This is a genomic window from Streptomyces sp. NPDC003635, from assembly GCF_053587635.1.
The window spans coordinates 1-44,052 of sequence record NZ_JBSFOK010000062.1 but is presented as its reverse complement, the minus strand read 5'-3'; the positions used below and the strand labels follow the sequence as shown (position 1 = coordinate 44,052).

Annotated in this window: 35 protein-coding genes and 1 pseudogene; 12 read left to right on the top strand and 24 right to left on the bottom strand. The window is 71.5% G+C overall.

Features of this window, described 5'->3' with window-relative positions; translation table 11 throughout:
* Window positions 1-110 precede the first annotated feature (110 nt).
* Window positions 111-905 carry a class II aldolase/adducin family protein gene (locus tag ACWDRW_RS36280; RefSeq protein ID WP_451731507.1) on the bottom strand — a complete coding sequence of 265 codons (795 nt, stop codon included), beginning with the start codon at window positions 903-905 and terminating at the stop codon, window positions 111-113.
* 173 nt (window positions 906-1,078) lie between these two features.
* Between ACWDRW_RS36280 and ACWDRW_RS36275 the strand changes: the two genes are divergently transcribed.
* Together ACWDRW_RS36275 and ACWDRW_RS36270 are read left to right on the top strand one after the other, a co-directional pair.
* Window positions 1,079-1,705: a hypothetical protein gene (locus ACWDRW_RS36275; protein ID WP_451731504.1), complete on the top strand. Its 627-nt coding sequence runs from the start codon at window positions 1,079-1,081 to the stop codon at window positions 1,703-1,705.
* 42 nt (window positions 1,706-1,747) lie between these two features.
* Window positions 1,748-2,221 (top strand): pyridoxamine 5'-phosphate oxidase family protein, encoded by a 474-nt coding sequence (locus tag ACWDRW_RS36270; RefSeq protein WP_451731501.1) that lies wholly within the window; start codon window positions 1,748-1,750, stop codon window positions 2,219-2,221.
* 3 nt (window positions 2,222-2,224) lie between these two features.
* Here the strand turns inward: ACWDRW_RS36270 and guaA are convergent, their stop codons facing one another.
* On the bottom strand, window positions 2,225-3,799 hold the full coding sequence (guaA, locus tag ACWDRW_RS36265; protein WP_451731499.1) for a glutamine-hydrolyzing GMP synthase: 1,575 nt from the start codon (window positions 3,797-3,799) through the stop codon (window positions 2,225-2,227).
* 305 nt (window positions 3,800-4,104) lie between these two features.
* Here guaA and ACWDRW_RS36260 point away from each other — a divergent pair, with 305 nt between their 5' ends.
* Window positions 4,105-4,386, top strand: a complete 282-nt coding sequence (locus tag ACWDRW_RS36260; protein WP_451731497.1) for a chorismate mutase — start codon at window positions 4,105-4,107, stop codon at window positions 4,384-4,386.
* 611 nt (window positions 4,387-4,997) lie between these two features.
* Complete coding sequence (locus ACWDRW_RS36255; protein WP_451731495.1) at window positions 4,998-6,077, top strand: LAETG motif-containing sortase-dependent surface protein; 1,080 nt, start codon at window positions 4,998-5,000, stop codon at window positions 6,075-6,077.
* Window positions 6,078-6,180: 103 nt separating this feature from the next.
* On the opposite strand, the gene ACWDRW_RS36250 is transcribed toward ACWDRW_RS36255, so the two are convergent.
* From ACWDRW_RS36250 to ACWDRW_RS36215, 8 genes are all read right to left on the bottom strand, one after another.
* On the bottom strand, window positions 6,181-7,956 hold the full coding sequence (locus ACWDRW_RS36250; RefSeq protein WP_451731492.1) for a GMC oxidoreductase: 1,776 nt from the start codon (window positions 7,954-7,956) through the stop codon (window positions 6,181-6,183).
* Window positions 7,957-8,009: 53 nt separating this feature from the next.
* On the bottom strand, window positions 8,010-9,623 hold the full coding sequence (locus tag ACWDRW_RS36245; protein WP_451731489.1) for a succinic semialdehyde dehydrogenase: 1,614 nt from the start codon (window positions 9,621-9,623) through the stop codon (window positions 8,010-8,012).
* Window positions 9,624-9,727: 104 nt separating this feature from the next.
* On the bottom strand, window positions 9,728-11,275 hold the full coding sequence (locus ACWDRW_RS36240) for a serine/threonine-protein kinase (protein WP_451731513.1): 1,548 nt from the start codon (window positions 11,273-11,275) through the stop codon (window positions 9,728-9,730).
* A 68-nt stretch (window positions 11,276-11,343) separates the two neighbouring features.
* On the bottom strand, window positions 11,344-13,011 hold the full coding sequence (locus tag ACWDRW_RS36235; protein WP_451731486.1) for a serine/threonine-protein kinase: 1,668 nt from the start codon (window positions 13,009-13,011) through the stop codon (window positions 11,344-11,346).
* Between the two features lie 81 nt (window positions 13,012-13,092).
* Complete coding sequence (locus ACWDRW_RS36230) at window positions 13,093-14,208, bottom strand: serine/threonine-protein kinase (protein WP_451731483.1); 1,116 nt, start codon at window positions 14,206-14,208, stop codon at window positions 13,093-13,095.
* A 58-nt stretch (window positions 14,209-14,266) separates the two neighbouring features.
* Entirely contained in the window at window positions 14,267-15,829 is a 1,563-nt protein-coding gene (locus ACWDRW_RS36225) for a protein kinase domain-containing protein (protein WP_451731480.1), read from the bottom strand.
* Between the two features lie 163 nt (window positions 15,830-15,992).
* On the bottom strand, window positions 15,993-18,728 hold the full coding sequence (locus ACWDRW_RS36220) for a protein kinase (RefSeq protein ID WP_451731477.1): 2,736 nt from the start codon (window positions 18,726-18,728) through the stop codon (window positions 15,993-15,995).
* A 174-nt stretch (window positions 18,729-18,902) separates the two neighbouring features.
* Window positions 18,903-20,981: a serine/threonine-protein kinase gene (locus ACWDRW_RS36215; RefSeq protein ID WP_451731510.1), complete on the bottom strand. Its 2,079-nt coding sequence runs from the start codon at window positions 20,979-20,981 to the stop codon at window positions 18,903-18,905.
* 217 nt (window positions 20,982-21,198) lie between these two features.
* Here ACWDRW_RS36215 and ACWDRW_RS36210 point away from each other — a divergent pair, with 217 nt between their 5' ends.
* Window positions 21,199-22,245: a serine hydrolase domain-containing protein gene (locus tag ACWDRW_RS36210; protein ID WP_451731474.1), complete on the top strand. Its 1,047-nt coding sequence runs from the start codon at window positions 21,199-21,201 to the stop codon at window positions 22,243-22,245.
* A gap of 80 nt (window positions 22,246-22,325) precedes the next feature.
* Here ACWDRW_RS36210 and ACWDRW_RS36205 read toward each other — a convergent pair whose 3' ends face one another.
* A complete protein-coding gene (locus ACWDRW_RS36205; RefSeq protein ID WP_451731471.1) occupies window positions 22,326-24,032 on the bottom strand; it encodes a glycerol-3-phosphate dehydrogenase/oxidase in 1,707 nt (568 codons plus the stop codon).
* Between the two features lie 293 nt (window positions 24,033-24,325).
* Between ACWDRW_RS36205 and ACWDRW_RS36200 the strand changes: the two genes are divergently transcribed.
* Window positions 24,326-25,534: a nucleotide sugar dehydrogenase gene (locus ACWDRW_RS36200; RefSeq protein WP_451731468.1), complete on the top strand. Its 1,209-nt coding sequence runs from the start codon at window positions 24,326-24,328 to the stop codon at window positions 25,532-25,534.
* 66 nt (window positions 25,535-25,600) lie between these two features.
* On the opposite strand, the gene ACWDRW_RS36195 is transcribed toward ACWDRW_RS36200, so the two are convergent.
* The 4 genes from ACWDRW_RS36195 to ACWDRW_RS36180 form a co-directional block, all read right to left on the bottom strand.
* Window positions 25,601-26,725, bottom strand: coding sequence for a GuaB3 family IMP dehydrogenase-related protein (locus ACWDRW_RS36195; RefSeq protein ID WP_451731465.1), 1,125 nt, complete (start codon window positions 26,723-26,725; stop codon window positions 25,601-25,603).
* 105 nt (window positions 26,726-26,830) lie between these two features.
* Window positions 26,831-28,336 carry an IMP dehydrogenase gene (guaB, locus tag ACWDRW_RS36190; protein WP_451731463.1) on the bottom strand — a complete coding sequence of 502 codons (1,506 nt, stop codon included), beginning with the start codon at window positions 28,334-28,336 and terminating at the stop codon, window positions 26,831-26,833.
* Window positions 28,337-28,478: 142 nt separating this feature from the next.
* A complete protein-coding gene (locus ACWDRW_RS36185) occupies window positions 28,479-29,066 on the bottom strand; it encodes a sigma-70 family RNA polymerase sigma factor (protein ID WP_127178445.1) in 588 nt (195 codons plus the stop codon).
* A 256-nt stretch (window positions 29,067-29,322) separates the two neighbouring features.
* Entirely contained in the window at window positions 29,323-29,934 is a 612-nt protein-coding gene (locus ACWDRW_RS36180) for a response regulator transcription factor (RefSeq protein ID WP_003948568.1), read from the bottom strand.
* Between the two features lie 381 nt (window positions 29,935-30,315).
* Here ACWDRW_RS36180 and ACWDRW_RS36175 point away from each other — a divergent pair, with 381 nt between their 5' ends.
* Window positions 30,316-30,645, top strand: a complete 330-nt coding sequence (locus ACWDRW_RS36175) for a WhiB family transcriptional regulator (protein WP_451731458.1) — start codon at window positions 30,316-30,318, stop codon at window positions 30,643-30,645.
* Between the two features lie 44 nt (window positions 30,646-30,689).
* Here the strand turns inward: ACWDRW_RS36175 and ACWDRW_RS36170 are convergent, their stop codons facing one another.
* On the bottom strand, window positions 30,690-31,661 hold the full coding sequence (locus ACWDRW_RS36170) for a LysR family transcriptional regulator (RefSeq protein ID WP_451731456.1): 972 nt from the start codon (window positions 31,659-31,661) through the stop codon (window positions 30,690-30,692).
* Window positions 31,662-31,741: 80 nt separating this feature from the next.
* On the opposite strand from ACWDRW_RS36170, the gene ACWDRW_RS36165 reads away from it, so the two are divergent.
* The 3 genes from ACWDRW_RS36165 to ACWDRW_RS36155 all read left to right on the top strand — a co-directional run bounded on the left by ACWDRW_RS36165 (window position 31,742) and on the right by ACWDRW_RS36155 (window position 34,027).
* A complete protein-coding gene (locus ACWDRW_RS36165; protein ID WP_451731453.1) occupies window positions 31,742-32,410 on the top strand; it encodes an MOSC domain-containing protein in 669 nt (222 codons plus the stop codon).
* Between the two features lie 88 nt (window positions 32,411-32,498).
* Complete coding sequence (locus ACWDRW_RS36160) at window positions 32,499-33,272, top strand: SDR family NAD(P)-dependent oxidoreductase (protein ID WP_451731452.1); 774 nt, start codon at window positions 32,499-32,501, stop codon at window positions 33,270-33,272.
* Between the two features lie 47 nt (window positions 33,273-33,319).
* A complete protein-coding gene (locus tag ACWDRW_RS36155) occupies window positions 33,320-34,027 on the top strand; it encodes an ester cyclase (RefSeq protein WP_451731450.1) in 708 nt (235 codons plus the stop codon).
* A 55-nt stretch (window positions 34,028-34,082) separates the two neighbouring features.
* Here ACWDRW_RS36155 and groL read toward each other — a convergent pair whose 3' ends face one another.
* The 4 genes from groL to ACWDRW_RS36135 form a co-directional block, all read right to left on the bottom strand.
* Window positions 34,083-35,711 carry a chaperonin GroEL gene (gene groL / locus ACWDRW_RS36150; RefSeq protein ID WP_451731447.1) on the bottom strand — a complete coding sequence of 543 codons (1,629 nt, stop codon included), beginning with the start codon at window positions 35,709-35,711 and terminating at the stop codon, window positions 34,083-34,085.
* A gap of 118 nt (window positions 35,712-35,829) precedes the next feature.
* Window positions 35,830-36,138 carry a co-chaperone GroES gene (gene groES, locus ACWDRW_RS36145; RefSeq protein WP_190072550.1) on the bottom strand — a complete coding sequence of 103 codons (309 nt, stop codon included), beginning with the start codon at window positions 36,136-36,138 and terminating at the stop codon, window positions 35,830-35,832.
* 186 nt (window positions 36,139-36,324) lie between these two features.
* Window positions 36,325-37,020, bottom strand: coding sequence for a polysaccharide deacetylase family protein (locus ACWDRW_RS36140; protein ID WP_451731444.1), 696 nt, complete (start codon window positions 37,018-37,020; stop codon window positions 36,325-36,327).
* Window positions 37,017-37,901 carry a polysaccharide deacetylase family protein gene (locus tag ACWDRW_RS36135; RefSeq protein WP_451731442.1) on the bottom strand — a complete coding sequence of 295 codons (885 nt, stop codon included), beginning with the start codon at window positions 37,899-37,901 and terminating at the stop codon, window positions 37,017-37,019. Before ACWDRW_RS36135 ends, ACWDRW_RS36140 begins: the two co-directional genes overlap by 4 nt.
* 142 nt (window positions 37,902-38,043) lie before the next feature.
* Here ACWDRW_RS36135 and ACWDRW_RS36130 point away from each other — a divergent pair, with 142 nt between their 5' ends.
* A complete protein-coding gene (locus tag ACWDRW_RS36130; RefSeq protein ID WP_451731439.1) occupies window positions 38,044-39,261 on the top strand; it encodes a THUMP-like domain-containing protein in 1,218 nt (405 codons plus the stop codon).
* On the opposite strand, the gene ACWDRW_RS36125 is transcribed toward ACWDRW_RS36130, so the two are convergent.
* From ACWDRW_RS36125 to ACWDRW_RS36110, 4 genes are all read right to left on the bottom strand, one after another.
* Window positions 39,258-40,511 (bottom strand): RNA polymerase sigma factor, encoded by a 1,254-nt coding sequence (locus tag ACWDRW_RS36125; RefSeq protein ID WP_451731436.1) that lies wholly within the window; start codon window positions 40,509-40,511, stop codon window positions 39,258-39,260. The two genes, ACWDRW_RS36130 and ACWDRW_RS36125, sit on opposite strands and share 4 nt — an antisense overlap.
* A gap of 39 nt (window positions 40,512-40,550) precedes the next feature.
* Window positions 40,551-40,904, bottom strand: coding sequence for a YciI family protein (locus ACWDRW_RS36120; RefSeq protein WP_451731433.1), 354 nt, complete (start codon window positions 40,902-40,904; stop codon window positions 40,551-40,553).
* A 107-nt stretch (window positions 40,905-41,011) separates the two neighbouring features.
* On the bottom strand, window positions 41,012-42,055 hold the full coding sequence (locus tag ACWDRW_RS36115; protein WP_451731431.1) for an LCP family protein: 1,044 nt from the start codon (window positions 42,053-42,055) through the stop codon (window positions 41,012-41,014).
* Window positions 42,056-42,477: 422 nt separating this feature from the next.
* A complete protein-coding gene (locus ACWDRW_RS36110) occupies window positions 42,478-43,542 on the bottom strand; it encodes a LacI family DNA-binding transcriptional regulator (RefSeq protein ID WP_451731428.1) in 1,065 nt (354 codons plus the stop codon).
* Window positions 43,543-43,715: 173 nt separating this feature from the next.
* On the opposite strand from ACWDRW_RS36110, the pseudogene ACWDRW_RS36105 reads away from it, so the two are divergent.
* Window positions 43,716-44,052 (top strand): annotated as a pseudogene (locus ACWDRW_RS36105) (hypothetical protein); the annotation flags it as partial.

Below are 44,052 nucleotides of genomic sequence, written 5' to 3'. Positions count from 1 at the left end.
GCCCTCGTACTGGATGTACTTGGGCTTGTGCCCGGTGCGGCGAGAGTGCGTGCCGGGCGACGCGACGGGGCGAACGTTGCCTGACGCGGCACTAGCGGCCCTGCGGGACTTCAGCTCAGCAGGTCCGGTTCGCTCCTGCTGATGTCCTGCCACAGCGGCTGGTAGTTGATCCACGCCACCAGGTCCCCGCCCAGCTGCTCGCGCGTCGCCACCGCCGCCTTGTGGTCGATCAGCACCGGGCGGCCGGCCGCCTTCGCGGTCAGCTGGACCTGGCAGGACCGCTCCAGGGACAGAAACCACCAGGCCGCCGCGTCCACCGAGTCCCCCACGGTCAGCAGCCCGTGGTTGCGCAGGACCAGCGCCTTGCGCGAACCGAGCGCGGAGGCGATACGGCGGCCCTCCACGGCGTCCACGGCGACCCCGCTGTAGGCGTCGTACAGGGCGATGTCCTCGTAGAAGGCGCAGCTCTCCTGGGTGATCGGGTCGAGCAGTTCACCGAGGGCGGCGAGCGCGCGGCCGTGCACGGAGTGGCAGTGGGCGACGGCGACCACATCGGGGCGGGCGGCGTGCACCTGGGCGTGGACGGTGAAGGCGGCCTGGTTGACGTGGTAGCGGCCGTCGACGACCTGTCCGTCGGAGTTGGCCAGCACCAGGTCGCTGACGGTGACGTGCCGGAAGGGCATCCCGAAGGGGTTCACCCAGAAGCAGTCGCTGAACTCCGGATCGCGCGCGGTGATGTGCCCCGAGACCCCGTCCTCGAAGCCGAGGCGTCCGAAGATCCGCAGCGCGCCCGCGAGCCGTTCCTTGCGGTGCCGGCGTTCGTCCTCGACCGACTCGTGCATCGGCGGCATCGCGAAGCGCAGCCGGTCGGTGGGGAGCGGAACCGGCGGCGTGGGCCCGAGCATGTGGCAGCCTCCTGCACTGATTGCTTTACGGCCCGGAAGTTACCGTCGGTCAGGGCAAAAGGGCAGGGCCGAGTTGTAAAGATGACGCGCAACCCTTTCAGGCGGTCAGGGGTCTGGTATCCGGAATCAGCAAATCCGCGTCACTTTCCAGCCACGCACCGCCAGGAGTCCCCGTGAGCATCGCCGACCGTCACGTCACCGCCCTCATGCGGCAGCTCGCGTCCCAGGACGTCGTCGAGCTCGTGCACCCCTTCGCCGAGTGGGAGACCGTCGGGGCGCTCGCCTACATAGCCGAGTGCTACGGCTTCGCCTACGCCGACCTGCACCACGTCGGCAAGCAGAAGATGCTGTGCGTCCGCATGGTCCGGGACGCCGATCCGCGGGCACTGCAGCGCGCGGCGGCCAACGCGGCGGCGTTCCCGCAGGCGGGCGCGGGCGGCCCGGTGCCCGGCATGTACCAGGGCTCGCTGACGCCGGTCCCCGCGGCTCAGCCGGACGTCGACCTGATCACGACGCTCATCCGGTACGACGCCCTGGGTGCCGCCGGCAACCGCAAGCAGCTGCTCACCATGGCCTGGGCCTTCCCTCTGCTGTTCGTGCTGCTGGCCGCGCTGACCGGGAAGTTCGCGGTCCTGCTCACGCTCGCCGCCCTGACCCCGGCGTTCCTGCTGATCACCCTGCGCGTCAACGAGGCCAGGCGTGCCAAGCTGGCCCAGCGCCTGACGGCGGCGGGCTGCACGCCGGTGCGCGACGAACAGGGCCGGCAGCGGTTCGTACGCCCGGTGCCGTACGGCGTCTGATACCGGACAGCGGATGGCGGGATTCGGCGCCACACTCGCCGTATGACGGAGAACTGGGCAGCCTTCAACTCTGCCGAACCCGTATTCGCGGCGATCGTGGAGAAGCGCTTCGGCGCCTTCACGCACCACGTCCTCGCCACCCTGCGCAAGGACGGCTCCCCGCGCACCAGCGGGCTCGAGGTGAGCTTCCGGGGCGGTGAGCTGTGGCTCGGCATGATGCCGGACTCGCTCAAGGCGCTCGACCTGCGCCGCGACCCGCGCTTCGCGCTCCAGGCGAACCCCGGGGAGGGCCAGTCCATGGGCGGCGGTGACGTACGGATCAGCGGCCGGGCGATCGAGGTCGCCGACCCGGCGCAGAAGGCCGCGTACGGCGAAGAGGTGGAACCGCCGGAGCCGTTCCACCTCTTCCGCACCGAGCTGACCGAGGTCGTGAGGACCTACGTCGAGGACGACAAGTACCTCGTCCTTCAGATCTGGAAGCCCGGCGAACCCGTGCGCCTGGTCAAGCGCACCTAGGGACTACTCCCACTCGATCGTGCCCGGCGGCTTCGACGTCACGTCGAGGACGACCCGGTTGACGTCCCGCACCTCGTTGGTGATCCGGGTGGAGATCTTCGCGAGGACGTCGTACGGCAGACGCGACCAGTCGGCCGTCATGGCGTCCTCGGAGGAGACCGGGCGCAGCACGATCGGGTGGCCGTAGGTGCGGCCGTCGCCCTGGACGCCGACCGAGCGGACGTCCGCGAGCAGGACCACCGGGCACTGCCAGATGTCGCGGTCCAGCCCGGCCGCGGTCAGCTCCTCGCGGGCGATGGCGTCGGCCTCGCGCAGCAGGTCCAGGCGCTCCTTGGTGACCTCGCCGACGATCCGGATACCGAGGCCGGGGCCGGGGAAGGGCTGGCGCTGGACGATCTCCTCGGGCAGGCCCAGCTCCTGGCCGACCATGCGGACCTCGTCCTTGAACAGCTGGCGCAGCGGCTCGACGAGCTCGAACTCGATGTCGTCGGGGAGCCCGCCGACGTTGTGGTGGGACTTGATGTTGGCGGTGCCGGTGCCGCCGCCGGATTCGACGATGTCCGGGTAGAGGGTGCCCTGCACGAGGAAGGCGACCTCGGGACCCTCCTCCTGGAGGATCTCCAGCTGCGCCTGCTCGAACACCCGGATGAACTCGCGGCCGATGATCTTGCGCTTGGTCTCCGGGTCCGAGACGCCGGCCAGCGCGGCGAGGAATCGCTCCTGCGCGTCGACGACCTTCAGGTTGGCGCCGGTCGCCGCCACGAAGTCCTTCTCGACCTGCTCGGTCTCGCCCTTGCGCATCAGGCCGTGGTCGACGTACACGCAGGTCAGCTGGGAGCCGATGGCCTTCTGCACCAGGGCCGCCGCCACCGCGGAGTCGACACCGCCGGACAGGCCGCAGATGGCGCGCTTGTCGCCGACCTGCGCGCGGATCGCGGCGACCTGCTCCTCGATGACGTTGCCCGTGGTCCACGACGGGGTGAGGCCGGCGCCGCGGTACAGGAAGTGCTCCAGCACCTGCTGGCCGTGCGTGGAGTGCATGACCTCGGGGTGGTACTGGACGCCGTAGAGCTTCTTCTCGTCGTTCTCGAAGGCGGCGACCGGGACGACGTCCGTGGACGCGGTGACGGTGAAGCCCTCGGGGGCGGCGGAGCAGGCGTCGCCGTGCGACATCCAGACGTGCTGCTCGGCCGGGGTGCCCTCGAAGAGGGTGGAGGAGGAGCGGGACACGTGCAGGTCGGTGCGGCCGTACTCGCGGGCGCCGGTGTTGTCGACGGTGCCGCCGAGGCTCTGCGCCATCAGCTGGAAGCCGTAGCACATGCCGAAGACGGGGACGCCGGCCTCGAAGAGCGCGCGGTCGAGGCGGGGGGCGCCCTCCTCGTAGACCGACGAGGGGCCGCCGGAGAGGATGATCGCCGCCGGGTTCCTGGCGAGCATCTCGGCGACCGGCATGGTGCTCGGCACGATCTCGCTGTAGACCCGGGCCTCACGGACGCGTCGGGCGATGAGCTGGGCGTACTGCGCGCCGAAGTCGACGACCAGGACGGTGTCGGGGGCGGCGGGGGTCGCTGGTGACACGGGTTGCCTTCCGGCGGCTTGAAAGGGGCTGTGCCCTCGATTCTAACGGGGCGCAAAACGGCGGCTCACGTCTCAGGATGCGAACCGGGTTGGGCGGTCACCGTGGGCCACGGCATACTGACCCCATGCTCACGCACCCGACCTTCCTCTTTACCTATGGCATCCGGCCCGCCGGCTGCCATGGTCGTGCTGCTTGAGCAACTGACAAGCGACTTCCCAGGCGCCCCGGGCCGACAAGGCCCGGGGCGCCTGTCGTTTCCCGGACCGTGCCGATCCGGGGCCCCGCCCCCAAAGGAGCCCCTGAAATGACCGCTCTGGACGTCACCGGCGCCCGCACCTCCGAGGCCGCCGACGTGATCACCGGTGCCCGTGAGCGCATCGACTCGCTCGACGACCGGATCATCGGCCTGATCCAGGAACGGATGGCCGTGTCCGCCGTCATCCAGGAGGCCCGGATCGCCTCCGGCGGACGCCGGGTGAACCTCTCCCGCGAGATGGAGGTCCTCGACCACTTCCGGCAGGCGCTGGGCAAGCCGGGCACGGGCCTCGCGATGACGCTGCTCGAACTGTGCCGCGGTCGCATCTGAGTTCGAGCCCGCCCTCACCCGTACGGCGCGTGACCGTCACGCGGGACGCTTCGTTGGTGGTGGTGTCCGTGCCAGCCAGGGGCGGGCCCGAAAGAACCACGCGTGGCTCACTGGAGCGATGAGACGTACGGATCGTGCCGTGCGTCGTGGGACCTCGTTCCAGTCAAGTGACCGGACGGCAGGGGACAGCAGCCCGGTCACCCAAGAGAACGGTCGGCTCCGGGGACGCCCGGGGCCGACCGGCGGGACGCACCGAACGGTCGAAGCCCCCAAGTCCCGCCGTAGACAACCGCATTGCAGTGTGTCACCGCCCCGGCCGAGACCTCGCGGCGGCGCACGACCGAGACAAGCGGCGCAACCCCCCGGCGCCGCTCCCCAGGCACCGGCGCTGCCCTGACGCCGGTGCTGACGGAAGAAGGGCCCCGCGGCTCCGTCCCGCGGGGCCCTTCGCCGTGGCCGCACACCCGCCCGGAAAGTGGCCCAGCTCACATAAGAACCGTGTGAGTGAAGGGACAACCATTCGCAGGCTTCGCGGATCCAACCATGCGAACCAAGGGCCACACCCGCTCCCCCATGCGGAGGCCTCTCAGCATCGACTCCTCGAGGTCTTCATGAAGCTTCGCCGTGCTCTGGCCGCCGCCGCGGCGACCGCCGCCATCGCGCCGATCGCCCTGCTGTCCGCCCCCGCGGCGTTCGCCACGGACGAGACGTCGCCGGCGCCGAGCTCCACGGAGAGCACCCCGGCCGCCGACGACTCCACCCCGCCGGCCGACGCCGACACCACGAGCCCGGCGCCCTCGGACTCCACGCCGCCCGCGGACGACACCACGAGCCCGGCCCCGTCGGACTCCACCCCGCCCGCCGACGACACCACCAGCCCCGCCCCGTCGGACAGCACCCCGCCGGCCGACCAGAGCACCTCCCCGGGCGCCACCGCGAGCCCGTCCGCCTCGGAGTCCGAGGACGAGGACGAGGACGAGGAGGGCGACGACGAGGTCGTCGAGGAGTGCCCGGTCGACGAGAACGGCGACCCGGTCATCGACATCAGCGAGGTGCTGCACAGCTCGATCACCGGTCTGCCCGAGCAGGTCGTGGCCGGCAGCGGCTGGACGAACTTCAAGTTCAACGTCAGCAACTCCAGCGACGAGACGATCGAGGAGATCCTGCCGATCGTCGGCGTCGCCGCGATGGACTGGGAGCTGGAGGACGACTACACCGACCTCGTCACCGTGCAGGTGCGCAACGGCGGCACCTGGGTCGACATCGCCACCCAGTTCGGCGAGGGCGGCGCGCTCAACACCTTCAGCCTCGAGGGCGGCCAGTCGATCAGCTACGACCTGCGGGTCAGCGTCAGCCGCGAGGTCCCGAGCGCGGTCGGCATCGCCATCGGCCTCGCCGAGTACTCCACCGAGGACGGGTGCTGGACCTCCGAGGACGAGAACTACGGCATCTACTTCTTCGAGGTGCTGCCGGCCGGCTCGAACCCGGGCAAGCCGGATGACTCCAAGCCGCAGACCGGCGGCAAGGACGAGATCACCGACGTGAACGAGGTCGACGTCGACGGTGAGCTCGCCGAGACCGGTTCGGACTCGAACCTGCCGGTCATCGCCACCGTCGGCGGTGTCGCGATCGTCGCCGGTGCGGGCGTGATGTTCGCGATGAAGCGCCGCCGGGCGGGCGCCGAGGCGTGAGCCTCACCGGAGCCTGAGGCCAAAGCCCGGGCGAGAGCCTGACGCAACAAAGAGAGAAGGACCTGCGCTCGGAGGGGGGTGCAGGTCCTTCTCGCTGTCTCCGTCACTTCTTCGGCGGCACCGCCGGCATCCCCAGGAAGGGCAGGCGCAGCGCGCCGAACGCCTCCGCCGGGACCGCGGGCGTCTTGGGCTCGACCGGCTGGAGCCGCTCGTACGGCTGTTCCTGTGCCGGACGCGGATCCTCCTCGCCCTTGTTGGGCCAGTACGACATCGCCCGCTCGGCCTGCGCGGTGATGGTCAGCGAGGGGTTCACGCCCAGGTTGGCGGAGATCGCGGCGCCGTCGACCACCGAGATGCCCGGGTGGCCGTAGAGCCGGTGGTACGGGTCGATCACGCCGGTCTCACGGGTGGCGCCGATCGGGCAGCCGCCGAGGAAGTGGGCGGTCAGCGGGGTGCCCATGAGTTCGCCGACATTGGACCCCGCGAAGCCGTTGATCGACTCGGCGAGCGCGGTCGCGCCCTCCGTGGCCGCCTTGATCTGCATCGGGTTGGGCGAGCCGTGCCCCTGGCGGGCGGTCAGCATGCCCTTGCCGACGCCGTCCGGCTTCAGGTACGTCGTCAGCGAGTTGTCCAGCGACTGCATCACCAGGCCGATGATGGTCTTCTCCGACCAGCGCCGGTTGGACAGCGAGCGCAGGACCCGCAGCGGATGCCGTGCGGAGTTGCGCAGCCAGGCCGCGACGCGCGACGCGCCCTCGGTGTACGGGACCTGGAGGATCGTCAGGCCGCCCATGGAGTTGGAGCCCTTGCCGTAGCGGACCGGCTCGATATGGGTGTTCGCGTCCGGGTGGATCGAGGACGTGATGGCGACCCCGCGGGTGAAGTCGACCTTCTTCTCGCCGGTGATCTTCCGGTAGCGCCGGTTGTCGGTCTGCGCGCCCACCAGCGCCTCGGAGTTGGTCCGGGTCAGCTCGCCCAGCTTCGGCGAGAGATACGGCAGTTGCCCGCTCGCCTTCATCCGGTGCAGCAGGGTCTGGGTGCCGTAGGTGCCGGCGGCGAGGACGACCCGGCGGGCCTTGAAGACGCGGCCCTCGCTCTTCTTCCGGCCGGTCGGCAGCGTCGCGATCGCGTATCCGCCCTGCGAGTCGTCGGTGACGGAGACCACCGTCGTCATGGGGTGGACGACCGCGCCGGCCTTCTCGGCGAGATAGAGGTAGTTCTCGTTCAGGGTGTTCTTGGCGCCGTGCCGGCAGCCCGTCATGCACTCGCCGCACTCGGTGCAGGCCTTGCGGTCCGGGCCCGCGCCGCCGAAGTACGGGTCGGCGACCTGCTCGCCCGCGCGCGCCCGCACCGAGCCGTCCGCGTCCTCACCGTCGCCGAAGAAGACGCCGACCGGGGCCATGTGGAAGGTGTCCCCCACGCCCATCCGCTGGGCGGCGGCCAGCAGATGGACGTCGGAGGGGGTCATGGTGGGGTTGAGCCGCACGCCGAGCATCCGCTGGGCCTGGTCGTAGTACGGCTTCAACTCCTCCTGCCAGTCAGTGATGTCCCGCCACTGCGGGTCCTCGAAGAACGGCTTCGGCGGTACGTAGAGGGTGTTGGCGTAGTTCAGCGATCCGCCGCCCACACCCGCGCCCGCCAGCACCATGACGTTGCCCAGCAGGTGGATGCGCTGGATGCCGAACATCCCGAGTTTCGGGGCCCAGAGGAAGTTCTTCAGGTCCCAGGAGTTCTTCGGGAGGGTCTCGCGGGTGAAGCGCCGACCCGCCTCCAGGACACCGACCGTGTAGCCCTTCTCCGTCAGGCGGAGGGCGGTCACCGAGCCGCCGAAGCCTGATCCGACGACGATGACGTCGTAGTCGTAAGCGTCTTTGCTCACGCGCTCTCCTCTTGAACCATGGCGGACTGACCGACTCTTGGGCGAAGAGCGGACTAGCGGAACCGGAATGCCTTCATGAGCCTGAGACTGCGGCTCATGAGCTGGGCGTACTTCTCGTCGTCCATGCCCAGCGAGGGGGCCATGGGCAGCAGCCGCTGCTGGGCGACCGTCTGGGCCTCGGTGTACTTGAGGATGCCCTCGGAGCCGTGCCGGCGGCCGAGCCCGGAGTCCTTCATGCCGCCCATCGGGGACTGGACGCTGCCGTAGGCGGGGGCGTAGCCCTCGTTGACGTTCACCGTGCCGGTGCGCAGCCGTGCCGCCACCGCTCGGCCGCGGGCGCCGTCCTTCGTCCAGACCGAGGAGTTGAGGCCGTACGGCGTGGCGTTGGCGTGCTCGATCGCCTCGTCCTCGCTGGAGAAGCGGTAGATGGAGACGACCGGACCGAAGGTCTCCTCGCTGCAGACCGCCATGGGCTCGGTCACCTCGTCGAGGATGGTCGGCTCGAAGAAGTACGGGCCGACGTCCGGCCGGGCGACTCCGCCGGCGACGACCTTCGCGCCCTTGGCGACGGCCTCCTCCACATGCCGCTTGACGGTCTCCAACTGCCGCTCGCCGACCAGCGAGCCCATGTCGGCGCCGTAGGCGAGGGAGCGGCCGAGCCGCATGGCCTTCGTACGGGCGGCGAAGCGCTCCAGGAAGGCGTCGGCGATCGACTCGTGGACGTACAACCGCTCGATGGATATGCACAGTTGGCCCGCGGAGGAGAAGCAGGCGCGGATGGCGCCGGCCGCGGCCTTCTCTATGTCGGCGTCCTGGAGGACCAGCATGGCGTTCTTGCCGCCGAGTTCGAGCGAGACGCCGACCAGGCGGGCGGCGGCGCTCTGGGCGACCTCCCGGCCGGTGCGGGTGGAGCCGGTGAAGGAGACGTAGTCGGCGTGGCGGACGACCTCGGGCCCCACGACCGGGCCCTCGCCGAGTACGACCTGGAAGACCTCGGCGGGCAGCCCGGCCTCGATCAGCAGGTCACGGGCCCACAGGGCGGTCAGGCAGGTCTCGGTGTCCGGCTTCATGACGACGGCGTTGCCCGCGACGAAGGCGGGCAGGGCGTCGCCGACGGAGAGTTCCAGGGGGTAGTTCCAGGGCGCGATCTGGCCGACGACCCCGCGCGGGTGGCGCAGCTCGGTGACCCGCGTGAGCGTGGGCATGGCACCCGCGTGCCGCTTCGGCCTCAGGTAGGCGGCGGCCCGGCGACCGTAGTGCCGGGCGGCGATCGCGACGGCCTGCACCTCCTCGTGGGCGTGCAGCCGGGCCTTGCCGGTCTCCAGCTGGATCAGGTCCAGCACCTCGGCCTGGCGCTCCAGCACCAGGTCGTGGAAGCGCAGCAGCACCGCCGCGCGCTGCCTCACCGGGGTCTGCGCCCAGACCGCCTGGGCGGCGCGGGCCGCGGCGAACGCCTTCTCCACGTCCTCGGGCGTGGACTCCGGCAGGTCCGCCAGCTTCTCGCCGGTGAAGGGCGTGTGGTTGGCGGTGCGTCCCGAACCGGCCACACCGCGGGTCAGCTGGGCGACCAGCTCCGGGGTCACCACGTCGGCGGCGGTGCGGGCGCCCTCCGGGGCGGGGGCGAGGGGATTCGTGCCGGTCTGTGCCGGGGCCTGCGAGTCCGTCATGACGCGCAGGGTATGCCGCTCCGAAGGCTTTGTGTACCCGGCGGTAATGGGGATTCACCGAGTGCTCACATGCCGCCAGTGACTGCTGGCAACAAATGCGCTGATCAGGGCGTTGTGGCAATCCTGAGCCGGTCGCGGGCGTCCTTGAAAACCGCGGTGCCCGTCTTCTCCTGCGCCGTGCCCTTGGGCATCTCGACGCGCAGCTCGTACAGCCGGTGGTCGTCGGTGCGGACGAACAGCTCCAGGACGCGGCGCCGCAACTCCGGTTCCCCGTAGGTGCTGTCGGACTGCACGGCCTCCCAGCCGCGGAAGGTCGTCTCGGTGTACTGGGTGCTGGGGTCCTCGAAGAACTCCCATGTCGCCGCGTGCTGCTTCGCCTGGCTCATGGGGGTTCCGGGCGCCTTGTCCCACTGGGTGAGGCGGATCTGTACGGCGCTGTCCGGGTCCGCGTACTCGACGACGCGGGGCTGGATGGAGGCGCTGCCCTGGCGGGCGAACTCCTCGTACTCGGTGGGGAGGGCGAGGGTGGCGTGCATCGCCTTCTCCGGGTGGGCGGCCCAACCGGGTTCGGCACTGGGCCCCGGGGCCGCCGTACGGGTCGCCGTGGTGTTCCTCGTGGCCGCGCCGCTGTCGGGGCCCGTGAGGAGCGCGACGCCGAGCCAGGAGGCGCCGACGAGGGTGCCGCCGAGCAGGGCCAGAGGGAGGGGGCGGCGGTGGAGGGGGCGACGCGGGCCCGGTCGTACGGCGGATATGACCGCGATCGGCTCGGCGGAGGTGTCGGCTTCCGGCGCCAGCCGCACGGTGCCGATGTCGTCCCCGAACTCGGCCAGCTCCGACGCGTCCTGCGGCTCGGGCTCCCGCGGCTCCGCGGCTTCCTGGGCGCCGGAGGTCGGCTGCCGTGCCCCGGGGGCCACCGCCCGCAGCGCCGCCGCGGTCTCCTCGGCGTCCGGTCGCGCCGCGGGGTCCTTCGCCAGCAGCCGGACCAGCAGCGGCCCGAGGGCGCCCGCCCGCTTCGGCTCGGGCGGGTCGACGGCGAGGATCGCGGCGAGCGTGGACTCCACCGTCGTACGGCGGAAAGGCGACCAGCCTTCCACGGCGGCGTAGAGGAGGACACCGAGGGACCAGAGGTCGGACGGCGGCCCGGCGGTGCGGCCCGACATGCGCTCGGGGGCTATGAACTCCAGTGAGCCGACGAACTCCCCGGTGGCGGTGAGGGATTCCTCGCCCTGGACATGGGCGATGCCGAAATCGGTGAGGACGACTCGGTCGTGCCCGCCGAGCAGGACGTTCGCCGGCTTCACGTCCCGGTGCACGATGCCGACGGAGTGCGCGGCGCGCAGGGCGCCGAGGACCGCGAGGCCGATCCTGGCCACCTCGACGGGCTCCAGGGGGCCCTCCCGGAGCCGCTCGTGCAGGGACTCGCCGCGCACCAACTCCATGACGATCCAAGGCAGTCCGTCCTCCTCCACGACGACGTCGTGGACGGCGACGGCGGACGGATGCTCGACCCGCGCGGCGGCCCGGGCCTCGCGGTAGAGGCGATGGGCGGCCCGCTGGTACGACTCGTCCTCGGGGTCACCGGGCAACCGCGGCTGTTTTACGGCGACTTCACGCTCGACCAGCTCGTCGAGCGCGCGCCACACCGTGCCCATGCCGCCGGAGCCGATGCGTTCGAGCAGCCGGTAGCGTCCGCCGACCAATCGCACGTGGAAGCCTCAGTTCAGAGCGTCTTGATGTCGAGATCCGCGATCACCTTCTCGGCCACCTCGCGTCCCCGCTCGGTGAAGTCACCCTTGCCGGGATAGCTGATCGTCACCTTGTACATGTCCTTGTCGGAGTTCATGTAGTAGAAGACCCTCAGCTCGCGCGGGAGGGGGTTCTGGGTGTCGTTGGTGGTGTAGACGACCGTGTTCTCGGCCGACTTCTTGCCCTTGTAGGTCGTCTCCTTCGTGTTGGTCCGGGGGTTCGCGGGCATGGAGAGGTCGTATTCGCCGGAGCTCTCGAACTCCTCGTTCTCGGCGTACATCTGGGCCGCGGCGGAGCCCTTGAGGGTGCCCGAGGTGTCGTCGGCCCTCCGGGTCACGTGCACGCCGATCGAGATCGCGCCGCTCGCGTCGGAGTACGTCACCCAGTTCTTGTCCGTCTCGTCGGCGTCCGGCTTGCCCACCTGGTAGTCCTTGGGCACGCTCAGCGTCACGCCCAGCTTCTGCTCGGCCTTCAGGGCCCAGGGATCGGACGGGCCCTCCTCGCCTCCGAAGGGGTCGGCGACCACCAGACCCGCCGCCGCGACGACGACCGCGACGAACGCGGCACCGATGCCGACGAGCGCTCCCCGGCCGAGCCGGACGCCCGTCTCCGGGCCGCCCGCCAGCTGCACGACCTGCGTCGGAGCGGGAGGCGCCGGCGGGGCCGCGGCCCTGTCCAGCAGCGCCCGTACCTGGGCCGCGTTCGGGCGGTGGGCCGGCTCCTTCTGGAGCAGTCCGGTGATGACCTCGGCGAGCGGGCCCTGCGCGGAGGCGGGCGCGGCCGGGGTGGCGTTGAGGACGGACTGGAGCGTGGCCGGGGTGTTGCTGCGGCGGAACGGCGAGACGCCCTCGGTCGCCGCGTACAGCACCACACCGAGGGACCACAGGTCGCTCGCCGGGCCCGGACGCTGGCCCAGCACGCGCTCGGGCGCGATGTACTCGGGCGAGCCGACGAAGCCGCCGGTGTCGGTCAGATTGGTCTCGCCCTCGATCTGGGCGATGCCGAAGTCGGTGAGCACGACCCGGTCGTGCCGTCCGAGCAGCACGTTGTCCGGCTTCACGTCCCGGTGCAGGATGCCCGCCGCGTGCGCGGCCTCCAGGGCGCCGAGCACGTCGAGGCCGATGCGGGCGGCCTCGCGGGCGTCGAGGGTGCCCTCCTGGAGGACGTCGCCGAGGGAGCGGCCCTGGACCAGTTCCATCACGATCCACGGCTGGCCGTCCACCAGCGCCACGTCGTGCACGTTCACGACGGAGGGGTGGTCGAGCCGGGCGGCGGCGCGGGCCTCGCGGCGCATCCGCTCGAAGGCGTTGGCGCGTTCGCGTTCGGGAAGGTGGTCGGGGATGCGGGGCTCCTTGACGGCCACCTCGCGGTCCACGGTCTCGTCCTTGGCCCGCCACACCGTGCCCATGCCGCCGTGCCCGAGCTTGCTCAACAGCCGGTAGCGGCCCGCGATCAGACGACCGGCACCGGGGTCCGCGGCCGCGGGCTGCTGCGGCGGGACGACCTGGGTGGGCGCCGCGTACGGGTTGCCCGGGTGCGGCACATGGTCCGGGTGGGGCACGGCCGCCGACGCTCTTGGCGGTTGCAGGCCGAAACTGGTTGGTTCGTCGGACCCGTAAGGGCCTCCCCCGTTGCTGTTCATGAGTCCATCCATATCGCGCCAAGGCACACTCGAGCCACCTCGAACGCCGTCCGGTCACAGAGCCGTGACCCCTCGCAGGGCTTATCTCCGGTTTGGGCCGGTAGGAGCGGGCGACGAGGCACCGGCGGAGGGACTGGGCGAGGCGCCGCCGGATGGGCTGGACGACGTCCCGGGCGCCGAACTCGACGGCACCGGAGGAACGTTTCCGTCGCTGTCCCCGTCGACCAGCAACGCCACCGCCGACACCCCGGTCACCGCCGTCGCGGCGACCAGGACCAGGCTCACCAGCACGCTTTTCGGCGACCGCCACACCGATGGCGCCGGCACCGGCGCGGGGCGGTGGACCCCGGCCAGGAAGTCCCGCAGCATCCACTCGGCCTGCGCCGCGTCGAGCCGTCGTGGCGGATCGCGCTCCAGCAGGCCCCGTACGACCGGCAGCAGCGGGGCGGCCTGCGGGGGCGGCCGTATCTCGTCGAAGACGACCGCGTGCAGGATGCCGCCCAACGAGTCGCGCCGGAAAGGCGATTCACCGCTGACGGCCGTGCACAGCAGCGCGCCCACCGACCACAGGTCGGAGGCGGAACCGGTACCCGAGCCGGACATCCGCTCCGGCGCGGTGTACTCGGGCGAGCCGACGAAGGTGCCGGTCTCGGTGAGGGTGCTGGCGCCCGCGACCTGGGCGATCCCGAAGTCGGTGAGCACGACCCGGCCGGTGGCGGTGTCGATGAGGACGTTCGCGGGCTTGATGTCCCGATGCAGCACCCCGGCCGCGTGCGCGGTGCGCAGCGCGCTCAGCAGCTCGGCGCCGATCCGCGCGGCCTCGACGGCGTCGACGGGTCCGTGCGCCACGATCCGGTCGGCGAGGGAGCCGCCGTCGATCAACTCCATGACGATGTACAGCCGTTCGGCGTGCTCCACGACGTCGTGCACGACGATGATGTGCGGATGCCGCAGCCGCGCGACCGCCCGCGCCTCGCGGAGCGTACGCTCACGGCGGCGCCGCAGGTCCGCCGGGGAGATCGCGCCGGGATCGGTCTCGTCGAAGGGGAACTCCTTCACCGCCACGCTTCGCCCCAGGAGTTGGTCGGTGGCCCGCCACACGACACCCATGCCGCCGCGCCCGATCCGCGCCTCCAGACGGTAACGGCCTGCGATGACCGGGAAGTCGCTCTCCCCGTGATCCCCGTGGGTCGCCATACGCCCCATCATGCCCCGCCGGACGGCTGCCTTCCGCGGCGCTGACCGGCCAACTGCGTCAGCCTTCGCGCCAGCTCTTGAGCACGGTCTCGAACCGCTCCTCGGCCCTGGCCCATTCGCCCACGGGGGCGGACATGTAGAAGGCGTACTCGGCGCCGCTGTCGGCGATGTACATCTGATCGACGGCCTGGAACGGACCGGGGAAGTCGGAGTCCTTGGCCAGTTGGGTCCAGGTGTACTCCAGGCGGGAGGCCTGGCGGTCGCGGTAGAGCGTGCGTTTCAGGCCGACCGTGGTGTAGTCCACGAGTCGCTGCTTCAACTGCTCGTCCAGGGCGACCTGGTGGGCGTACGGGTCATCGAAGTCCGGGGCGCTGTCGACGGCGATCCGCAGCAGGTTCCTGCCCCCGTCGGGCGAGTAGTCGATCTGCGTCAGGCCGTCCTGGTCACTGAACACGCTGCGCTCCCAGCCCTCGGGCAGGGAGAGGCTGAATCCCAGCGGGTCGTCCACGCGCACCCAGCCCGCGGGGACGTTGGACCGCGGGCTCCCGGTCGACTTGTTCGTGGGAGTCGACGTCACGGTCGTGCCCTGGCGCCGTCCTTCGTCCCACTTCTGCAGCGCCAGGACCGTGCCTCCGCCGACCAGGGCCGCGACCACCACGACGAGGGCGAGCGTGCGCAGGCGGCGCCGGGGAGGGGCGGGGGCGGTGGGGGCCGCCGGGGCCGGCTCCGGGGTCGTGGGCCGCTCGGGCGCGACCCGGGGGTGGTGCGCGGCCTGCGTCGGCACGTACACCTGCGCCGCGTTCGGCCGCCGGCCCTCGGCCGCCTCGGCGAGCATCAGCTCGGCAGCGGCCGCGTCGGGGCGTACGGCGGGGTCCTTGTGCAGCAGGGCCGCGATGACGGGGCCGAGCGCGTCGGCGTACGCGGGCTGCGGGGCCTCCTCCTCGACGACCGCCTGCATGGTGGAGAGCGGCGAGGTACGGCGGAACGGCGACCTGCCCTCCACCGCCGTGTACAGGGTGGCGCCCAGCGCCCAGAGGTCGGACGCCGGGCCCGGGTCATGACCGCGGATCCGCTCCGGGGCGAGGTAGTCGACGGAGCCGACGACCTCGCCGGTGCGGGTGATGGTGGTGTCGCCCTCGATCTGCGCGATGCCGAAGTCGGTGAGCAGGACGCGGCGGTCCTCGGCGAGCAGGACGTTGCCGGGTTTGACGTCGCGGTGCAGGACACCGGCGGAGTGCGCGGCGCGCAGGGCCCGTAGCACCCACAGTCCGATCCGGGCGGCCTCGCGCGGCTCGACCCGGCCCTGCTCCTTGACCGCGTCGGCCAGCGAGTGGCCCTCGACCAGCTCCATCACGATCCACGGCCGGGCGTCGTGATCGAGCACGTCGTGCACGGTGACGACCGCCGAGTGGTTGATCCGCGCCGCCGCGCGGGCCTCGGCCCGGGTACGGGCGAGCAGCCGCTCCTGGTCGCTCTCGGAGACGAAGTGCGCTGCGGTCAACTCCTTGATCGCGACGGCCCGGTGCAGCACCTCGTCGTGCGCACGCCACACCCGGCCCATACCGCCGCTGCCGATGGCGTCGGCCAGTCGGTATCGCCCCGCGAGGAGCCGGCCCTGCATCTGATTCACGTTGCCCCGCAATGCTCTTGACAGGGTCACATTAAGGACCGGCGCACGCCCAGGGAACCTGCGGGGCCGCACAGAGACAGCACTGTGACGGTTGTCGCTTCCACCCCCGGAACGCAACCGTCCGCGGCCCGTCACCCACAGTCGGAAGGCTTGATCAGCCGGTGACCCGGTACGTCGCCGACGCCTGCTCGAACAGTCGCGTCACCTCGTCCCGCTCGGCCTCCGGACCACGCACCTGCACCACGTGGTACCGGTCACCGACCAGGATCGCGAGATTGCGTACGAAGCGCTCGCGGCCCGCGTCGTCGGTCCAGGTGAACTGGCCCTCGGCCATGGTCCGTCCGCCCACCTCGATGGTCTTCAGACCGGTGGAGGTGGCCCAGCTGGAGTCCCGGTACGGCTGCAGCTCCGGCTCTTCCTCCCGCTGGTACGCCATCGGGTCGCTGCCGTACTCGGCGGCGGTGTCCCGGCCCGGTACGACGATGAGCTCGAAGTCCCCGTGGGAGTAGACGACCTGTCCTCGGCCGTTCTTCCCCGTCCGGTCCCACCCGTTGGCGACGGCGACCTCGAAGCCCTCGTCGTCGGCGCGCAGGGCGAATCCGTCGGGGAGGTCGGGGTCGGTGCCGGTCTGTGTCTCGGTGGAACCCGCTCCCTTCGAGGGGGTGTTGTCGTCCGCCGGTGACGTCTGGTCCGGCCGGGGCTCGCTGCTCGCCTCCGGTGCCTGACCGACCTCGCCGGTGGCCCCGGTGCGGTCGGTGTCGTCGGCGCCGCTTCCGGTGTCGGCCTTGGGCATGAAGAGCATGGCGTACGCGATCGCCCCCGCCATCAGCAGCAGTATCAGCACCAGCAGCGTACGGCCGAGGCTGCGCGGCGAACCGGCCTCCTGCCGCGCCCGCTTGTGCCGCCCGTGATGCGCGGGCAGCCCGGCACGGCGTCGGCGCACCAGCTCGCCGCGCCGACGCACGACGGGCAGCCGGCTGGCGTCGACCGGCGGCGCCGCCACGACATGCGCCCCGGCCTCCGGCTCGGGCGCCGACCGCACGAGGGAGCGCAGCCAGCCGCGCAACTCCTCGAAGTCGAGCCGCTCGGTGGGGTCCTGGCGCAGCAGCGACTCGACGACCGGCCGGAGCGGCCCGCACTCCTCCGCGAAGGCGGGCGGCTCGGCGCACACCATCTGCACCAGCTCGGCGGTGGACTCCTCCGGATACGGCGCGTGCCCCTGCACGGCCCTAAACAGCAGCGCCCCGAGCGCCCACAGGTCGGTGGCGGGACCGATCGGCGCCGCCAACTGCCAGTTCTCGTGCACGGGCCCGGCCTGCTCGGGCGCCCATCGCTCGGTGACCGGACCGACGACCGCCATCCGGGCCTGCCGCGCCCGCTCCGCGGCAAGCGCGGTGGCGGGCCCTCTGGGCGCGGGAGCGACAGCGGCGAGCTCGTCCCAACGGGCGGCGACGGGGGCGCCGGGGGTCGCGGGGACGGGGACGCCGTGGCCTGCCTGACCCGGGAGCCGGGCGCCCGTGCCCGGGGGTCCCGCCGCGGGTCCGAGCACACCGGGGCCCGTACGGCCGGGCGCGGCGCGACCGGCGCCGGTGGGACCCGCCTGGCCCGGGACGGCGGTACCCGGGGGGAGGGCGGGGCGGCCGGGGTCCGGCTGTGCCCCCGCGCGTTCGCCCGTGGCCGGGGGTGCGCCGGGGGTGCCGGTGCGGGGGGCGGCGCCGTGCCAGGGCGTGGCGCGGACGCCGTAGGGATCGGCGATCTGCCCGGGCGGTCCGGAAGGGGGGGCCGACGGGTGCTGCTGGATGCCGTTGGCGGAGGGGTACGGCGGTTGCGCGGCGCCGTTCGCCGAGGGGTACGGCGATTGCGTCGCGCCGTTCCCCGACGGGTACGGCGCCTGGGACGAGGCGCCGTTGGCCTCCGGCGTCGGGCGGGCGCCCGGGAGGGCCGCTCGGCCGTTCTGGGCCTCCTGCACCCGGGCGGCGGCCCTCGCCCCCGCGCGATACGCGGCGATCGCTCCGGCCCGCGCCGCCCGGATGTCCCCGCCGCTCTCGACGGCCCGGGGCGCCGACGCCCCGGAACCCGCACCGCCCGGGCCGGCGCCACCGCGCGGCCCCTCGACCGGCGGCAGCCCGCCGGCCGCCCGTGCCTCGATCGCGGCCCGTCGAGCCGCCTCGGGATCCACCTCGACGGAGACAGACGCCCCCGGCCCTCCGGAACCGCCGCCGGGTCCCACACCGGGCCCGCCGAAGCCGACGCCACCGGCATCGTCGTCCGCGGGCACCGGGTCGTACCCGCACAGCGCCTCTTCCGCGGCCCCGACCGCGAGCCCGGTCAGCATCACCCGTCCGTCGTCGCAGACGAGAACCGTCCGCGCGGTGATGTTCCGGTGCACCCAGCCGTGCGCGTGCAGCACCCGCAGCGCCATCAGCACGTCGGAGGCGACCTCCGCCGCCCGGTACGGCGTCAGCGGCTTCTCGGCGAGCAGCGCGGCCAGCGGTCGCGCCGACACCAACTCGCTGACGATCCAGAGCGAACCGCCCTCGGCGAACACGTCGAAGACCTGGTCCAGCCGGGGATGGTCCGGGATCCGGGCCGCCGCCTGCGCGGCCTCCACGGCCCGTCGCACGGCCGGCTCGGTGGGCCGACGGGTACTCCCCCGCCCTGCGGGCCGACGCGGCGCCGCGCCCCGGTCACGCGCGGTGAAACCGTCGGGCAACCCTTCCGCGTCGAGCACCTCGGCCTCGACGACCTCCGGCAACGGCACCTGGCGGACCAGGACTTCCTGCCCGCTGTAGGTGTCGAAGGCCCGGGTCTCGGTGAGCTCGTACTCGTCGGACGGCGGCAGCGGCAGACGGTAACGGTCGGCGAGCACCCGACCCGCGTACTCGTCCACGATGCCTCCCCCGGCCGCCCGGTCGGTCAATTCCGTTCGCGTCACGTCCCGTTGTGCATACATACCTGGATGCGTACGGTCCGCAAGCACTCACGATACGTGCCGGAGGCAACTCACCAAGAGGGGATGCCAGATCTCAGGCCCCAAACCGTGACCCGTCACTCCAAGTGACGGTCAATCCTCCGGTTCGAAGGTCCTCGTGAGCGTCCGCCATGTGTCCTTACGCAGCTCGCTGCCCCAATTGGCGGCTTTCGCCGTGTACATCAGCCCATACCCCAGATCGTCGTCGACGACGAACCCGCGGTCGATGCTCCGGTACTTGGTGCCGCCGTCGACATAGGTGAACTCCCAGTCGGCCGTGTTCCAGCCCCGGTAGTTCACCGCCTCTATGCGGATCCGCTGGTACTGGGCGCGCTGCATGCCGCCTTCCTGGTTCTCCCAGTCGGCGACCGGGTCGTCCTTGGGCGTGGTGGTCCAGCCGATGAGCAGCTTCTGTCCGTCGGGCCCGGTGAAACGATCGCCCGCGGCGCTGGTGGACTGGTACTTCCACCCCTTGGGCAGCCCGATCGAGTACCCCTGGCTGCCCTCGTGCGTGGTCGCCGCACCGCTGCCCTTGCCGGAGGACCCGGTGGACGAACCGTCAGAGCCTTTCCCACTGCCGGTGGTCGCACTCGCCTCGGCACTCGGGCCTGCCCCGGAGGCCTCCCCGGACGTGGCCGACTCGCTCGCCTTCCCGTCCGGACTCGCCCCGCCGCTCTCGTCCGCCTTGGTGTCACCGGCGCTCGCCTCTGCCGACGCCTTGGTGTCCCCGCCCGCGGAGTCCTTGGAATCGTCCCCGCCGAACGTGACGGCCAGCACCACCCCGAGCACGGCCAGCGCCACGACCACGGCGATGACCACCAGCGTCCGCCGCGGCACCACATCGGTCAGCGGCGCCCTGGGCACCGACCGAGTCGGCAGATCGGCGGGCGGCGTCATCACGGGCCACCCCGAACTACGTCCACCCGAAGCCGCGTTACCCCCGGCCTCGGATCCGGCCCCGGAACCCGAGGCAGGCCTCGAACCCGAACCGGAGCCCGAGCCGGCGCCGGATCCCGGGCCACTGACCGGACCGGCCCCCGACCCAGATCCGGACCCCGAACCCGTGCCAGTACCCGAACCGGCGCCCGCGCCCGAACCCGCGCCCGAATCGGCCTTCCCGTCCGCCGTCTTGGCCCGAGCGGCCGCCCCGGCCCCCGCCGCGACAGCCGCCTTGCGCACCGAGCGCAGCGCCCCCCGCAGCCGCTCCCCGGCGTCCCCGGAACCGCCCGAACCGCCCTTCTCCGAGGGTGCGTCGGGCTGTGCGGGCAGCGGCACGACCTTCGTCGCGTCCGGCGCCTCGGGCTCCGCGGCCTTGGACGCGGGCGCGTGGATGACGGCGTTCAGCATCCTCCGCGCACCCGCGTCGTCGAGCCGCTTGGCCGCGTCCTTGGTGAGCAGCCCGTGGATGACGTCCCGCAGCGGCCCGGCGTTCTTCGGCTCCTCCAGCGGCTCGGTCATCACCGCGGTGAGCGTGGCGATCGCGGAGCCCTTGTCGTACGGCGGCACGCCCTCGACCGCCGCGTACAGCAGACCGCCGAGCGACCACAGGTCGGCCGCCGGCCCCGGCTTGTGGCCCCGGGCCCGTTCCGGGGAGATGTAGGAGGGCGCGCCGACGAGCATGCCGGTGGAGGTGATGGACGGGTCGCCCTCGACCTGGGCGATGCCGAAGTCGGTGAGCACGACCCGGCCGTCCTCGGCGATCAGCACGTTGGAGGGCTTCACATCACGGTGCAGGATGCCCTGTCGATGAGCCGAGCGCAGCACGTCGAGCACCGCGAGCCCGACCTCCGCCGCACGCCTCGGCTCCAGCAGGCCGTCCTCCCGGATGACCTCGGCGAGCGACTTGCCCTCGACGAGTTCCATCACGATCCAGGGCCGGTCGTCCTCGTCGACGACGTCGAAGACCGTCACCGCGCTGTTGTTGCGGATCCGCGCGATGGCCTTGGCCTCCCGCAGCGTCCGCGTGATCAGCCGGCGCTTCTCCTCCTCGTCGATGTTCGAGGGGAACCGCAGCTCCTTGACGGCGACGGTGCGCCCCAGGGTCTCGTCCTCGGCACGCCACACCGTGCCCATGCCCCCGCGGCCCAGCACATCTCCCAGCCGGTACCGCCCGGCGAGGAGACGTGCGCTGTTGTCCTGACGGGATGTCCCCGCCCGCTCCGCCTCCGACATGCGTCCCCTCATGCAACCCGCCCTGACAGAGCCTCCATTGTCTCTCACCCGACAAGTGCCCGACGCCCAGGGTGCCGATGGGGCGTGAGAGCTCCGGCGCCCGGAGCCACCCCCACCGGAACTGAACGTTCCGCGCCCTGCATGATGGGCCGCGACAAGGAGGTCCCGCCATGCCGACAAGGGACGGTTCCGTATGCCGACAAGTAGGGTTCCCGCCATGCCGCCGCTCCGGACCCTACTGGCCGTACCTGTGGCCGCGGCCCTCCTGTGCCTGACCCCGGCCGCCTCCTCGGCGCCCCCCGCACCGGCCGCGGACGCGGTCCTTCCGCTGCTGGTCACCGAAGGCGGCGCCCCGGCCGCGGCCCTGCTCTCCCGCGACGAGAACGGCACCACCCACTTCGCCACCACCGGTCCCGGCATCGGTCCCGCCGACCACTTCCGGGCGGGCAGCGTCACGAAGACCTTCCTCGCGACGGTCGTCCTGCAACTGGCCGCAGAACAGCGGCTGTCCCTGTCCGACACGGTGGAGCGGCATCTGCCGGGGCTGGTGCGCGGAGCCGGGAACGACGGGCGCGCGCTGACCCTGCGTGCCCTGCTCACCCACACCAGCGGCCTGTACGACTTCACCGCGGACACCGGGGGCCTGGTCGCCCTCACCCCTCATCAGGCCGTACGCCTGGCGCTCACCCACCCTCCGGCCGACCGCGGCCGCTTCGCCTACTCCAACACCAACTACGTCCTGCTCGGCCTGGTCGTCCGGCAGGTCACCGGCCGCTCCTACGCGGCCGAGGCCGAACGCCGGCTGATCGCTCCCCTGGGCCTGACCGGCACCTCCTTTCCCGGATCGCGCACCTCTCTCCCCGAACCGCACGGCCGCGCCTACACCGCCGACGGCCACGACGTCACCGAGCTCGACCCGCGGGTGGCCGGTGCCGCGGGTGAGCTGGTGACCACGCTCGCCGACCTGGACCGCTTCTACGCGGCACTGCTGGGCGGCGAACTGCTGCCCCCGCGCCGGCTGCGCGAGATGCTCGACACCCGTACCGCGCACGGCTCGTACGGCATGGGTCTGTTCCCCGCGAAGCTGCCGTGCGGCACCACGGTGTGGGGACACGGTGGACGCATCTCCGGCAGCTCCGTGCGCACCGCGGCCACCGTCGACGGACGCCATGTCCTCACCTTCCGGGTGAACACGACAGCGGTGACGGACCCCGGCCTCGAACCCCGGTTGCTCACGGCCGAGTTCTGCCCCCGCACCTCGTAGAACGCCCGGGTCCCGAACGAAGATCCCAGCTCGCCACACTCGTTCGAGTGAAGAAGGGGCCCGCCGAAGGGACAGCCGAGCTACAACGGCACGATGTCCGGCGCCCCGAGCCGCGCCGCGTCCGCCGTCAGGTCGTCCGGCTGGCGCTGGGACTCCCGCTCCGCCTCCACCCGCTTCTCGTAGTGCTCGATCTCCCGCTCGATGTGGTCCTTGTCCCAGCCGAGCACCGGCGCCATCAGCTCGGCCGCCTCACGGGCGCTGAGCGTGCCCCGGTCGAAGGTCTCGATGGAGATACGGGTGCGCCGGGTCAGCACGTCGTCCAGGTGCCGGGCGCCCTCGTGCGAGGCGGCGTACACCACCTCGGCGCGCAGATAGTCCTCCGCCGCCTTCAGCGGCTCGCCGAGCGAGGGGTCCGCGGTGACGAGGTCGAGGACCTCCTCGGCCAGGGCGCCGTACCGGTTCAACAGGTGCTCCACGCGCACCACATGAAGCCCGGTCCGGGCGGCGATGCGCGCCCGCGCGTTCCACAGCGCCCGGTAGCCCTCCGCGCCGAGCAGCGGGATGTCCTCGGTGACGCACTCGGCGACCCGCAGGTCGAGCCCGTGCACCGCCTCGTCCACCGCGTCCTTGGCCATCACCCGGTACGTCGTGTACTTGCCGCCCGCCACCACGACCAGACCCGGCACCGGGTGGGCCACGGTGTGCTCGCGCGAGAGCTTGCTGGTGGCGTCGGACTCCCCGGCCAGCAGCGGCCTGAGCCCCGCGTAGACGCCCTGCACGTCGTCGCGCGTGAGGGGCACCGCCAGCGCGGAGTTCACCCGCTCCAGCAGATAGTCGATGTCCGCGCTGGACGCGGCCGGGTGCGCCTTGTCGAGGTCCCAGTCGGTGTCCGTGGTGCCGATGATCCAGTGCCGGCCCCAGGGGATGACGAACAGGACGGACTTCTCGGTACGCAGGATCAGCCCGGTCGCCGAATGGATGCGGTCCTTGGGCACGACCAGGTGGATGCCCTTGGAGGCCCGCACATGGAACTGGCCCCGCTCGCCCACCATGGCCTGGGTGTCGTCGGTCCACACGCCGGTGGCGTTGACGATCTGCTTGGCGCGGATCTCGTACTCCCCGCCGGCCTCGACGTCCTGCACCCGGGCGCCGACCACGCGCTCGCCCTCGCGCAGGAACCCGGTCACCCGAGCGCGGTTGGCCACCTTGGCGCCGTACGCGGCGGCGGTCCGCACCAGGGTGGCGACGAAGCGGGCGTCGTCCATCTGGGCGTCGTAGTACTGCAGGGCCCCGACCAGCGCGTCCTTCTTCAAGGCGGGCGCGACCCGCAGGGCGTGACGGCGGCTCAGGTGCCGGTGCACGGGAAGGCCCCGGCCATGGCCGCGCGCCATCGACATGGCGTCGTAGAGGGCGACTCCGGAACCGGCGTACAGCCGCTCCCAGCCCTGGTGCTGAAGGGGGTACAGGAAGGGCACCGGCTTCACCAGGTGCGGGGCGAGCCGCTCCAGCAGCAGGCCGCGCTCCTTGAGCGCCTCGCGGACGAGGGCGAAGTCGAGCATCTCCAGATAGCGCAGGCCGCCGTGGATCAGCTTGCTGGACCGGCTCGACGTGCCCGACGCCCAGTCACGCGCCTCGACCAGGCCGGTGGACAGCCCTCGGGTCACCGCGTCCAGCGCGGTCCCCGCGCCGACGACTCCGGCCCCGACGACCAGCAGGTCCAACTCGCGCTCGGCCATTGATGCGAGTGACTCGGCGCGCTGCGCCGGCCCCAGTGTCGCTGTCCTCACCGCTGCCTCCCGCTGTAGGTCGTACCGGCCGCACCCGGGGGGCGCGGCCCGGTCGTATCCCCCATGCCCAGATTCTGACCGTGTTGCCCGGCTTCAGCCACCAGTCACCCCCAGCCTGTGGACAACCTTCACGGACCTGCCCGGCGGACGTCGTCCGCCCGCCAGAAAGACACAGGGGATCAATCCCGTACTTCGGTCATATTTACTCCTAGTCTGACATTGCGCTCGCTCATTCTGTCCACAGGGCTTGCGCACCTGTCCCGCTTCGGCTAATGGGAAGGACGGCCCACGCCATGCCCGCAGATCTCGCCGTCATCGGACTCGGCCCGTACGGCCTGCCGCTGGCCCAGGCCGCCGTGGCCGCCGGCATCCCGACCCTCGGATACCCGACCGGGCCGGAACCAGGCTCGCTCAGCCCCGCCGAACTGCGCCGCATGCTCGCGGCGGGCTTCCGGCACGCCACCAGCCCCGCCGAACTCGGCCGCGTACGCACCGCCGTCATCTGCGCACCCACCCCCCGCGGGGCGGACGGCGGGCTGGACCTCACCCAGGTCGAGACGGCCGCCCGCACGCTCGCCGGACGCATGCGCCCGCACACCACCGTGATCCTGGAGTCGCCGGTCCCCCCGGGCACCACCGAGGACCTCATGCGCCCGCTGCTCGAGGAAGGCTCGGGCCTGCGCGCGGGACGCGACTTCCACCTCGCCTACTCCCCCAGCCGGGTCGACCCCGGCAACCGGGAGTTCACCCCCGCCAACACGCCGAAGGTGATCGGCGGCCTCACCCCCGCCTGCACCGAATCGGCCGCCGCCTTCTACTCACGCCTCACCGACAAGGTGGTACGCGCGCGTGGCCCGCGAGAAGCGGAGACGGTGCAGCTCCTGGAGACCAACTTCCGCCACGTCAGCATCGCCCTCGTCAACGAGATGGCCGTCCTCTGCCACGACATGGGCGTCGACCTGTGGGACGTCATCCGCTGCGCCGAGACCAAGCCCTTCGGCTTCCAGGCCTTCCGCCCCGGCCCCGGCGTCGGCGGCCACGCCGTCCCCCAGGACCTCACCGCGCCCACCGGCCGCACCCTGCGCATGGTCGAACTGGCCCAGCAGGTCAACAGCCAGATGCCGCGTTACGTCGTCCAGCGCGCGGCCACGCTTCTGAACGAACACGGCAAGTCCGCGCGCGGGGCGCGTGTTCTGCTCCTCGGCGTCACCTACAAGGCGGACCTCGCCGACCAACAGTCCACCCCCGCAGAGGAGATCGCCGTCCGCCTGATGAGCCTCGGCGCCTCCGTCAGCTACCACGACCCCCACATCCCGTCCTGGAACGTCCTGGACCGCCCGGTACCCCGCGCGGACTCGCTGTACGAGGCAGCAGCCGACGCGGACCTGACCATCCTGCTCCAGCAGCATCGGACGTACGACCTGCAGGGCCTGTCGGTGAAGGCCCAGCTCCTCCTCGACACGCGGGGGGCCACGCCCACGGGGGCGGCGCACCGGCTGTGAAGCCCGATCGGGCATGCGAAAGGGCCGGTCGCCGCCGGGCGACCGGCCCTCGGGACGCCGTAGGACCTACCGCTGGTGCTGCGAGTCCGCCACCGTGACCTCGACGCGCTGGAACTCCTTCAGCTCGCTGTAGCCGGTCGTGGCCATGGCGCGACGCAGGGCGCCGAAGAGGTTCATGGAGCCGTCCGGGGTGTGCGACGGGCCCGTGAGGACCTCCTCGATCGTGCCGACCGTGCCGAGGTCGACCTTCTTGCCGCGCGGAAGCTCCTCGTTCACCGCCTCCATGCCCCAGTGGTGGCCGCGACCGGGTGCGTCCGTCGCACGGGCCAGCGGGGAGCCCATCATCACGGAGTCCGCGCCGCAGGCGATCGCCTTCGGGAGGTCGCCGGACCAGCCCACGCCGCCGTCGGCGATGACGTGGACGTACCGGCCGCCGGACTCGTCCATGTAGTCACGGCGGGCCGCCGCCACGTCCGCCACGGCCGTCGCCATCGGGACCCGGATGCCGAGCACGTTGCGCGTGGTGTGCGCGGCGCCACCACCGAAGCCGACCAGGACGCCCGCGGCGCCGGTGCGCATCAGGTGCAGGGCCGCGGTGTACGTGGCGCAGCCGCCGACGATCACCGGGACGTCGAGCTCGTAGATGAACTGCTTCAGGTTCAGCGGCTCGTGCGAGCCGGAGACGTGCTCCGCCGAGACCGTCGTACCGCGGATGACGAAGATGTCCACGCCCGCGTCCACCACGGCCTTGGAGAACTGCGCCGTGCGCTGCGGGGAGAGCGCGGCGGCGGTGACCACGCCGGAGTCGCGCACCTCCTTGATGCGCGCGCCGATCAGCTCCTCCTTGATGGGAGCGGAGTAGATCTCCTGGAGGCGTCGGGTCGCGGTCTCCGAGTCCAGCTCCGTGATCTCGTCGAGCAGCGGCTGCGGGTCCTCGTACCGCGTCCACAGACCCTCGAGGTTCAGCACGCCGAGGCCGCCGAGTTCGCCGATGCGGATCGCGGTGGCCGGGGAGACGACCGAGTCCATGGGGGCGGCCAGGAACGGCAGCTCGAAGCGGTAGGCGTCGATCTGCCAGGCGATCGAGACCTCCTTCGGGTCTCGCGTACGGCGGCTCGGGACGACGGCGATGTCGTCGAAGGCGTACGCCCGGCGGCCGCGCTTGCCGCGCCCGATCTCGATCTCAGTCACGTCTGTGGCCTTTCCCTGATGCGTTTCAGCGTCTTCCAGTATCGCCGACGGGCGCGACAAGGGCGGCCCCGGATGGTTCCGGGACCGCCCACTCAGGCGTGCCGCCTACTTGCGGCTGTAGTTCGGCGCCTCGACCGTCATCTGGATGTCGTGCGGGTGGCTCTCCTTCAGGCCCGCGGACGTGATCCGGACGAACTGGCCGTTCGCCTGGAGGTCCGCGACCGTGCGGCCGCCGACGTAGAACATCGACTGGCGCAGGCCACCGACGAGCTGGTGCACGACCGAGGAGAGCGGGCCGCGGTAGGGCACCTGGCCCTCGATGCCCTCGGGGACCAGCTGCTCGTCGGAGGCGACGCCCTCCTGGAAGTAACGGTCCTTGGAGAACGACTTGCGGTCGCCGCGCGACTGCATGGCACCCAGGGAGCCCATGCCGCGGTACGACTTGAACTGCTTGCCGTTGATGAACATCAGCTCGCCCGGCGACTCCTCGCAGCCCGCGAGCAGCGAGCCGAGCATCACCGTGTCGGCGCCCGCGACCAGGGCCTTGGCGATGTCGCCGGAGTACTGCAGGCCACCGTCGCCGATGACCGGGACACCGGCCTCCTTGGCGGCGAGGGAGGCCTCGTAGATGGCGGTGACCTGCGGGACGCCGATGCCGGCGACGACGCGGGTGGTGCAGATGGAGCCCGGACCGACACCGACCTTGATGCCGTCCACGCCGGAGTCGATCAGCGCCTGGGCGCCCTCGCGAGTGGCGATGTTGCCGCCGATGACGTCGACGCCGGACGAGTTCGACTTGATCTTGGCGACCATGTCGCCGACCAGCCGGGAGTGGCCGTGCGCGGTGTCCACGACGATGAAGTCGACCCCGGCCTCGATCAGGGCCTGGGCACGCTCGAAGGCGTCACCGGCCACACCGACCGCGGCACCGACCAGCAGCCGGCCCTCGGCGTCCTTGGCGGCGTTCGGGTACTTCTCCGCCTTGACGAAGTCCTTGACCGTGATGAGGCCCTTGAGGACACCCGCGTCGTCGACCAGCGGAAGCTTCTCGATCTTGTGCTTGCGCAGCAGCTCCATGGCCTCGACGCCGGAGATGCCGACCTTGCCGGTGACCAGCGGCATCGGCGTCATGACCTCGCGGACCCGGCGCGAGCGGTCCGTCTCGAAGGCCATGTCACGGTTGGTGACGATGCCGAGGAGCTTCTTGTCCCCGTCGGTGACCGGCACACCGCTGATGCGGAACTTGGCGCAGAGCGCGTCCGCCTCGGCGAGGGTGGCGTCCGGGTGCACGGTGATCGGGTCGGCCACCATGCCGGACTCGGAGCGCTTGACCAGGTCGACCTGGTTGGCCTGGTCCTCGATGGAGAGATTGCGGTGCAGTACGCCGACGCCGCCCTGGCGGGCCATCGCGATCGCCATGCGCGACTCGGTGACCTTGTCCATGGCGGCGGACAGCAGCGGGATGTTGACCCGCACGTTCTTGGAGACGTACGAGGCGGTGTCGATGTCGTCGGGCGCCATGTCGGACGCGCCCGGCAGCAGCAGCACATCGTCGTAGGTCAGCCCGAGTGTCGCGAATTTGGCGGGCACTCCGTCGACGTTGGCAGTCATGACACCTTCCCCAAATGGCCTTGATCGGTGCGGATGTCCATGCTAACGGGAAGCGCGGGTCTCAAATTCCACGGTTCTGAATGGCATCCGGCTTCGTATGTTCGTACGGAATCGAGGCGATGCCCGTTCACGAAAGGGCCGACTACTGCTCGGCCAGTGCCCGCAGCCTGCTCAGTGCCCGGTGCTGGGCCACTCGCACCGCGCCGGGTGACATTCCCAACATCTGACCCGTCTCCTCCGCCGTCAACCCCACCGCGATCCTCAGCAGCAGCAGCTCACGCTGGTTCTCGGGCAGGTTGGCCAGGAGTTTCTTGGCCCATTCCGCGTCGCTGCTGAGCAGGGCGCGCTCCTCGGGACCGAGGGAGTCGTCGGGGCGCTCGGGCATCTCGTCGGAGGGGACCGCGGTGGAACCGGGGTGGCGCATGGCCGCGCGCTGCAGGTCGGCGACCTTGTGCGCGGCGATGGCGAAGACGAACGCCTCGAAGGGGCGGCCGGTGTCCTTGTAACGCGGCAGGGCGAGCAGGACGGCCACACAGACCTCCTGCGCGAGGTCCTCGACGAAGTGCCGGGCGTCCCCGGGAAGCCGGGACAGCCGGGTGCGGCAGTAGCGCAGGGCCAGGGGATGGACATGGGCGAGCAGGTCGTGCGTGGCCTGCTCGTCCCCGTCGACGGCGCGATGGACGAGTGCACCGATCGCCCCTGCGGCAGTCGCCGCCTCGTCGTCGCGCATCGGTCCATGGTGCCCTGCGCTGTCGCGGTCCGTGGCACCGCGTCCGATGTTGTGCACCGAAGCGTTATGAGCAGGTGCGCCGGAACTCATCTCCTGCGCCCTCCCCTTCCGCTCGACCGACTCGTCCCCGAGAGACTCCACATCTTCAAGGATGCGGCATCCGCGGCGAAACGAGCACCCGCGCCCCTTCAGGGGCGCGGGACTGCATCAATCTGCGGCCACCGGCGCATGGGTCCGGCGAGCCAGGACCGGGCATTCAGCGAACCAGGCCCCACCGGAAACCGAGGGCCACGGCGTGCGCCCGGTCCGAGGCGCCCAGCTTCTTGAACAGCCGACGGGCGTGCGTCTTGACGGTGTCCTCCGAAAGGAACAACTCGCGCCCGATCTCCGCGTTGGAGCGGCCGTGACTCATCCCTTCGAGCACCTGGATCTCACGCGCCGTGAGCGTGGGCGCCGCGCCCATCTCGGCGGACCGCAGCCGTCGCGGGGCGAGCCGCCAGGTCGGGTCGGCGAGCGCCTGCGTCACGGTCGCCCGCAGCTCGGCGCGCGACGCGTCCTTGTGCAGATAGCCCCGGGCGCCGGCGGCGACCGCGAGGGCCACGCCGTCCAGGTCCTCGGCGACGGTGAGCATGATGATGCGCGCACCGGGGTCGGCGGACAGCAGTCGGCGGACGGTCTCGACGCCGCCCAGGCCGGGCATGCGGACGTCCATCAGGATCAGGTCCGAGCGGTCGGCGCCCCAGCGGCGGAGGACTTCCTCGCCGTTGGCCGCCGTCGTCACGCGCTCGACGCCGGGCACGGTCGCGACCGCGCGGCGGAGCGCCTCTCGGGCAAGCGGGGAGTCGTCGCAGACGAGGACGGATGTCATGGCCGCCCTCCGCAGCTGATGCACGTCACCTTGAGCCTCCAGGCTGGTACGAAATCGTCACCTGTGCGGTCGACCGTCTCGGACGCCTGCCCGAGCCCTTGTTGTTTCAACCGCCTCCGCACTCTCAACGACGGTCACTCGAAAGAGTTACGGGGCCGTGCGCCGTCTTCGGCACTCTACGTGAGGGGGCGGACACGGTGCAGACATGCAGGGCAGACCCTCAAGCTTTCATCACAAGCCGTGCCCCATTCAGCCCTTTTTCTTCCCATTTACTGGTGTCTGCGGCTAGATTCGCAATGAGTCATATTTTCATCTCCTTAGATCGTAGATGTACGGTCGTGGACACCGTATCCGCCCAGAACGGCTACAAGGGGTCACGCAATGGCAGATTTCTCCCGCCTTCCCGGACCGAACGCGGACCTGTGGGACTGGCAGCTCCTGGCTGCCTGCCGCGGGGTCGACAGCTCGCTCTTCTTCCATCCGGAGGGCGAGCGCGGTGCGGCTCGAAGCGCTCGTGAGAACTCGGCCAAAGAGGTCTGCATGAGGTGCCCTGTCCGCGCCCAGTGCGCGGCGCACGCGCTGGCGGTGCGCGAACCGTACGGCGTGTGGGGCGGCTTGACCGAGGACGAGCGCGAGGAACTCATGGGGCGGGCGCGCCACCGGCTGGTGTCGGCGTCGACCGGCGGCGGTCAGGCCGCCTCGAACAACTGAAGTAACGTTTCTTCAACCCAGGGCACGCGTACGTACGCGTGCCCTTACTTCTTGGACCCCGACCGCTTCGAGCGCTCCGCCCGCCCCGACTCCCCCGACTCCCCCTGGGCATCCCCCACTTGACGGCTCGCCGCCCGCGCCAGCTGCTCCAGGGTCGCGACCACCGCCGGCACCTGAGCGAGGTCGGGCAGGGTGAGGGCGACGATCTCCCGTCGCACCGCAGGTTCCAGGGTCACCGTGCGTGCCCCGCGCGGCCGTACCGACTCGACCGCGAGCTGGGGCAGGACCGCCACGCCGAGACCGGCGCCGACCAGGCCCACCACCGCCGGGTAGTCGTCGGTGGCGAAGTCGATGCGGGGGGTGAAGCCGGCGCCCTCGCACACCTCAACCAACTGGCCCCGGCAGCGCGGGCATCCGGCGATCCAGGGCTCGGCGGCGAGTTCGCCGATCGCCACGGAGTTCGCGCGCGCGAGCCGGTGCCGCTCGGGGACGAGCGCGACCAGACGGTCGCTGAGCAGGGGCCGTACGACGAGGTCGTCCCACTCGTCCTCCTGGGCCGCGCCCTCGTAGCGGAAGGCGAGGGCCAGGTCGCAGTCGCCCTCGCGGAGCAGTTCCACGGACCTGGGCGGCTCGGCCTCCTCCAGGGAGACCCGGGTGCCGGGGTGCGCGGCGCGCAGGGCGGCGAGGGCGGTCGGGACCAGGGTGGAGCTGCCGCTGGGGAAGGAGACCAGGCGGACCCGCCCGGCGCGCAGGCCCGCGATGGCGGCGACCTCCTCCTCGGCGGCGGTGAGCCCGGCGAGGATGCCGGACGCGTGCCGGACGAGCGCCTCGCCGGCCTGGGTCAGACGCATCTCACGGCCGCTGCGGATCAGCAGGGGCGTGCCGACGGACGCCTCCAGCGCCTTCATCTGCTGGCTGACGGCGGGCTGGGTGCAGCCCAGTTCGCGCCCCGCCGCGGAGAAGGAGCCGGTGGCGGCGACGGCGCGCAGCACGCGGAGATGTCGGGCCTCGATCACGCCACAAGGATAAGCGAACCTTTGATACGGCGCCCAATAATGCCGTGACGCTTTGATGGGCCCTCGCCTACCGTGCTGCCATGAAGCTTCTCTCTGTGAACCTGGGCCGCCGCACGCACGTCCCCTACACGGACCATCCCGAGGGTGTGACCGGGATCGACAAGAGGCCGACCGACGCCGCCGTGCGGGTGGCGGCCCCCGGGGCGAAGGGCACAGGGGCGAGCGGGCTCGCCGGGGACGAGGTCTGCGACACCCGCCATCACGGCGGTGACGACCAGGCCGTGTACGCGGTGGCGCGCGAGGACCTGGACGACTGGGAGCGGGAGCTGGGGCGGTCGCTGACGGCCGGCATGTTCGGGGAGAACCTCACGACGCTCGGCGTCGATGTCTCCGGCGCCCTGATCGGCGAGCGCTGGCGGGTCGGCCCAGAGGTGGTGCTGGAGGTGACCTGCGGGCGGATACCGTGCCGTACGTTCCAGGGTCATGTGGGTGAGGAGCGGTGGGTGAAGCGGTTCACCGCGAAGGGGGCACCGGGGGCGTATCTGCGGGTGATCGAGCCCGGTCACGTGCGCACGGGTGACGCGATCGAGATCCTCCACCGGCCGGACCACGAGGTGACGGTGGCGCTCCAGTTCCGGGCGGTGACCACCGAGCGTCAGCTGCTGCCGCGGCTGCTGGCGGCGGGCGAGGCGCTGCATCCGGAGTCGCTGGCGGCGGCGCGGAAGTACGTGGCGCAGCACGGCATCTGAGGTGCCGTTCGTCGGCGAGGTGGGTGGGTCCTGCGCAGGAGCGGGGCGCGGAGCGGATTCGGCCGGTCCGGGTAACTAATCTTGCGCCATGACAACGGCTCTCATCACGGGATCGACCGCGGGCATCGGCGCCGCGTTTGCGCGGCGGCTCGCCGCCGACGGGCACAACCTCGTCCTGGTCGCGCGGGACACCAAGCGGCTGCGCGAGCAGGCGACCGAGTTGCACGACCGGCACGGCATCGAGGCGGAGGTGCTGACGGCGGACCTGGCCACGGACGAGGGCATCGAGGCGGTCGCCGCCCGGCTCGCCGACCGGCGCAACCCCGTCGACCTGCTGATCAACAACGCCGGTTTCGGCAACAAGGGCCGTTACCTCGACGTCTCCATGGCCGACGAGCTGAGGATGCTCAAGGTGCACTGCGAGGCAGTGCTGCGGCTGACGTCGGCCGCGACCGAGGCGATGCGCGAGCGCGGCCGGGGCGGGGTGGTCAACGTCGCCTCGGTCGCCGCCTTCGTCCCGCGCGGGACCTACGGCGCCTCCAAGGCGTGGGTCGTGCAGTTCACGCAGGGCGCGGCGAGGGACCTGGCGGGCAGCGGCGTACGGCTGATGGCGCTGTGCCCCGGCTTCGTGCGCACCGAGTTCCACGAGCGGGCCGGCATGGGCACCGACAACATCCCGGGCTGGATGTGGCTGGACGCCGACAAGCTGGTCGCCGCCGCCCTGGCCGACCTGGCGCGCGGCAGGACCCTGTCGATCCCGGACCCCCGCTACAAGGTGCTGATGGGCGTCACCAGGGTCGTCCCGCGCCGGATGCTCGGCGGGATCACCTCGCGGACGGGTCGCAAGTACGGGCCGCAGTAGGAGAATGGAGCTGTTCGACCGGACCCTCGGGGGACGGAGGCGACGCCATGACGTTCGTACAGCTCATCGACTGCAGGACGAGCCGGTTCGACGAGATGAACCGGCTGATGGACACATGGGTCGAGCAGACCAGGGGGAAGCGCACCGCGACGCACAGTGTGATCGGCAAGGACCGGTCCGACGCGTCGCACTTCATCGAGATCGTGGAGTTCCCGTCGTACGAGGAGGCGATGCGGAACTCGAACCTCCCGGAGACCGACAAGGTCTTCCAGGAGATGGTCGCCCTCTGCGACGAGATGCCGACGTTCACGGACCTGGACGTGGTGCGGGACGAGCAGTTGTACGCGGCGACCGCGCGGCGGTTCTTCGAGGAGCTGGCCGCGCCGGGCGACACGCCCACGTTCAACGACGTGCTCATCGAGGACTACCACGACCACGATCCCGCCAACCCGCAGGACAACATCGGGCTGGACGCGATCCGGCGCGAGGTGGGGATGTGGCGTGACGGCTTCGACTTCTCGTTCACCGTCGAGGACCAGATGGCCCAGGACGACCGGGTGTGCACCCGCTGGACCTGGAACGGCCGGCACAAGGGTGACTTCATGGGCATCGCGGCCACGGGCAAGCAGGTGTCCATGACCGGGACCACCGTCCACCGCTGCACCCCGGACGGGAAGATCGCCGAGGGCTGGTGGCAGTACGACCGGCTGGGGCTGATGGAGCAGCTGGGCGCGCTGGACGCGCTGGAGCAGTAGGGCAAGGCGAAGGCCCGGCACCCGTGAGGGTGCCGGGCCTCAGAGCCGAGTCACGTCAGTGGGAGTGGCCGTGACCGTGGCCGTGGCCCGCCTCGGCCGGCTCCTCTTCCTTCTTCTCGACGACCAGGGTCTCGGTCGTGAGCAGCAGGGAGGCGATGGAGGCGGCGTTCTCCAGGGCGGAGCGGGTGACCTTCACCGGGTCGATGACGCCGGCCTTGACCAGGTCGCCGTACTCACCGGTGGCGGCGTTGTAGCCGTTGCCCTTCTCGAGCTCGGCCACCTTGGAGACGATGACGTAGCCCTCGAGGCCGGCGTTCTCGGCGATCCAACGCAGCGGCTCGACGGCGGCCTTGCGGACCACGGCGACACCGGTGGCCTCGTCGCCGGTCTTGTCGAGGTTGCCCTCGAGGACCTTGACGGCGTGGACCAGAGCGGAGCCACCACCGGAGACGATGCCCTCCTCGACCGCGGCGCGGGTCGCGGAGATGGCGTCCTCCAGACGGTGCTTCTTCTCCTTCAGCTCCACCTCGGTGGCGGCGCCGACCTTGATCACGCACACGCCGCCGGCCAGCTTCGCGAGGCGCTCCTGGAGCTTCTCGCGGTCCCAGTCGGAGTCGGTGTTCTCGATCTCGGCCTTGATCTGGGCGACGCGGCCCACGACGTCCTCGGACTTGCCGGCGCCGTCGACGATGGTCGTGTCGTCCTTGGTGACGGTCACGCGGCGGGCGGAGCCCAGCACGTCCAGACCGGCCTGGTCGAGCTTGAGGCCGACCTCTTCGGAGATGACCGTGGCGCCGGTGAGGACCGCCATGTCCTGCAGCATCGCCTTGCGGCGGTCACCGAAGCCGGGGGCCTTGACCGCGACCGCGTTGAAGGTGCCGCGGATCTTGTTCACGACCAGGGTCGACAGGGCCTCGCCCTCGACGTCCTCGGCGATGATCAGCAGCGGCTTGGAGGCACCGGCCTGGATGACCTTCTCCAGCAGCGGCAGCAGGTCCTGGATGGAGGAGATCTTGCCCTGGTTGATGAGGATGTAGGGGTCCTCCAGGACGGCCTCCATGCGCTCCTGGTCCGTCACGAAGTACGGCGACAGGTAGCCCTTGTCGAAGGCCATGCCCTCGGTGAAGTCCAGCTCCAGACCGAAGGTGTTGGACTCCTCGACGGTGATGACACCGTCCTTGCCGACCTTGTCCATCGCCTCGGCGATGAGCTCGCCGACCTGCTGGTCCTGGGCGGACAGCGCGGCGACCGCGGCGATGTCGGACTTCTCGTCGATCGGGCGGGCCGAGGCGAGCAGGTCCTCGGAGACGGCGGCGACGGCCGCGTCGATGCCCTTCTTCAGCAGCGCCGGGGAGGCACCCGCGGCGACGTTCTTCAGGCCCTCGCGCACCAGCGCCTGGGCGAGCACGGTGGCGGTGGTCGTACCGTCACCCGCGATGTCGTTGGTCTTGGTCGCCACCTCCTTCACCAGCTGGGCGCCGAGGTTCTCGTACGGGTCCTCGATCTCGACCTCGCGGGCGATCGTGACACCGTCGTTGGTGATGGTGGGCGCGCCGAACTTCTTGTCGATGACGACGTTGCGGCCCTTGGGGCCGATCGTCACCTTGACCGTGTCGGCCAGCTTGTTGACGCCGCGCTCGAGGGCGCGACGGGCGTCCTCGTCGAACTTCAGGATCTTCGCCATGACAGCGGGAGCCCTCTCGGAATCTGTGGGTTCAAAAAAGACACTGCGCCCCGGGCGCCCGGCTTGTTAATGGTCGCGGGGGCCAGGGGCGCAGCTCAAAGCAAATGCTTGGGGTGACTTACTTCTCGATGATCGCGAGCACGTCGCGGGACGAGAGGACGAGGTACTCCTCGCCGTTGTACTTCACCTCGGTGCCGCCGTACTTGCTGTACAGCACGATGTCGCCGACCTTCACGTCGAGCGGAAGGCGCTCGCCGTTCTCGAAGCGACCCGGGCCCACGGCCAGGATGACGCCCTCCTGGGGCTTCTCCTTGGCGGTGTCCGGGATGACCAGGCCAGAGGCGGTGGTCTGCTCGGCGTCGAGCGGCTGGACCACGATGCGGTCCTCGAGCGGCTTGATGGCAACCTTGGAGCTGGTGGTCGTCACGATCCGACCTCCCCCTTCGGAGATCTCACGGGGTTAACTGTCTGAGGTGGCGACCAGGTGGATCCGTCGTCGCGGGTGCCGGACCTGCCCGTCGCGTAGTTGGCACTCTCCAGTGGGGAGTGCCAGAGCCGAGACTATGACCGCGATTAGCACTCGGTCAAGCGGACTGCTAATCGCGTCCGATGCTCACAGGTATTCCTCCAGCTTCCCCACCCTCATCCCCCGCCTTTCGATCTCCCCCAGGAGCAACCGGGTGCGGGTCACCAGCGGCAGGCCGGTCGGGTCGTCCGACGGGACGGAGACGATGTCGCCGGGGTTCAGGCGGCGCGGGCCGCGGGTGTACGTCAGGACGCCGTCGCTGCCCATCGCGGCTCGCCACAGGACCACCGCCGAGATCCCGCAATCACCCGCCGCGCGGAGCGTGGTCGTGTCGTACGTGCCGTGCGGGGGGCGGAAGAGGCGGGGGCGGACGCCGAAGCGGGCGCGGAGTTTTTCCTGCTGGCCGCAGATCTCGGCGCGCTGGCCGCCGTAGGGCAGTCCGCGCAGGGCGGTGTGGTCGAGGGTGTGGTTCTGGATGGAGGCGCCCACCGACCGCAGCCGCGCGAAGTGGGCGTAGCCCGGGCCGGCCACGCTGTCCGTGAGGAACATCCCGACCGGGAGACGCAGTTCACGGACCAGGTCGATGAAGCGGGGGTCCTGTTCGGCGCCGTCGTCGTAGGTGAGGAAGACGACCTTGTCGTCGGTCGGGATCCGGTGGACGACCGGCGGGAGGGCGGCCCCGGGCGCCCGCAGGGGCGGCCGGTCCGAGGGGCCCGCGGCCTGTGCGCAGCCCGCCAGGAGTACGGCCGCCACCGCCCCGGCCAGCAGGCCCCGCGGCCTCACAGGTAGTCCTCGAGACGGGCCACCGCGTACCCCTCGGCGGTGATCTTGTCGAGGAACCGCCGGATCATGTCGGGCATCGTGCCCTTCCAGTGCTCCCTGCCCCGGAAGTGACTGAGCACGATGTCACCGGGGTGGATCTCCCGGTCCCACTCGCGGTACTCCCAGCGGTCGACGAAGACCTCCTCGTTCCACAGCGGCGCGTGGGTGATGCCGCAGGCCTTGGCGGCGACCAGGGTGTCCTCGTTGTAGTTGCCGAAGGGCGGCCGGAAGAGCACGGGCCGCTTGCCGTACCGCTTCTCGATCACCTCCTGCATGCCGCAGATCTCGCGCTTCTGGCGGGCGTACGACAGTCCCGGCAGGTACGGGTGGTGGAGGGTGTGGTTGTTCAGGCCCACCCCGGAGCGCTGCATCCGCTTGAAGTAGCCGTAGTCCTCCTTGACCAGGTAGTCGCTGAGGAAGGCGGTGTACGGGATGTTCAGCTCGGTCATCATGCGCAGGAAGGCCGGGTCCTTCTCGGCGCCGTCGTCGATGGTGAGGAAGACGATCTTCCGCTCGGTGGGGACCGTGGTGAAGACCGGCGGGAGGTTCCGTTCGGCGTGGCCGTCGACCTCGAAGCCCTCGCGGGTGGTGATCCTCGGCTTCTTCGTGGGCGGCGCCGGGGCGGTCAGCGGGACCTTGGCCAGGCCCCAGCGCTTCGCGGCGGCGGCCCGGGCCGCGGCGGAGGCGCGCAGCTTGGTGGCGTAGGAGTCCAGGGCACGGGCCGGCGGCGCCTGCGGGGGCTGCCGGCCGGGGGCCGGGCGGGCCGGTGAGCCGCTGGAGTCGCCCTGGGTGCACCCCGAGGCGATGGCGGCGACGGCGAGCACGGCGATTCCGCCACGCATCCGCAGCCTTGCAGCGGACCGATTTTTATCCTTTTGTACTACTACTCGCATGGGCCCGGATCCTCCCAGGCCCCCCGCCCCCACCCCGGTCCGACACCGCCGCCGCGGGCGCACCATCCACCGACTGGCCCACAATGTCCCGGTGAACGACCTCGCCCCCCTCCTCACCCCCGAGGGCCGCGCCCTCCTCGACGCGGTGCGCGGCACCGCCCCCGCCGACGAGCTCGCCGTCGCCACCCGGCTGCGCCGGGACCATCCCGCCGAGCTGGTCTCGGCGGCGCTCGGCCAGGCCCGGCTGCGCCGGCGGGCGGAGGCGAAGTTCGGGGCCGAGGACGCCCATCGGATGTTCTTCACGCCGAACGGCGTGGAGCAGTCGACGCGGGCGAGCGTCGCGGCCTACCGGGCCGGGCGTCTGCGCGAGCTGGGGGTCACCTCCGTCGCCGACCTGTGCTGCGGTATCGGAGGGGACGCCGTCGCGCTGGCGCGGGCCGGGATCCGGGTGCTGGCCGTGGACCGGGACCCGCTGACGGCGGCCGCCGCCCGCGCCAACGCCGACGCGCTCGGGCTCGCCGGGCTGATCGAGGTGCGCGAGGCGGACGTGACGGAGGTCGACACCTCCGGCTTCGACGCCGTGTTCGTCGATCCGGCGCGGCGCGGCGGCCGGGGCCGCATCTTCGACCCGGAGGCCTACTCGCCGCCGCTGTCCTGGGCCGTCCAGGCCGCCGCCAGGGCCCCGCACGCCGCCCTGAAGCTGGCGCCCGGCATTCCGCACGAGGCCGTTCCCGAGGGCGCGGAGGCCGAGTGGATCTCGGACGGCGGGGACGTGAAGGAGGCGGTGCTGTGGTTCGGGACCGGATCGTTCGGGACCGGATCAGGGGTCAGGGCGACCCTGCTCCCCGGTCCGCGCACCCTCCTGGGCCGGGGCCTGCCCGACCCCGGGGTCCGGCCCGTCGGGCGCTACCTGTACGAACCCGACGGCGCCGTCATCCGGGCCCACCTGGTCGCCGAGGTGGCCGAGGAGCTGGCGGGCGGGCTGATCGACCCGACCATCGCCTATGTCACCGCCGACGAGCCGCGTGCCACCCCGTACGCCACCGCCTACGAGATCACCGATCAACTCCCCTTCAATCTCAAGAAGTTGAAGGCCCTCCTCCGTGAGCGCCAGGTCGGCGTCCTCACCGTGAAGAAGCGCGGGTCGGCCGTCGAGCCGGAGGAGCTGCGCAAGAAGGTCAAGCCGCAGGGGCCGAACTCGGCGACGGTGTTCCTGACCCGGGTGGCCGGTGCCCCGACGATGCTCATCGGGCACCCGGCCGAGACGCGCCCCGCCCAACCGCCCTCCGCCCAACCGCCCTCCGCCTAACGGCACTCCTCCGCCCGGCGCTCCAGCAGCTCCCGCTCCCGTTCGTTCCGCGTCAGCGCCGCCGCCCGCTCGAACTGCGCCCGCGCCTCCGCCGTACGGCCGAGGCGCTGGAGCAGGTCTCCGCGGACGCTCGGGAGCAAGTGGTAGTCGCGTAGAGCGGGTTCGTCGGCGAGGGCGTCGACGAGGGCCAGGGCGGGCGCGGGGCCGTCGGCCATCGACACCGCCACGGCCCGGTTGAGTTCGACGACCGGGGAGGGGGCGCGGGCGGCGAGCAGGGCGTAGAGGGTGGCGATGGACTTCCAGTCGGTCTCCTCGTACGTGTACGCCTGCGCGTGACAGGCGGCGATGGCCGCCTGGAGGGCGTACGGGCCGGGGGCGCCGGTGGCGTGCGCCTGGCCCAGGGCCTTGATGCCGCGGGCGATGAGCATGCGGTTCCAGCGGCCGCGGTTCTGGTCCCTGAGCAGGACCGGCGCGCCGTCCGGGCCGGTGCGGGCGGCGGTGCGGGAGGCCTGGAACTCCAGCAGGGCGCAGAGCCCGTGGACTTCGGGCTCCTTCGGCATCAGCGCGGAGAGCACCCGGGCCAGGCGCAGGGCGTCCTCGCACAGGGCTGGGCGCAGATAGTCGTCGCCGGCGGTGGCGGCGTAACCCTCGTTGAAGATCAGGTAGATGACGTCCAGGACCGAGCCGAGGCGGGCCTCGCGGTCGGGGCCGTAGGGGACCTCGAAGGGGACGTTCCTGGTGGCGAGGGTGCGTTTGGCGCGGACGACGCGCTGGGCGACCGTGGACTCGGCGACCAGGAAGGCGCGGGCGATCTCGGCAGTGGTCAGGCCGCCGAGGAGGCGCAGGGTAAGGGCGATGCGGGCCTCGGTGGACAGGGCCGGGTGGCAGGCGGTGAAGACCAGTCGCAGCAGGTCGTCGTCGATGTCGTCGGGGTCGGCGACCTCCTCCGGCTCGACCGTCTCCGACAGGTCCCGGCCGATCTCGGCCAGCTTGCGGGCGTAGTTCTCGCGCCGCCGGACCAGGTCCACCGCGCGGTGCTTGGCGGTCGCCGTCAGCCAGGCGCCGGGGTTGTCGGGCACCCCGTCCTCGGGCCACCGCTCCAGGGCCGCCACCAGCGCGTCCTGGGCCAGTTCCTCGGCGATGCCGACGTCACGGACGATCCGGGTGACGGCGGCGATGACGCGGGGGGACTCGATGCGGAAGACCGTCTCGATGGCGCCGCGCGGGTCGGCGGTGGGCTGTGCTGTCACAACCCACCATCAGACACCCCGCCGGCCGTCCCGCCAAGGTCAGCCCTCGGCGATCTCCCGCACCTCGCAGGTGACCGTCCAGTGCGGCTCGTGGACCTTCAGGAACCGCTTGGTCCACTCGATCGCCTCGGCCGTGTCCTTGGCCTGCATCAGCGCATAGCCGCCGATGACCTCCTTGGACTCGGTGAACGGGCCGTCGGTGACGGAGATCTCACCGCCGCTGTAGTGCACGCGGGTGCCGTGGGCGGTGGGGGTCAGCCCGGCGGTGTCGAGCAGCACCCCGGCCTTCGTCATCTCCTCGATCAGCTCGCCCATGCGCTGCATCAGCTCGGGGCTGGGGCCCTCGGCGGCGGCGTTCTCTTCGATCCGGACCAGCGACAGGTAGCGGGGCATGGTGACTCCTCGAGTCTCACGGGCCGGGTCCTTCCCGGCCTCTCACCCATGCGTCGAACGGAGGACATCCGGATCGACACCTCCGCAAAAATAATTCCAAGATCTTTTCAGCGCAGCGACTCCCACAACTCCGCCGCCTCCGGCTCTTTCGCCACCACCCGGTTGGCGTCCGAGGGCGCCGGCACGACGGGCATGGTCACCGTCCTCGCGGAGTCCGCCGTAAGGCTCCGCAGGCTCTGCCCGAGGCGGGTCAGCTCGGTCAGGGAGTCCAGGCCGGTGTCCGTGGTGAGGGTGCCGGTGACCGCGTCGGCGACCCGGTACAGCTTGGCGGGGTCGGTGAGCAGGTCCGTCGCGGAGATCCGTGTCAGCAGCGCCTTCACCAGCTGCTGCTGCAGACCTATCCGCCCCAGGTCGCTGCCGTCGCCTATGCCGTGCCGGGTGCGGGCGAGGGCGAGGGCCTGCTCGCCGTCGAGGTGGTGGGTGCCGGCCTCCAGGGTGAGGTGGCTGTCCTCGTCGTCGATGTCCTCCTCGGTGGTGACGGTGACCCCGCCGAGCGCGTCGACCAACCGGGCGAAGCCCGAGAAGTCGATCTCGATGTAGTGGTCCATGCGGACGTTCGTCATCGACTCGACCGTCTTGACCGCGCACACCGGTCCGCCCACCGAGTAGGCGCTGTTGAACATGGCGTTGTACGCGACCTCGGTCGACTCGCCGTCCTCCAGCGGGCAGGAGGGCCGGGTGACCAGGGTGTCGCGCGGGATGCTCACCACCGTCGCCCCGGACCGGCCCGCGTCCAGGTGGACCACCATCGCCGTGTCGGAGCGGGCGCCGCCGCCGGCGCCGCCGCCGAGGGCCTGGTTCTGAGCGCCGTCGCGGGAGTCGGAGCCGAGGACCAGGATGTTCAGCGCCTCGGTGGGCAGTTCCTCGGCCGTCGAGGTGGCCGACGGTGTCGGCTTCGCGGGCCGGTTGTCGCCGAGCGCGCTGTTGATGTCGACGCTGTCGATGTTGTCGTTGAGCTGCCAGTACATCCAGCCCGCCGCCCCGGCGGCCAGCACCAGCACGCCCGCCAGGGTGAGGCCGGCGATCCTCAGCGCTCTCGACCGCCGGCCCACTCGTCTGCCCTCGTCCCCGCTCGCCTCGTCTCCGCTCACGGACAGGAACGTAAGTCCGAATTATTACGGCGAGCGCTTCCGGGGCCGTTTTCTCGGGAAATTCTCAGACTTCTCGACCCAGGGTCACCACCGGCACCGGATTGCTCCCGCTCCACGACCCGTTGAACCCGGACGTCCCCGAACCGCCGTTCGGCACCGTGCCGTTGACCGCTGGCCGGGGTGCGACCTCGCCGACGCCGAGGGCGAGGTGATCGGCACCACCGTCACCGGTTCCGAACCCACCGGCGCCTACGGCGAGATCGCCGCCCGCGAGTTCAACGCGCTCACCCCCGGCGACGCCATGAAGTGGTCTGGCCCAGCCAGAGATCTCATTGCGGGTGCCTCCGAAAGTTTCGGTCGTTCAACCGACTGGCTTCGGGCAGTGTGGAGGCCGCGCGGAACACCCGTCAATACACGTCCCGTCAGACAGCGGGCGGCACCGCGGTACTGCTGCGCACCACCAGGCTCGTGGCCAGCTCGACCCTGGTCGCGGCCGGGTCCCCGTCCTGCTTGGCGAGGTCCAGCACCAGCTTGGCGGCGGCCTCGGCCATCTCGGTCAGCGGCTGCCGCACGGTCGTCAGCGGCGGCCCCACCCAGCGCGCGACCGGCAGATCGTCGAAGCCGACGACGCTCAGGTCCTCCGGGATGCGCAGTCCCAGCTCGCGCGCGGCCTCGTACAGGCCGAGCGCCTGCAGGTCGTTGCCCGCGAAGACGGCGGTGGGCCGGTCCGGGCCGCGCAGCAGCTTCAGGCCCTCGCGGTAGCCGGTCTCGTGGTGGAAGTCGCCGGGCCGGATCAGGGCGGGGTCGACCGGCAGGCCCGCCGTCTCCAGGGCGGCCCGGTAGCCGTCGATCCGGGCGCGGCTGCACATCATCCGCGAGGGTCCGGTGACGGCGCCGATCCGGGTGTGCCCGAGCTCGACCAGGTGCCGGGTGGCGGCCAGTCCGCCCTGCCAGTTGGTGGCGCCGATGGACGGCACGTCGGCGCCCGGATCGCCGGCCGGGTCCATCACCACGAACGGGATGGAGCGGCTGGTGAGCAGCGCACGCTGGGACTCGTCCAGGCCGGAGAGCACCAGGATCACCCCGTACGGACGGCGGGCGGCGACCTGGTCGGCCCAGGTGCGCCCGGGCGTGAGCCGCCCCGCGCTCTCACTGAGCACCACGCTGAGCCCCGCGTCCCGGGCGACGTTCTCCACGCCCCGGATGACCTCCATCGCCCACGCGCTCTCCAGCTCGTGGAAGACCAGGTCGATCAGGGGCGAGCGGCTCGCCTCGGCGCGGCGGCGCCGGTAGCCGTGGGCGCGCAGCAGTTCTTCGACGCGACTGCGGGTGGCGGGGGCGACGTCGGCTCTGCCGTTCAGGACCTTCGAAACAGTCGGCGCCGAGACGCCGGCCTCCCGGGCGATCTCGGCGAGCGTCGCGGTCTGCGCGGACCGACCTGTCGCGCGGGTTGTCGTCCGGGTTTCAGCGGGCTCGGAGGGTGTCATGGCGGCGATCGTATCCCTGCGCCCCCTCTTGACGAACCCTTCTCACCGCCCCTAGGTTCCCGGAACATTCGAGGTGAACAACGAAACATTCGCGAGAGGTCGTACGTTTCCTTCGCGAGAGGTCACGAGAAGTCACGTTCCTTCGCGAGAGGCCACCGCCCGACAGGAGTTCCATGACCACCGCCCCCTGGCGCGACCCCGCCCTGCCCGCCTCCGCCCGCGTCGACGACCTGCTCTCCCGGATGACCCTTCAGGAGAAGACCGCCCAGCTCTACGGCGTGTGGGTGGGCGCCAGCACCGACGGGGACGGAGTCGCCCCGCTGCAACGTGAGATGACCGCCGAGTACGACTGGGACGAGCTGATCACCCACGGCCTCGGTCAGCTCACCCGCCCCTTCGGCACCGCGCCCGTGGACCCGGCGCTGGGCGCGCAGGCGGACGGGGACGCGGTCGGGTCGGGGACGGGTGCGGCGAGCAGGCCCGGAGTGGCCACCTCCGGGGCGGTGTGCC

What these genes read in the sequence shown, in the direction of transcription:
- ACWDRW_RS36235 (WP_451731486.1), bottom strand. Translation starts at nt 13,011, where the DNA reads ATGAACAGCAACGGGGGAGGCCCTTACGGGTCCGACGAACCAACCAGT.
- ACWDRW_RS36270 (WP_451731501.1), top strand. Translation starts at nt 1,748, where the DNA reads ATGACGGAGAACTGGGCAGCCTTCAACTCTGCCGAACCCGTATTCGCG.
- ACWDRW_RS36175 (WP_451731458.1), top strand. Translation starts at nt 30,316, where the DNA reads ATGGCAGATTTCTCCCGCCTTCCCGGACCGAACGCGGACCTGTGGGAC.
- ACWDRW_RS36240 (WP_451731513.1), bottom strand. Translation starts at nt 11,275, where the DNA reads ATGGGCACGGTGTGGCGCGCGCTCGACGAGCTGGTCGAGCGTGAAGTC.
- ACWDRW_RS36225 (WP_451731480.1), bottom strand. Translation starts at nt 15,829, where the DNA reads ATGCAGGGCCGGCTCCTCGCGGGGCGATACCGACTGGCCGACGCCATC.
- ACWDRW_RS36200 (WP_451731468.1), top strand. Translation starts at nt 24,326, where the DNA reads ATGCCCGCAGATCTCGCCGTCATCGGACTCGGCCCGTACGGCCTGCCG.
- ACWDRW_RS36260 (WP_451731497.1), top strand. Translation starts at nt 4,105, where the DNA reads ATGACCGCTCTGGACGTCACCGGCGCCCGCACCTCCGAGGCCGCCGAC.
- ACWDRW_RS36215 (WP_451731510.1), bottom strand. Translation starts at nt 20,981, where the DNA reads ATGTCGGAGGCGGAGCGGGCGGGGACATCCCGTCAGGACAACAGCGCA.
- ACWDRW_RS36185 (WP_127178445.1), bottom strand. Translation starts at nt 29,066, where the DNA reads ATGCGCGACGACGAGGCGGCGACTGCCGCAGGGGCGATCGGTGCACTC.
- ACWDRW_RS36160 (WP_451731452.1), top strand. Translation starts at nt 32,499, where the DNA reads ATGACAACGGCTCTCATCACGGGATCGACCGCGGGCATCGGCGCCGCG.
- groL (WP_451731447.1), bottom strand. Translation starts at nt 35,711, where the DNA reads ATGGCGAAGATCCTGAAGTTCGACGAGGACGCCCGTCGCGCCCTCGAG.
- guaB (WP_451731463.1), bottom strand. Translation starts at nt 28,336, where the DNA reads ATGACTGCCAACGTCGACGGAGTGCCCGCCAAATTCGCGACACTCGGG.
- ACWDRW_RS36120 (WP_451731433.1), bottom strand. Translation starts at nt 40,904, where the DNA reads ATGCCCCGCTACCTGTCGCTGGTCCGGATCGAAGAGAACGCCGCCGCC.
- ACWDRW_RS36230 (WP_451731483.1), bottom strand. Translation starts at nt 14,208, where the DNA reads ATGGCGACCCACGGGGATCACGGGGAGAGCGACTTCCCGGTCATCGCA.
- ACWDRW_RS36245 (WP_451731489.1), bottom strand. Translation starts at nt 9,623, where the DNA reads ATGACGGACTCGCAGGCCCCGGCACAGACCGGCACGAATCCCCTCGCC.
- ACWDRW_RS36155 (WP_451731450.1), top strand. Translation starts at nt 33,320, where the DNA reads ATGACGTTCGTACAGCTCATCGACTGCAGGACGAGCCGGTTCGACGAG.
- ACWDRW_RS36280 (WP_451731507.1), bottom strand. Translation starts at nt 905, where the DNA reads ATGCTCGGGCCCACGCCGCCGGTTCCGCTCCCCACCGACCGGCTGCGC.
- ACWDRW_RS36110 (WP_451731428.1), bottom strand. Translation starts at nt 43,542, where the DNA reads ATGACACCCTCCGAGCCCGCTGAAACCCGGACGACAACCCGCGCGACA.
- ACWDRW_RS36135 (WP_451731442.1), bottom strand. Translation starts at nt 37,901, where the DNA reads ATGCGTGGCGGAATCGCCGTGCTCGCCGTCGCCGCCATCGCCTCGGGG.
- ACWDRW_RS36255 (WP_451731495.1), top strand. Translation starts at nt 4,998, where the DNA reads ATGAAGCTTCGCCGTGCTCTGGCCGCCGCCGCGGCGACCGCCGCCATC.
- ACWDRW_RS36210 (WP_451731474.1), top strand. Translation starts at nt 21,199, where the DNA reads ATGCCGCCGCTCCGGACCCTACTGGCCGTACCTGTGGCCGCGGCCCTC.
- ACWDRW_RS36180 (WP_003948568.1), bottom strand. Translation starts at nt 29,934, where the DNA reads ATGACATCCGTCCTCGTCTGCGACGACTCCCCGCTTGCCCGAGAGGCG.
- ACWDRW_RS36165 (WP_451731453.1), top strand. Translation starts at nt 31,742, where the DNA reads ATGAAGCTTCTCTCTGTGAACCTGGGCCGCCGCACGCACGTCCCCTAC.